Origin of the sequence: Nitrosomonas ureae (genome assembly GCF_001455205.1) — a bacterium.
Lineage (GTDB): Bacteria > Pseudomonadota > Gammaproteobacteria > Burkholderiales > Nitrosomonadaceae > Nitrosomonas > Nitrosomonas ureae.
Genome location: NZ_CP013341.1, coordinates 1,209,405 through 1,267,075, shown reverse-complemented (window position 1 = coordinate 1,267,075; position 57,671 = coordinate 1,209,405). Strand labels below are relative to the sequence as shown.

The 57,671-nt window shown below is 46.1% G+C and carries 52 protein-coding genes (2 of these 52 cut by a window edge); 25 read left to right on the top strand and 27 right to left on the bottom strand.

The features are described 5' to 3' along the window. On the top strand, positions 1–838 hold the 3' portion of the coding sequence (sbcB, locus tag ATY38_RS05845) for an exodeoxyribonuclease I (RefSeq protein ID WP_062558484.1). Its footprint begins 599 nt before the window's first position; only the last 838 of its 1,437 coding nucleotides appear in the window; its start codon lies beyond the left edge, outside the window; the stop codon is at positions 836–838. Between the two features lie 211 nt (positions 839–1,049). Here the strand turns inward: sbcB and ATY38_RS05840 are convergent, their stop codons facing one another. Beyond that, positions 1,050–1,799 carry an IS5 family transposase gene (locus ATY38_RS05840; RefSeq protein WP_082632977.1) on the bottom strand — a complete coding sequence of 250 codons (750 nt, stop codon included), beginning with the start codon at positions 1,797–1,799 and terminating at the stop codon, positions 1,050–1,052. A gap of 266 nt (positions 1,800–2,065) precedes the next feature. Here ATY38_RS05840 and ATY38_RS05835 point away from each other — a divergent pair, with 266 nt between their 5' ends. Together ATY38_RS05835 and ATY38_RS05830 are read left to right on the top strand one after the other, a co-directional pair. Continuing rightward, positions 2,066–3,109 carry a type IV pilus twitching motility protein PilT gene (locus ATY38_RS05835; RefSeq protein WP_062558483.1) on the top strand — a complete coding sequence of 348 codons (1,044 nt, stop codon included), beginning with the start codon at positions 2,066–2,068 and terminating at the stop codon, positions 3,107–3,109. A gap of 40 nt (positions 3,110–3,149) precedes the next feature. Then, on the top strand, positions 3,150–4,286 hold the full coding sequence (locus ATY38_RS05830; RefSeq protein WP_062558482.1) for a PilT/PilU family type 4a pilus ATPase: 1,137 nt from the start codon (positions 3,150–3,152) through the stop codon (positions 4,284–4,286). Between the two features lie 151 nt (positions 4,287–4,437). Here ATY38_RS05830 and ATY38_RS05825 read toward each other — a convergent pair whose 3' ends face one another. The 6 genes from ATY38_RS05825 to recA all read right to left on the bottom strand — a co-directional run bounded on the left by ATY38_RS05825 (position 4,438) and on the right by recA (position 10,265). Then, positions 4,438–5,352 carry a hypothetical protein gene (locus ATY38_RS05825; protein ID WP_062558481.1) on the bottom strand — a complete coding sequence of 305 codons (915 nt, stop codon included), beginning with the start codon at positions 5,350–5,352 and terminating at the stop codon, positions 4,438–4,440. Positions 5,353–5,365: 13 nt separating this feature from the next. Then, positions 5,366–5,554, bottom strand: a complete 189-nt coding sequence (locus ATY38_RS05820; protein WP_062558480.1) for a type II toxin-antitoxin system Phd/YefM family antitoxin — start codon at positions 5,552–5,554, stop codon at positions 5,366–5,368. 256 nt (positions 5,555–5,810) lie between these two features. After that, complete coding sequence (gene alaS / locus ATY38_RS05815; protein WP_062558479.1) at positions 5,811–8,408, bottom strand: alanine--tRNA ligase; 2,598 nt, start codon at positions 8,406–8,408, stop codon at positions 5,811–5,813. Beyond that, the gene (locus ATY38_RS05810; RefSeq protein ID WP_235590400.1) at positions 8,405–8,722 is read right to left on the bottom strand and encodes a hypothetical protein; all 318 of its coding nucleotides are present in this window, start codon (positions 8,720–8,722) and stop codon (positions 8,405–8,407) included. Before ATY38_RS05810 ends, alaS begins: the two co-directional genes overlap by 4 nt. A 44-nt stretch (positions 8,723–8,766) precedes the next feature. Continuing rightward, positions 8,767–9,225, bottom strand: a complete 459-nt coding sequence (gene recX / locus ATY38_RS05805) for a recombination regulator RecX (RefSeq protein ID WP_074701413.1) — start codon at positions 9,223–9,225, stop codon at positions 8,767–8,769. A gap of 5 nt (positions 9,226–9,230) precedes the next feature. Then, positions 9,231–10,265 (bottom strand): recombinase RecA, encoded by a 1,035-nt coding sequence (gene recA / locus ATY38_RS05800; RefSeq protein ID WP_062558477.1) that lies wholly within the window; start codon positions 10,263–10,265, stop codon positions 9,231–9,233. Positions 10,266–10,486: 221 nt separating this feature from the next. Here recA and adk point away from each other — a divergent pair, with 221 nt between their 5' ends. The 3 genes from adk (at position 10,487) to ATY38_RS05785 (ending at position 14,815) form a co-directional block, all read left to right on the top strand. Beyond that, on the top strand, positions 10,487–11,140 hold the full coding sequence (gene adk / locus ATY38_RS05795) for an adenylate kinase (protein ID WP_062560113.1): 654 nt from the start codon (positions 10,487–10,489) through the stop codon (positions 11,138–11,140). 132 nt (positions 11,141–11,272) lie between these two features. Further along, positions 11,273–12,532, top strand: coding sequence for a 6-phosphofructokinase (locus ATY38_RS05790; protein ID WP_062558476.1), 1,260 nt, complete (start codon positions 11,273–11,275; stop codon positions 12,530–12,532). A 225-nt stretch (positions 12,533–12,757) separates the two neighbouring features. Next, a complete protein-coding gene (locus ATY38_RS05785; RefSeq protein WP_062558475.1) occupies positions 12,758–14,815 on the top strand; it encodes a sodium-translocating pyrophosphatase in 2,058 nt (685 codons plus the stop codon). Between the two features lie 178 nt (positions 14,816–14,993). Here ATY38_RS05785 and ppsR read toward each other — a convergent pair whose 3' ends face one another. Genes ppsR through ATY38_RS05770 form a run of 3 tightly spaced genes read right to left on the bottom strand, consistent with a single transcriptional unit; the run spans position 14,994 to position 19,235 of the window. Beyond that, positions 14,994–15,821 carry a posphoenolpyruvate synthetase regulatory kinase/phosphorylase PpsR gene (gene ppsR / locus ATY38_RS05780; protein WP_062558474.1) on the bottom strand — a complete coding sequence of 276 codons (828 nt, stop codon included), beginning with the start codon at positions 15,819–15,821 and terminating at the stop codon, positions 14,994–14,996. Continuing rightward, the gene (gene ppsA / locus ATY38_RS05775) at positions 15,818–18,208 is read right to left on the bottom strand and encodes a phosphoenolpyruvate synthase (protein WP_062558473.1); all 2,391 of its coding nucleotides are present in this window, start codon (positions 18,206–18,208) and stop codon (positions 15,818–15,820) included. Before ppsA ends, ppsR begins: the two co-directional genes overlap by 4 nt. A gap of 40 nt (positions 18,209–18,248) precedes the next feature. Then, positions 18,249–19,235: a LysR family transcriptional regulator gene (locus ATY38_RS05770; protein WP_062558472.1), complete on the bottom strand. Its 987-nt coding sequence runs from the start codon at positions 19,233–19,235 to the stop codon at positions 18,249–18,251. 171 nt (positions 19,236–19,406) lie between these two features. Between ATY38_RS05770 and ATY38_RS05765 the strand changes: the two genes are divergently transcribed. The 7 genes from ATY38_RS05765 to ATY38_RS16805 all read left to right on the top strand — a co-directional run bounded on the left by ATY38_RS05765 (position 19,407) and on the right by ATY38_RS16805 (position 25,551). After that, on the top strand, positions 19,407–20,882 hold the full coding sequence (locus tag ATY38_RS05765) for a ribulose-bisphosphate carboxylase large subunit (RefSeq protein ID WP_235590433.1): 1,476 nt from the start codon (positions 19,407–19,409) through the stop codon (positions 20,880–20,882). A gap of 20 nt (positions 20,883–20,902) precedes the next feature. Continuing rightward, complete coding sequence (locus ATY38_RS05760) at positions 20,903–21,337, top strand: ribulose bisphosphate carboxylase small subunit (protein ID WP_062558470.1); 435 nt, start codon at positions 20,903–20,905, stop codon at positions 21,335–21,337. Positions 21,338–21,490: 153 nt separating this feature from the next. Further along, complete coding sequence (gene cbbX, locus ATY38_RS05755; protein ID WP_062558469.1) at positions 21,491–22,432, top strand: CbbX protein; 942 nt, start codon at positions 21,491–21,493, stop codon at positions 22,430–22,432. Between the two features lie 34 nt (positions 22,433–22,466). Further along, positions 22,467–22,820 carry a hypothetical protein gene (locus tag ATY38_RS05750; RefSeq protein ID WP_062558468.1) on the top strand — a complete coding sequence of 118 codons (354 nt, stop codon included), beginning with the start codon at positions 22,467–22,469 and terminating at the stop codon, positions 22,818–22,820. Between the two features lie 33 nt (positions 22,821–22,853). Continuing rightward, positions 22,854–24,086: a class II fructose-bisphosphate aldolase gene (locus ATY38_RS05745; RefSeq protein ID WP_062558467.1), complete on the top strand. Its 1,233-nt coding sequence runs from the start codon at positions 22,854–22,856 to the stop codon at positions 24,084–24,086. Positions 24,087–24,309: 223 nt separating this feature from the next. Then, positions 24,310–24,990 (top strand): YiaD family glycine zipper/OmpA-like lipoprotein, encoded by a 681-nt coding sequence (locus ATY38_RS05740; protein WP_062558466.1) that lies wholly within the window; start codon positions 24,310–24,312, stop codon positions 24,988–24,990. 426 nt (positions 24,991–25,416) lie between these two features. After that, positions 25,417–25,551 carry a hypothetical protein gene (locus ATY38_RS16805; protein WP_255251905.1) on the top strand — a complete coding sequence of 45 codons (135 nt, stop codon included), beginning with the start codon at positions 25,417–25,419 and terminating at the stop codon, positions 25,549–25,551. A 551-nt stretch (positions 25,552–26,102) separates the two neighbouring features. Here ATY38_RS16805 and ATY38_RS16045 read toward each other — a convergent pair. From ATY38_RS16045 to ATY38_RS05710, 7 genes are all read right to left on the bottom strand, one after another. Next, on the bottom strand, positions 26,103–26,276 hold the full coding sequence (locus ATY38_RS16045) for a hypothetical protein (RefSeq protein ID WP_158441762.1): 174 nt from the start codon (positions 26,274–26,276) through the stop codon (positions 26,103–26,105). A gap of 315 nt (positions 26,277–26,591) precedes the next feature. Beyond that, on the bottom strand, positions 26,592–27,848 hold the full coding sequence (locus ATY38_RS05735) for an aldehyde dehydrogenase family protein (RefSeq protein ID WP_201011915.1): 1,257 nt from the start codon (positions 27,846–27,848) through the stop codon (positions 26,592–26,594). 88 nt (positions 27,849–27,936) lie between these two features. Further along, positions 27,937–28,416 carry a tautomerase family protein gene (locus ATY38_RS05730; RefSeq protein WP_062558465.1) on the bottom strand — a complete coding sequence of 160 codons (480 nt, stop codon included), beginning with the start codon at positions 28,414–28,416 and terminating at the stop codon, positions 27,937–27,939. A 710-nt stretch (positions 28,417–29,126) separates the two neighbouring features. Beyond that, positions 29,127–30,038, bottom strand: a complete 912-nt coding sequence (locus tag ATY38_RS05725) for a hypothetical protein (protein WP_062558464.1) — start codon at positions 30,036–30,038, stop codon at positions 29,127–29,129. 366 nt (positions 30,039–30,404) lie between these two features. After that, positions 30,405–31,292 (bottom strand): hypothetical protein, encoded by an 888-nt coding sequence (locus tag ATY38_RS05720; protein WP_062558463.1) that lies wholly within the window; start codon positions 31,290–31,292, stop codon positions 30,405–30,407. A gap of 128 nt (positions 31,293–31,420) precedes the next feature. Next, positions 31,421–33,241 carry a copper oxidase gene (locus tag ATY38_RS05715; protein WP_062558462.1) on the bottom strand — a complete coding sequence of 607 codons (1,821 nt, stop codon included), beginning with the start codon at positions 33,239–33,241 and terminating at the stop codon, positions 31,421–31,423. A 102-nt stretch (positions 33,242–33,343) separates the two neighbouring features. Then, positions 33,344–33,652 (bottom strand): hypothetical protein, encoded by a 309-nt coding sequence (locus ATY38_RS05710; protein ID WP_062558461.1) that lies wholly within the window; start codon positions 33,650–33,652, stop codon positions 33,344–33,346. Positions 33,653–33,847: 195 nt separating this feature from the next. Between ATY38_RS05710 and ATY38_RS05705 the strand changes: the two genes are divergently transcribed. From ATY38_RS05705 to ATY38_RS05690, 4 genes are all read left to right on the top strand, one after another. Beyond that, positions 33,848–34,699 (top strand): DUF6502 family protein, encoded by an 852-nt coding sequence (locus ATY38_RS05705; RefSeq protein ID WP_074701407.1) that lies wholly within the window; start codon positions 33,848–33,850, stop codon positions 34,697–34,699. A 51-nt stretch (positions 34,700–34,750) separates the two neighbouring features. Continuing rightward, a complete protein-coding gene (locus ATY38_RS05700) occupies positions 34,751–36,529 on the top strand; it encodes a DUF5666 domain-containing protein (RefSeq protein ID WP_062558460.1) in 1,779 nt (592 codons plus the stop codon). A 118-nt stretch (positions 36,530–36,647) separates the two neighbouring features. Further along, entirely contained in the window at positions 36,648–37,400 is a 753-nt protein-coding gene (locus ATY38_RS05695) for a hypothetical protein (protein ID WP_144429455.1), read from the top strand. A gap of 125 nt (positions 37,401–37,525) precedes the next feature. Beyond that, positions 37,526–37,963, top strand: coding sequence for a hypothetical protein (locus ATY38_RS05690; protein ID WP_062558458.1), 438 nt, complete (start codon positions 37,526–37,528; stop codon positions 37,961–37,963). Positions 37,964–38,017: 54 nt separating this feature from the next. On the opposite strand, the gene speB is transcribed toward ATY38_RS05690, so the two are convergent. Further along, positions 38,018–38,983 (bottom strand): agmatinase, encoded by a 966-nt coding sequence (speB, locus tag ATY38_RS05685; RefSeq protein WP_062558457.1) that lies wholly within the window; start codon positions 38,981–38,983, stop codon positions 38,018–38,020. Between the two features lie 257 nt (positions 38,984–39,240). Between speB and ATY38_RS05680 the strand changes: the two genes are divergently transcribed. The 5 genes from ATY38_RS05680 (at position 39,241) to ATY38_RS05660 (ending at position 44,393) form a co-directional block, all read left to right on the top strand. Then, positions 39,241–39,711, top strand: coding sequence for a septal ring lytic transglycosylase RlpA family protein (locus ATY38_RS05680; protein WP_235590399.1), 471 nt, complete (start codon positions 39,241–39,243; stop codon positions 39,709–39,711). Positions 39,712–39,874: 163 nt separating this feature from the next. Beyond that, complete coding sequence (locus ATY38_RS05675; protein WP_062558455.1) at positions 39,875–40,594, top strand: Crp/Fnr family transcriptional regulator; 720 nt, start codon at positions 39,875–39,877, stop codon at positions 40,592–40,594. A 109-nt stretch (positions 40,595–40,703) separates the two neighbouring features. Beyond that, a complete protein-coding gene (locus tag ATY38_RS05670; protein ID WP_062558454.1) occupies positions 40,704–41,951 on the top strand; it encodes a lipoprotein-releasing ABC transporter permease subunit in 1,248 nt (415 codons plus the stop codon). Beyond that, complete coding sequence (gene lolD / locus ATY38_RS05665) at positions 41,944–42,633, top strand: lipoprotein-releasing ABC transporter ATP-binding protein LolD (protein WP_062558453.1); 690 nt, start codon at positions 41,944–41,946, stop codon at positions 42,631–42,633. The genes ATY38_RS05670 and lolD overlap by 8 nt, the downstream gene beginning before the upstream one ends. A 50-nt stretch (positions 42,634–42,683) precedes the next feature. Then, on the top strand, positions 42,684–44,393 hold the full coding sequence (locus tag ATY38_RS05660; protein WP_062558452.1) for an ABC transporter ATP-binding protein: 1,710 nt from the start codon (positions 42,684–42,686) through the stop codon (positions 44,391–44,393). Between the two features lie 26 nt (positions 44,394–44,419). Here ATY38_RS05660 and ATY38_RS05655 read toward each other — a convergent pair whose 3' ends face one another. The 3 genes from ATY38_RS05655 to ATY38_RS05645 form a co-directional block, all read right to left on the bottom strand. Continuing rightward, complete coding sequence (locus tag ATY38_RS05655) at positions 44,420–44,770, bottom strand: YdbL family probable chaperone protein (protein WP_062558451.1); 351 nt, start codon at positions 44,768–44,770, stop codon at positions 44,420–44,422. A gap of 24 nt (positions 44,771–44,794) precedes the next feature. Next, positions 44,795–45,010 carry a YnbE family lipoprotein gene (locus ATY38_RS05650; protein WP_013648702.1) on the bottom strand — a complete coding sequence of 72 codons (216 nt, stop codon included), beginning with the start codon at positions 45,008–45,010 and terminating at the stop codon, positions 44,795–44,797. A 67-nt stretch (positions 45,011–45,077) separates the two neighbouring features. Continuing rightward, entirely contained in the window at positions 45,078–47,543 is a 2,466-nt protein-coding gene (locus ATY38_RS05645; protein ID WP_062558450.1) for an intermembrane phospholipid transport YdbH family protein, read from the bottom strand. A gap of 301 nt (positions 47,544–47,844) precedes the next feature. Here ATY38_RS05645 and ATY38_RS05640 point away from each other — a divergent pair, with 301 nt between their 5' ends. From ATY38_RS05640 to ATY38_RS05630, 3 genes are all read left to right on the top strand, one after another. Beyond that, positions 47,845–48,507: a nucleoside/nucleotide kinase family protein gene (locus ATY38_RS05640; RefSeq protein ID WP_143023430.1), complete on the top strand. Its 663-nt coding sequence runs from the start codon at positions 47,845–47,847 to the stop codon at positions 48,505–48,507. Between the two features lie 551 nt (positions 48,508–49,058). After that, on the top strand, positions 49,059–49,592 hold the full coding sequence (locus tag ATY38_RS05635) for a peroxiredoxin (protein WP_062558448.1): 534 nt from the start codon (positions 49,059–49,061) through the stop codon (positions 49,590–49,592). Between the two features lie 108 nt (positions 49,593–49,700). After that, the gene (locus ATY38_RS05630; RefSeq protein ID WP_062558447.1) at positions 49,701–50,072 is read left to right on the top strand and encodes a TraR/DksA family transcriptional regulator; all 372 of its coding nucleotides are present in this window, start codon (positions 49,701–49,703) and stop codon (positions 50,070–50,072) included. 21 nt (positions 50,073–50,093) lie between these two features. Here ATY38_RS05630 and ATY38_RS05625 read toward each other — a convergent pair whose 3' ends face one another. The 6 genes from ATY38_RS05625 to ATY38_RS05600 all read right to left on the bottom strand — a co-directional run. After that, entirely contained in the window at positions 50,094–50,621 is a 528-nt protein-coding gene (locus tag ATY38_RS05625) for a Smr/MutS family protein (RefSeq protein WP_062558446.1), read from the bottom strand. Positions 50,622–50,686: 65 nt separating this feature from the next. Continuing rightward, the gene (gene trxB, locus ATY38_RS05620; RefSeq protein WP_062560111.1) at positions 50,687–51,637 is read right to left on the bottom strand and encodes a thioredoxin-disulfide reductase; all 951 of its coding nucleotides are present in this window, start codon (positions 51,635–51,637) and stop codon (positions 50,687–50,689) included. A 4-nt stretch (positions 51,638–51,641) separates the two neighbouring features. Continuing rightward, entirely contained in the window at positions 51,642–52,301 is a 660-nt protein-coding gene (locus tag ATY38_RS05615; RefSeq protein ID WP_062558445.1) for a dioxygenase family protein, read from the bottom strand. Between the two features lie 427 nt (positions 52,302–52,728). Then, positions 52,729–53,370, bottom strand: coding sequence for a DUF4114 domain-containing protein (locus ATY38_RS05610; protein ID WP_062558444.1), 642 nt, complete (start codon positions 53,368–53,370; stop codon positions 52,729–52,731). 1,218 nt (positions 53,371–54,588) lie between these two features. Beyond that, positions 54,589–55,851: a sigma-54-dependent transcriptional regulator gene (locus tag ATY38_RS05605; RefSeq protein ID WP_062558443.1), complete on the bottom strand. Its 1,263-nt coding sequence runs from the start codon at positions 55,849–55,851 to the stop codon at positions 54,589–54,591. 152 nt (positions 55,852–56,003) lie between these two features. Further along, positions 56,004–57,671: the 3' portion of an ATP-binding protein gene (locus tag ATY38_RS05600; RefSeq protein ID WP_062558442.1), read on the bottom strand. The gene runs 510 nt beyond the window's last position; 1,668 of the gene's 2,178 nt are visible here — the last part of the coding sequence; its start codon lies off the right edge, out of view; it ends in the stop codon at positions 56,004–56,006.

The following is a 57,671-nucleotide window of genomic DNA, read 5'->3' as shown; positions in this document are numbered from 1 at the left end:
TTGGTTATTGCAACTGCGCGATAAACACAAGGCTGCGGCTCAACTTGATTTAATCACACATAACCCGGTATTGCATACCACGCGCATGTACCCGGCTAAAACCGGTTGCACATCGCTCGTCATGCCATTGATCGTTGAACCGGGAAACAATAACAGTGTGTTGGTGTACGACTTGCGCCATGACCCCGAAATGTTCCTGCCGCTGAATGCGGACGATCTGGCCCGATTGCTGTTTACCCGGAACGATGATTTGCCCGAAGGCATGCAGCGGCTGCCGGTCAAATCGATAAAAATCAACAAATGCCCGGCACTGGCACCACGCAACACCTTGGATGATGAAGCTGCTGAACGCATCGCGCTCGATCTGGCTCTATGTCACCGACATTGGCAGACATTATGCGCAATGCCTGATTTTTTCCAGCGTGTCGCTATGGCCTATACCAGCCGCACATTCGAATCTACCGGTGACGTCGATGTAGCCTTGTACGATGGTTTTCTGAACAATGCGGATGCAGCATCACTAGAGCAAATACGAGCGGCATCCCCGAAGCAACTGAGAGAAATGCAATTTAATTTTCATGACAAGCGGTTGCCCGAGTTACTGTTCCGCTACCGTGCCCGTAACTGGCCGGAAACATTAAAACCCGCAGAAGCGGAACGGTGGGAATTGATGCGGCTACAGCGCCTGACGCAAGCAGATGGCGGTGGCAGCATTACTTTTGATGAATTTTCGACACTGATTGCTTTGTTGCGCGAAGCAAGAAATACCGACAAACAGGCTGAGCAAATACTCGATGCAGTAGAAGATTGGGGCAATGATTTGCTGCGACCTTCATGAAAACCATCACCCGGCCCGTTCTTGCTGAACCCGAATTATTCTTTACTGCTCTTGAAAATAAGATATCAAGGACATCCCAAGGCATTCTCCCAATTTTATTAATTACCTCTGGGATTCACTCAAGCAGTTGATACACAGTAACAAATATCTTCCTCCTAACCATTCCAACCAGGAATGTTGAAATCAATCTTTGCTAGGGTCTGTTGACATTTCACATAGGTAGCCACAGATATCCACATGCCATGGCTACCATACTCTCAAAATTTCTCTTCAGTTTGTCGTATCGTGTCGCTACTGCCCGATACTGCTTTAGCCGGGCAAAAGCATTTTCCACCAAATGTCGGTATCCATACAAACCCCAATCCATATCTGCGTTGCCCTTCAACGAGTTGCGCTTTCTCGGTATCACAGCTCGAGCCCCTTTCTTCGTTATCTGTCCTCGTATACATTCGCTGTCATAGCCTTTGTCCGCAACAATCGCTTTCGCGTCAGGCAGTTTGGCAATCAAATCAGGTGCTATAGAACAGTCATTGACTTCTCCACCGGTGATTTCAAAATCGGCTGGTAAACCATAACTATCAACCGCCAGGTGAATCTTTGTGGTATTGCCTGCGCGGCTTTTCCCGATCGCCTGTGGTTCCTTGTCCGCTGCGCCTGCACTATGCTGGTGCGCTTTAACATAGCTGCCATCAATAAATTCCCATTCACAATCCGGATCAATAGACAACGCCTTGAAAATCCTTAACCATTTGCTGCTTAATGACCACGCATTGAATCTTTTGTAGATGGAATTCCAGCTTCCAAATGCCTCAGGCAAGTCTCGCCACGGGCAGCCAACCCGCATTCGATACAGCATACCTTCTACTGTCATGCGCAGATTGCGCTTGTTATATATCGCTTCTTGAAGCAGAATCTTCTCCAGCTTCGACCAGAACTCATCACTGAGCATCAATCGGGGCATCGCAAACTCGTTTTGTTGGTGCTATGGGAACCCCAATATTACGAGTTTGTTTCTATCTATTAAATACTTATCTCAAAACGTCAACAGACCCTAGCTCTTTCTCTCAATTTTTTATCTGCATTGTCCGTTAACCAACGAACGAACTCATGACTGATTGCATTGACAGGCAATTGAAGCACGTTCTTAAGAAAATCTGTACAGGGCAAAACAATCAGTTCTTGCAGAGCATTCCGTTACACTTCGCATCGTCACTCAGAGGACACCTAATGAATATTGTTGAGCTACTTGCTTTTGTGGTTAAAAACAACGCTTCCGATTTGCATTTATCTGCGGGCATGTCACCGATGATTCGGGTGCACGGTGACATCCGTCGCATCAATTTGCCGGAAATGAGCCATAAAGATGTCCACGCGATGATATATGACATTATGAATGATGGTCAGCGCAAATTTTATGAAGAGCATCTGGAATGCGATTTTTCCTTCGCGATACCGAATCTTGCCCGTTTTCGCGTGAATGCATTCAATACACAACGCGGCGCAGCGGCGGTCATGCGGACGATTCCATCCAAGGTGCTGAGTCTGGAAGATTTACGCGCACCCAAGATTTTCGCTGAAATTGCCAAGCAACCGCGCGGCGTTGTATTAGTGACAGGTCCCACCGGTTCAGGAAAATCGACTACGCTGGCAGCAATGATCAATGACATCAATGAAAATGAGTATGGCCATATATTGACACTTGAAGATCCGATTGAATTTGTGCACGAGAGCAAAAAATGCCTGATCAATCAGCGCGAAGTGGGACGGGATACATTAAGCTTCTCCAATGCATTGCGTTCCGCATTACGTGAAGATCCCGACATTATCCTGGTGGGTGAGTTGCGTGATCTTGAAACCATCCGCTTGGCGATGACCGCCGCCGAAACCGGTCACTTGGTATTTGGTACATTGCATACCAGCTCGGCTGCCAAAACCATCGACCGTGTCATCGACGTGTTTCCGGCGGAAGAAAAAGAAATGATTCGCGCGATGCTATCGGAATCCTTGCGCGCGGTAATTTCGCAGGCACTGCTAAAAACAAAGGATGGCAAAGGGCGCGTCGCCGCGCATGAAATTATGATTGGTACCCCGGCGATCAGAAATCTAATCCGTGAGGGTAAGGTTGCGCAGATGTACTCGGCGATACAAACAGGTCAGAACTCAGGCATGCAAACACTGGATCAAAACCTGACCGAGCTGGTAAAACGCAATGTCGTATCCGTCGCCGAGGCTAGAACTCAAGCAATGAATAAGGACAATTTCAGAGTTTAATCGGATCAAGCGAGTAGATTGAAAATTTCAGGAGTAATCAGTGAATAAAGAACAAGCTGCAAAATTTATGTCGGATTTACTGCGCTTAATGCTGAGCAAGAAAGCCTCGGATTTGTTTATTACAGCCGGTTTCCCGCCTGCATTCAAAATCGATGGAAAAATGACGCCGGTCTCTCAGCAATCCCTGACTGCACAGCACACCGAAATGTTAGCCAAAGCGATCATGAATGAAAAACAAGTCGGCGAATTTAAAACCTCGCAGGAATGCAATTTTGCAATTAACCCAGCGGGAATCGGGCGTTTCCGTGTTAATGCGTTTGTCCAGCAACAACGCGTGGGTATGGTATTACGTACGATCACCACCAAAATCCCCGAGTTTGATGATTTGGCCCTGCCACAAGTGCTCAAGGAAGTTGTGATGAGCAAGCGCGGCCTGGTGATTTTTGTCGGCGGAACAGGTTCCGGAAAATCAACATCAATGGCAGCATTGATCGGGCATCGCAACAAGAACAGCTATGGCCATATCATCACCATTGAAGATCCGGTTGAATATGTTCACGAGCACATTAACTGTGTCATCACCCAACGCGAAGTGGGTGTCGACACCGAATCATGGGAAGCGGCGCTGAAAAACACACTGCGGCAAGCGCCCGATGTCATATTGATTGGCGAAATCCGTGATCGTGAAACCATGGAACACGCCATTGCATTTGCCGAAACCGGCCACCTTTGCATGGGAACATTGCATGCCAACAGCGCAAACCAGGCGCTCGATCGTATCATTAATTTTTTCCCGGAAGAACGCAGGGCACAGTTATTGATGGATTTATCGCTGAATCTGCGCTCATTGGTGGCACAACGGTTGATCCCGGCTAAAGACAGTAAAGGAAGAGTCGCGGCTATCGAAGTCCTGCTCAATTCACCGTTGATTTCGGATTTGATTTTTAAGGGCAACGTGCATGAAATCAAAACCATCATGAAAAGCTCGCGCGAAATGGGCATGCAAACCTTTGATATGGCATTGTTTAACCTCTATGAAGCCGGAAAGATCAGTTATGAAGATGCGCTGCGCAATGCCGACTCGATGAATGAATTGCGCCTGCAAATCAAACTCGAAGGCGCCGAAGCTAAAACTCATGATCTTAATTCAGGGATTGCACATCTGGCAATTACGTAGGAACATATCATGAAATTCGTGGTATGAGTCTGTTCCGATAGTCTAATTCTTCTTTAGTGACCTAACTCCACTGGGCGCTATGTGTATGTGCGCAAATGCAAACACGACCTCATTATGCCTTTGAGTCCCAGGAGAATGTACACACAGACCATCAGAACGGCACCCATTCCGTTTCCTGCATTGGCGTGTTGTCCACAGTGATGTGGCATTTGACAAACTTTGGAGAATAGGGGTCGATGTCGTCTGTCAATTCTAGTTCAGACCAGGGCATCGACAGCTGAATTGAGACCAACGTCGGAGTTTGATTGACGACTGTACTGCTCCCCAAGGCGACGATTCCATACTGATCGCGGTATCTGCCGTTGCGATCGCGCAGGTACCTCCCCCTCTCGTCCGCAAACAAACACAATATCCCACCTCTCTGGCCATCCATAAAACCAAAGTCGGCCCGACCCACAATCTCGATTGTTGCTCGGTTGCTCGCGTCGATCCCCCGAGCGATAGCGAAGGTATGAAGGAAGGCCGAGGGCGACGGATTGGCCGCTGATGATGATCCAGGATTCGAGAAATCGAATCCAATCGAGACATTCGGCGGACCCCAGGGGATCTCGTTTCCATTGAAATCTTCAACCCTCAAGGGACCGCCACTTGGTGTGGCGATCGGACGATTTCGCGTGCGCAAATCACTGTTGGATTCAATGCCGCGCGCGACCTGCTCGAACAGATTCCGAGCCTCTCGGTCAATGACATCCGGTGCGCAGGTTGCCACATCGCCACCGGTAGCGTAGATGCAGCCGGCCTGAGCTAGGCGTAATTTAAGTTTGCCCGTTTGCACAGTCACAGGCCCTATCTTTATCATGGCTGAGTCTTCACCGAAGCGAATCTGGTTCGAGCCAGAACTGATCGAAATGTACGGCTTAATCTCCACCGGCCGTGTGCCGGCTATGGTGGGCAGCGCCTCGTTGCGGATCCACTTGAAGATATCAGCGTGAGCCGAGATAGGTAATAGGGTTGCTAACCCTAATGCCACGACACAGCGATGGAACTTGAGGATTACTGGATGCATGCAACTCTCCTGGTTAGCTTGGCAGGTTTGATGGATCGAACGAACGCTTAAGCGCCGCATCGTATTCACTTTCTTTACGATCAGGTACGATCTCAGGCAATAGCTTTCCATGTAGGATAATGGCGACTTCCTCGCCTGTCTGTACCTGTTTGAGATATTTCGGTAAATATTGTTGCAATTCTGTTACGTTGATTGATGTCATCACAAACCTCATTAATGCACATTATTTCTGTGCAGTATAAAATTTTGCTGCAAGCTTGCCACACCCATTTCTAATTGCATAAAGTGAAACCAAGTCCAAAATCGAGAATTCTGGCTCTTCCAAACAATAACCCCAAATAGAGAATCATAGTGAATGCAAATCTGAGCCGTCGCGTGCTGAACCAAATGCAACTTGTCCACAACGAGGGGCTAAGCCTGGAATCGAGAATATTGCGCATGGCTTAGGTACCATGCGATCACTTCGAGAATTTTCTTTCCGCCCAATCTCTCACACCCCCAAGCGCTGCAGGCAATTGTCCCGGCTGCGTGCCCCCCGCTTGGGCCATATCCGCTCTGCCGCCGCCTTTGCCACCGACCTGCTGCGCGACGAAATTGACCAGCTCGCCCGCTTTGATGCGATCCGTTAGATCCGCGCTAACACCCGCGATCAGCGTAACTTTTCCATCCGTAACGGTACTGAGTACAATGGCGCAGGTTTTGAGTTTGTCTTTCAGTTGATCCAACGTTTCGCGCAGGGTTTTAGCATCGGCATTTTCCAGATTGATGGCCAATACTTTGACACCATGGATGTCCTGCGCTTGTGCAGCCAGGTCGGCACCTTGTGAGCTGGCCAATTTGGTTTTAAGGCGCGCCAGTTCTCTTTCTGTTTGGCGCACGTTATCAATGATCTGCGCAATTTTTTGTGTGACTTCCTGTGGATTGGTTTTTAAAGTCTGCGCGATTTCGAGCAGTTGCGCTTCGCGTTGTTGCACATAATCGATGGCCGCTTTTCCGGTTACCGCTTCGACGCGGCGAATACCGGCGGCAACACCGGATTCGGCAACAATTTTAAACAAGCCGATTTGGCCGACTTGCGGGACGTGTGTGCCGCCGCATAATTCCGTAGAAAATTCGCCCATGCCGATGACGCGCACCACATCCGAATATTTCTCGCCGAACAATGCCATCGCCCCGCGCTTGATCGCATCGTCGTACTTCATCGTGGCCGCTTCGACGATACAATTGTTGCGGATCTGATCGTTGACCAGACGTTCGATTGCGCGGATATCATCCGCTGTCAGTGGCACATTATGAGAAAAATCAAAGCGCGTCCGATTGGCGTCAACCAGTGAGCCTTTTTGCGTCACATGCGTACCCAATACCTCGCGTAGCGCGGCATGCAACAAATGGGTAGCGGAGTGATTATTGGCGATGCTGATGCGGTTCTGCGCATTGACCCGCGCTTGCACGGTATTCTTGATCATCAGGCGTCCGCTGTGCAACCTTCCCTTATGGCCAAACACGCCAGCCTGGATTTTCTGCGTATCGGTGACTTCGAAGATGCCATTGGCGGCAAGCAATTCACCGCAATCGCCGACCTGACCGCCCGATTCGGCGTAAAAAGGCGTTTGATCCAATACCACCACGGCTTCATCCCCAGCCTCGATGGAATCCACTGCACTACCTTGCTTGTAGAGGGCCAATATTTGACCTTCATGCTGCAGTGTCTCGTAACCATAGAACGTAGTCTGACTGCCCGAATATTCGATACCTTCTTGCAGGGTGAATTTGCTCGCGGCGCGCGCTTGTTCACGCTGACGCGCCATGGCTTGCTCGAATCCTGCGTAATCAACGGTAATACCGCGTTCTCGTGCGATATCGGCCGTCAGATCAATCGGAAAGCCGAAAGTATCGTAGAGGCGGAATGCAGTTTCACCATCCAATACCTGGATATTCTGGCTAAGCGCGATTTCCAGAATTTGCATGCCGTTTTCCAGGGTCTCAGCGAAACGCTCTTCTTCTTGCAGCAATACGGCGGCTACGCGTGCCTTGGCAGCGGTCAGTTCAGGATAAGCTTGCCCCATCACTTGATCCAAATTTTCCACCAATTGATGAAAGAAGGGTTGTTTCTGCCCCAGCTTGTAACCATGCCGGATGGCGCGGCGAATGATGCGGCGCAAGACATAACCGCGGCCTTCGCTGCCCGGAATGACGCCGTCGGTAATCAGAAACGAACACGCGCGGATATGATCGGCAATGACTTTGAGCGAGTTATCGTCAAGATTGCTGGTGTTGGTCACGCGCGCCGCTGCCTTGATCAGACTCTGGAACAGATCGATGTCGTAATTACTGTGCACATGCTGCATCACGGCAGAGATGCGCTCCAGCCCCATGCCGGTATCGACCGATGGCTTCGGCAACGGATGCAACACGCCGGCGCTGTCGCGGTTGTATTGCATGAATACCAGATTCCAGATTTCAATGTAGCGGTCACCGTCGGCATCGGCAGAACCCGGCGGGCCTCCTTGAACATCCGGGCCGTGGTCATAAAAAATTTCGGAGCAAGGGCCGCAAGGACCTGTATCGCCCATTTGCCAGAAATTATCCATCGTGGCAATCCGCACCACACGGGATGGTTCGACGCCGACTTCGTTCAGCCAGATACTGGCCGCTTCATCGTCCTCAGCGTAAACAGTAACCCATAATTTCTCGTGCGGAATGTTGAGGGTATGGGTTAGAAAATCCCAGGCAAACAGAATGGCGTCACGCTTGAAATAATCGCCAAAACTAAAGTTGCCGAGCATTTCGAAGAAAGTATGATGCCTTGCCGTATAACCGACATTCTCCAGGTCATTATGCTTGCCGCCGGCACGAACGCAGCGTTGCGAACTGGCGGCCCGCACATAAGGGCGCTTATCCTGACCAAGAAAAACATCCTTGAATTGCACCATACCCGCATTGGTAAACAAAAGCGTCGGATCATTGCCCGGCACCAAAGGGCTGGATGAAACAACGGTATGTCCTTGCGATTCAAAAAATTCGAGAAACTTCTGTCTTATTTCGCTGCTTTTCATATTTCCTGCTGCCGCTCATATCGTTTCAATTCAGTCACTGTCAAACCCACCGCTTCGCCTTTGACGATCGCCAAACTTTTGACTCTAACCCGGATAGTGATTTCCTCGTTCATTTTAGGTAAATCAAACTCGGTCAACACTGTAATTTCTCCGCTGCTGTCTTCCAGCACATACATTTTCAAATTGACAAAAGGCAAGCGCGTGGGATCCTTGGGTATGCCCTTTAATCTTACTTCCTTGCCGTCAAAGTCAACCGGTGCGGCATTGATTTCCTGAATCAGCGTGATCCCACCGGCATGAACTTGCAAACTCATTAGCAGCATCGCCCAGAAAAGAATTAACTTTCCCCAATTTCCCTTCATGTGCTGGCCTCACCCGCTTGTGCAAGAACTTGTCGTATGGTTTCCATGGAAAAACCCCTATTCATCATAAACCGCACCTGTTTGCCGCGTTCCTCCCTGGAAACTGGCGGATGATCGAATTTCCTGCTCCAGATATTGAGCGCAGCTTCCAATTCGGTTTCCTTGAGTGTCGGCAGAATATTGTCAATCAAATGGGCATCTATTCCTTTTGCCTTGAGTTCATGAACGATTCGATGACTTCCGAAGCGCGCTCGACGAGTACGCGCTATCTGTTCCACCGCGCGTTGCTCGGACAGATAACCCTGTTGTTCCAACGCATCCAACACTTCTGCAAGCACGTCCGCTCCACAGGATTCCCTATGCACAGCAAGCTTTTGCTCCAACTCCTGGCGTGAATGCTCACGTCGGGCAAGCATGCGCAGTGCGCGAATTTCCAAGGGAGTACGAGCGCTCACAAAATTTACTTCTCTTTCTCAATTTTCTCTTTCACGGGACTGGCCTGATTAGCAATGCCCACAATTGATCGAATTTTCTGTTCAATTTCTTCAGCGATATTCTTATGTTCTTTCAGATAATCACGCACATTATCTTTGCCCTGCCCTATTTTCTCCCCTTTATACGCGTACCAGGCTCCCGCTTTGTCGATCAGTTTATGCAATACCCCCAGTTCGATAATTTCGCTCTCGCGCGAAATGCCTTCGCCATAAAGAATATCAAAATCCGCTTGTTTGAAGGGAGGTGCAATTTTATTCTTGACCACTTTCACGCGGGTTTCATTGCCGATGGTTTCGTCACCTTTTTTGATCGATCCGGTGCGGCGGATATCCAGGCGTACCGAAGCGTAAAATTTTAGCGCATTCCCACCCGTGGTGGTTTCAGGGTTGCCGAACATAACACCGATTTTCATGCGAATCTGGTTGATAAAAATAACCATCGTATTGCTGCGCTTGATGTTGGCCGTTAATTTACGCAGCGCTTGCGACATTAGGCGTGCCTGCAACCCCATTTGCGGATCACCCATGTCACCTTCGATTTCCGCCCGCGGCGTAAGCGCGGCAACGGAGTCAATCACGATAATATCGACGGAACCGGAACGCACCAGCATATCGGCGATCTCCAGTGCCTGCTCACCATTATCCGGTTGGGAAATCAACAATTCCTTCACATTGACGCCAATTTTTTGTGCGTATTGAGGATCCAACGCGTGCTCCGCATCAATAAAAGCCGCTGTACCGCCCAGCTTTTGCATTTCAGCGATAACCTGCAGCGTCAATGTCGTTTTTCCCGAAGATTCAGGCCCATAAATTTCGACAATCCGTCCGCGAGGCAGCCCCCCTACGCCTAGTGCAATATCAAGCCCCAGCGATCCGGTTGATACGACCTGTATATCATATGCGACATCGTTAGCGCCCAACCGCATGATAGAACCCTTACCAAACTGTTTCTCGATTTGGGCCAGGGCAACGTCAAGCGCTTTACTTCTATTTTCGTCCATGATTTATCCTGTTAAGAGTCAATTGGATTATTATCGCATAACCTATTTGGTATCAACGTAACTTGTTATGACAGATTGTTTAACTTTAAAAAATAGCATAGTAAAATACTCGAGTATCCAGCTTGCCTGCGATATAATTACTAACGTGGGCGTTGAAATCGCAGAAAAAAACTTTGTCTCTGCATTCAATAATATTAATCGGCAATAAAAGGAGAATAGCCATCCGAGTCATTTTGTTAGGCGGTCCAGGTGCTGGAAAAGGCACACAAGCCAATTATATTAAGGAACATTTTGGTGTTCCACAAATTTCTACCGGGGATATGTTGCGCAGTGCCGTGAAAGCAGGCACGGAATTGGGCATCATGGCGAAAAAAATAATGGATTCTGGCGGATTGGTTTCTGATGACATCATCATTAACTTAGTCAAAGAGCGCATCGCGCAACCAGATTGTGCCAATGGCTTTCTATTTGACGGCTTTCCCCGCACGATTCCACAGGCCGAAGCGATGAAAACAGCAGGCGTACCGATTGATTTTGTAGTCGAGATTGATGTTGATGATGCTGAAATTATTAAACGCATGTCGGGTCGAAGGGTGCATCCCGCTTCTGGCCGTACTTACCATGTGGATTTCAATCCACCCAAATCAGCTGGTCGGGACGATGTAACAGACGAACCCCTTATACAGCGCGATGATGATAAGGAAGAAACGGTCAAAAAACGATTGGAGGTTTATCACGAACAAACAGAACCGCTGGTGGCCTATTATTCACAATGGTCGACGCACGGCGGAAAAGAAGCGCCTCGTTATATCAAAATAGCCGGGATAGGTACAGTCGAAGAGATTCGCGATCAGATTATTGCAGCACTCAAATAAATTTAATACTCGTCATTCATCCACACAACAGATTTGAACCGCAGAACTCAGGATGCGAACAATGGCACCTGAGTTTTTGTATGGAAAGATTTAGTAATACTTGCTTACGATTTAATCAATCAGGAGAAAAACATGGCAATTAAAAATGCATTTTATGCCCAATCCGGCGGTGTGACAGCGGTCATTAACGCTTCCGCCGCAGGTGTTCTGGAAACAGCGCGCCAGCATACTGACAAAATTGGCACCGTTTATGCAGGTCGCAACGGTATTATCGGTGCGTTAACAGAAGATCTCATTGATACCAATGCCGACTCGGCAGCAGCGATTGCAAAGTTGCGACATACGCCGTCTGGTGCATTTGGTTCCTGTCGCTATAAATTAAAGAGTTTGGAGCAAAATCGACGCGAATACGAACGTTTGATCGAAGTGTTCAAAGCACACGATATCGGGTACTTTTTCTACAACGGCGGGGGTGATTCGGCAGATACCTGCTTGAAGGTTTCGCAGATATCAGATACGTTGGGTTATCCCATTCAGGCGATTCATGTTCCCAAAACCGTTGACAATGATTTGCCGATCACGGATTGCTGCCCGGGCTTTGGCTCAGTCGCCAAATACATCGCAGTTTCCACGCGCGAAGCCAGCTTTGATGTGGCCAGCATGTCCAAGACTTCCACCAAGGTTTTTGTACTTGAAGTCATGGGACGCCATGCGGGATGGATCGCTGCTGCAGGTGGTTTGGCATCCAGTCCGGACTGCGAGATCCCGATCGTGATTCTGTTCCCGGAAGTAACTTTCAATAAGGAAAAGTTTCTTGCCACAGTGGACCGCTATGTCAAGGAATACGGATACTGTTCAGTGGTGGTCTCGGAAGGCGTTAAAGGGGAGGACGGTAATTTCTTGTCTGATCAGGGTTTGCGTGATGCATTCGGACATGCACAATTAGGCGGAGTTGCTCCGGTAGTGGCCAATATCATCAAAGATGGCTTGGGCCTGAAATATCACTGGGGTGTTGCAGATTATCTGCAACGCGCAGCACGTCATATTGCCTCCAAAACTGACGTCGAGCAAGCCTATGCCATGGGCAAGGCAGCCGTGGAATATGCCCTGGCGGGACACAATTCGGTAATGCCTACCATCGTGCGCGAATCCAGTTCGCCCTATCAATGGTCGGTAGGTATGGCACAGCTATCCAATGTTGCCAATGTTGAAAAAATGATGCCGGATAATTTTATCAGCGAAGATGGATTTGGCATTACTCAAGCATGCCGGGAATACTTGGCACCACTGATTGAAGGCGAAGATTATCCACCCTATAAGGATGGTTTGCCGGACTATGTAAGACTCAAAAATGTTGCTGTTCCAAAGAAACTGGATGAATTCAAAATTTAGTTGTGAGCAAGAATAAGTTTGCTTAAGGTGTTGTATGGAAGCCAAACAATTTGATTCCAATCACCTAACAATCTAAATTTCATAAATATTTGATGCATTCAGCAAGCAAGAACAGATAAAATACAGCCTGATTTCTGATTTTGTACAAGTGTTTAATAATGTGGAATTAATTAGGCCAGGATTTCACATTTGATTTTTATGGTCTGACTTTAATTGGAGTTCTCTATGGCTAGTGGTTTAGTTATCGCAATTCTTAGTGCGATTGTAGCCCTGATATTCAGTGGTATATGGATTAAGGGTATTTTTGATCAATCTACAGGCAACCAGCGTATGCAAGAAATTGCAAAAGCTATTCAAGAAGGCGCCTCCGCATATCTTAAACGTCAGTACATGACGATCGGCATGGTGGGTGGAGTATTGTTTTTTGCGCTCTGGATAGCGCTCGGTTGGGACACGGCTATTGGTTTTGCTCTAGGTGCAATTCTTTCGGGTGCCGCAGGTTTTCTGGGGATGACAGTCTCAGTCCAATCAAATGTACGTACCGCTCAGGCAGCAACCATCGGATTGAATGAGGCCCTTGCGATTGCTTTTCGAGGCGGCGCAGTTACCGGAATGCTGGTTGTTGGCTTAGGCCTGCTAGGCGTTGCCGGATACTGCGCCCTGCTGTTTGATGGCGCTGATCCCAATCAATCTGTCAGTGATGTTATCAAGCCACTGATTGGTTTTGCATTCGGAGGATCTTTGATTTCCATTTTTGCGCGGCTGGGTGGTGGGATATTCACCAAAGGTGCCGATGTGGGCGCGGATCTGGTCGGTAAAGTCGAAGCCGGAATCCCTGAAGACGATCCTCGCAATCCAGCCGTCATTGCTGATAACGTGGGTGATAACGTGGGTGACTGTGCGGGCATGGCAGCGGATTTGTTTGAAACTTACGCGGTTACCATTATTGCAACCATGATACTGGGCGCATTATTGTTTACTGCAAACGCAACCAGTGCGGTTATATTTCCACTGATGCTCGGTGCAGTATCGATTATCGCTTCGATTGTCGGCTGTTATTACGTCAAGATGCGTGATGGCGGCACCATCATGAATGCACTTTATCGCGGCCTGGCTGTTGCGGGTGGTATCGCTTTGTTAGCGTACTTGCCGGTGACCGTTTGGTTTATGAGTGATATGTCACTGATCGTGGATGGCACGGAGATTGCGGGCGGTATGCTGGTTCTGCGCGTATTTCTGGCTGCTGCAATCGGCTTGGTGTTGACCGGACTGATGGTTGTAATTACTGAATACTACACTTCCACCGATTATCCACCGGTTCAACATATTGCTGAAGCTTCCACTACCGGACATGCAACCAATATTATTGCCGGCTTGGGTGTTTCAATGCGTGCAACCGCAGCCCCGGTTCTGGCAATGTGTATCAGTATCTTGCTGGCATATGCACTGGCAGGCCTGTATGGTATTGCGATTGCTGCAACATCCATGCTGTCGATGACAGGTATTATTGTGGCACTGGATGCATACGGCCCGATTACCGATAACGCAGGCGGTATTGCTGAAATGGCAGAAATGCCCGATTCAGTGCGCGCCATCACCGATCCTCTGGATGCGGTTGGCAATACGACTAAAGCGGTTACCAAAGGTTACGCGATCGGCTCGGCAGGGCTAGCAGCCTTAGTATTGTTTGCCGACTACACCCATGCTCTGGAACACGCCGGATTCGAGTTATCCTTCGATTTATCCAATCACATGGTGATTATCGGCTTGTTTATCGGCGGTATGATTCCTTACTTGTTTGGTGCCATGTCGATGGAAGCTGTAGGGCGTGCCGCCGGATCGGTGGTGATCGAAGTGCGCCGTCAATTCAAGGAAATTCCGGGTATTATGGAAGGTACAGCCAAACCGGACTATTCACGTGCCGTGGATATGTTGACTAAAGCAGCGATCAAGGAAATGATGATTCCTTCATTATTGCCCGTACTGATTCCTCTGCTGGTCGGCGTGATCCTGGGACCGCAAGCTCTGGGTGGTGTATTGATGGGCTCTATCGTGACCGGCTTGTTCGTGGCCATTTCAATGACAACCGGTGGCGGCGCTTGGGATAATGCCAAAAAGCACATTGAAGACGGTCATTTTGGCGGCAAAGGCAGTGAGGCCCACAAAGCCTCGGTGACGGGCGATACCGTGGGTGACCCTTATAAGGACACGGCCGGCCCGGCAATTAATCCATTGATCAAAATCATCAACATTGTGGCATTGCTGATCATTCCTCTGCTATAACGATCATTGATTAATTCATTCACTAAAGCACATCAGGCAACTGATGTGCTTTTTTAATTGGATAGTCAAAAATTTACTTTGTACCCTGGCACAAGCTTGAAAGATCAAACCACCCACCGCTGTCTATGAACACACTGAGCTTTATAAGTAACCCACAGGTTTCTATAAAGAATCACCATCACCCATATAATTGCCTTCTCAGTCCACACCTATTCAATATGATTGCACTGATTTCTTCAATTGAAATACGCGTGGTATCCAAATAGGGAATGTCAAACTGGCGAAACAGCGCTTCCTGCCATTGTAATTCCCGCTGACATTGCGCGAGCGATGCATACTCACTGTCGGGGCGACGTTCCTGGCGGATGAAGTGCAGCTGCGCCGGCGTTAAAGTCAAGCCGAACAGTTTACTGCGCACATTTTCCAGTATCTTGGGAATCTGTTGAACACTCATGTCATCCGGAGTTAGCGGATAATTCGCGGCAGCGATACCATACTGCAATCCCAAGTAAAGACAAGTGGGCGTTTTACCGGAACGCGAGACACCCATCAGAATGATATCGGCATCAACGTAATGCTTGGAATTGACACCGTCATCATGCGCCAGCACATAATTAACCGCGGCAATACGTTTGAAATACGATAGATGATGCTGGCCATGGGAACGCCCGGCTATGCGTATAAATGGCTGATGCAGTTCCTCTTCGATGGAACGAATAAAAGTTTCAAAAAAATCATACATGCGGCAGTTGGCCTGTTTGATCACTTCGAGAATCTCAGGCTTCAACAAGGTACTAAAAACCAAAGGCCGGTAACCATCATCTACAGCGGCCTGATTAATCTGCACCAGCACAGCCCGGGCTTGCTCGATATCATCCAGAAACGGCACGTTGACAGTGCTCCACGTGATTCCGTCAAATTGCGTTAGCAGACTGTGTCCGAGTGTTTCCGCGGTAATGCCGGTACGGTCGGACAAGTAAAAAACACTGCGTTTCTGCGGCGTCATGATTCGCTCAGTTTTGCCAGATCAAGCCAGGTTTGCAGCACCGAATCGGGGTTTAGCGATAAGCTGCTGATACCCTGTTCATACAGCCAAGCGGCAAAATCCGGGTAATCCGAAGGGCCTTGCCCGCAAATGCCGATATACTTTCCTTGCTTATGACATGCATCGATAGCCATTTTCAGCAGTTTCCTGACCGCCGGATTGCGTTCGTCAAACACATGAGCAACAAGGCTCGAGTCGCGATCAATTCCCAGCGTCAGTTGCGTCATGTCGTTGGAACCGATGGAAAAACCATCAAAGAACTGTAAAAATTCTTCCGCCAATACTGCATTGGAAGGAATCTCGCACATCATGATTAGCCGCAAACCATTCTGCCCCCGCGCCAATCCATGCGATGCCAGCAACAAGGTTACCTGCTCAGCTTCCTCCAACGTACGGCAGAATGGAATCATGATTTCAACATTGGTCAGTCCCATCTCGTCGCGTACTTTGCGTAATGCCTGGCATTCGAGTTCAAAACAATCACGAAAGGCAGCCGACACATAGCGCGAAGCACCGCGAAAACCGATCATCGGGTTTTCTTCTTGAGGCTCATAACGATTTCCCCCAATCAGATTGGCATACTCATTTGATTTAAAGTCGGACGTGCGCACAATCACCGCATGTGGATAAAATGCCGCCGCCAGCGTAGCAATGCCTTCGATCAATTTTTCAACATAAAAATCAACGGGGTTTTGATAGCCTGCAATACGGGCGCCGATAGTCTGCTTCAGCGCATCGGGCAGCCGGTCGAATTCCAGCAACGCCTTGGGATGAATACCGATCATGTTATTGATAATAAATTCCAGCCGGGCCAATCCAACCCCTTGATTCGGCATGCGCGAGAAAGAAAAAGCATGTGAAGGGTTACCCACATTCAGCATCATTTTGACCGGCAAATCCGGCAATTGACCGGTATCGGACGTAATATGTTCGAATGGCAGCATTCCCTCATAGACAAACCCGGTATCACCTTCTGCACAGGACACTGTCACGTCCACTCCGTCTTTGATCGACCCGGTTGCATCGCCGCAACCAACCACCGCCGGAATACCCATTTCCCTGGCTACAATCGCCGCATGGCAGGTGCGCCCGCCACGGTTGGTCACAATGGCCGATGCGCGTTTCATGATCGGCTCCCAATCGGGATCCGTCATATCCGTCACCAGCACATCGCCCGACTGAATTTTATGCATCTGATCCACTCCCATGATCAAACGCGCTGCTCCCTGACCAATCCTGCTGCCAATCGAACGGCCTTCGGTCAACACCACACCTTTGCCATTAAGCTTATATCGATCCAGAACCGTTGTAGATCGGCTTTCCACGGTTTCCGGGCGCGCCTGCACAATGTACAACTGCTCATCCAGTCCGTCTAATGCCCATTCGATATCCATAGGACGGCCATAATGCTGTTCGATGATCATGGCTTGGCGCGCCAATGCCTCCACCTGAGCATCCGATAGAGAAAAACGTGTGCGCCGCGCATGTTCAACATCGCGTGTCAGCGTATATGAATCCGCCGCATCTCTGCCATCTGTGTTCTCGCCGTAAATCATCTCGATGGTTTTGGTACCTAAACGTCGCGATAAAATGGCCGGCTTACCGGCCGCAAGTCCACGTTTGTATACATAGAATTCATCCGGATTGACAATGCCCTGCACGATGGTTTCACCCAGCCCATACGCCGACGTGATGAAAACCACATCCCGGAAACCGGATTCGGTATCCAGGGTAAACATCACCCCGCTCGCGCCCAAGTCGCTGCGTACCATTTTCTGAATCCCGGCAGACAAATACACTTTGTCGTGAGGAAAATTCTGATGCACGCGATACGCAATTGCTCGGTCGTTATACAGTGAAGCAAATACGATTTTGATCGCTGCCATGATTTGATCCAGCCCGCGAACGTTCAGCAATGTTTCCTGCTGGCCGGCAAATGAGGCATCGGCCAAGTCCTCGGCAGTCGCTGAAGAGCGCACGGCAAAAGAAACCTCATCGCGCTTCTCGTCATAGGCAGCCAGTACTTCGTAGGCTTGTGCTATCGCTTGTGAAATAGCGGCTGGCAGCGCGGCATCCAGCACCCAGCTTCGGATAGTTCGGCCGGCGGCAGTCAGCGCAGGGATATCATCAACATCCAGTCCATTCAGCCGATGATTGATGCGGTCGACCAATCCATTAGCGATCAAAAACTCACGGTATGCTTGCGTCGTGGTGGCAAAGCCTGCAGGCACACTAACCCCTGCTTGCGCAAGTTGACTGATCATTTCACCCAGCGAGGCATTCTTACCGCCAACTCGGTTTACATCTTTCATCGTCAGTTGCTCAAACCAGGCAATATATTGAGTCATTGTAGAATTCCCATCAGCAAATAAAAAAGCAATTTCTCAATTACACTGACGCCTCCCCACCGGATCTTATGCTTGTCTCATTTTCCAATAGTGGGCAATGCCCGGAAGTCATATGGCGGCATGTCATGTTATCGAGCAAATTATTAGCCTGCCGTAAATAGCTTAAGAATGTCTGCGCGACAATCGACAACTGCTTTCCGGATGAATAAGCAAAATACCAATGGCGTTCAATCGGAAACCCCTCAACATCCAGTATTGCCAGCTGACCTATCTGCGCATCCAGTGCCAGTGTATGTCGCGATAATACAGCAATACCCAATCTGCCTGCGACGGTTTGCTTAATCGCTTCGTTGCTACCTAACTCCATGCGAACCTTCAGTTTTTTATTATGTTTTGAGAAAAAAAGCTCAGTCGCTATTCTTGTTCCGGAACCTGGCTCTCGCATAATAAAAGGTTCATCACAAATGCGCTTGATGGGGATCTTTTTTTCAGTTGCCAAGGGATGATCAGCAGATGCCAAAACAACCAATTGATTATCCAAAAAAATTTCCGCCACCGCATCAACTGCGTCCGGAATTTGGCCTAAGATATAGAGATCATCCTGGTTACCGGTTAATCGCTCCAGGATATGCTCGCGATTCGTCACTTTCAGCGCAACGTCAATGCCAGGGTATTTCTGGCAAAACATCCCCAATAATCGCGGCACGAAGTATTTTGCAGTGGTCACTACCGCGAGCCGAAGCTTCCCTGATTTCAACCCCTTCATGTCGGAAGCAATCATCTCGAAACGTGAGAAATGGTCAAAAATGCCCAGACAGGTTCGATAAAGCTCTTCTCCCGCATCGGTCAGATAGATTTTCTTGCCGACTTGCTCAAATAATGGCAGACCAATCTCTTCGGTCAACTTCTTGACTTGCATCGATACTGTCGGTTGTGTCAGAAATAATTCCTCAGCTGCTCGGGTAAAACTCTTCAATCGAGCAATCGCCTCAAAAACCTCAAGCTGCCGTAACGTGCTATGACGCATAAAGCCCCCGGTATTTCCATGTAATATATAGAGAGAAGTCTATTATAACTATCGAAACAATTGATTGTTATTTATCATTCAGCAATTCTACACTATGTCTGACCCGCTGTTAGCGCACCTCCTAACTAGAAGTATATAGCGTGGTTTTTTATCAATTACCTGGAGAATATGATGGCTTCACAAACGATGAAAGAAGGTAAAGAACGTTACCAATCAGGGGTTATTCCGTACAAAAAAATGGGTTATTGGGAACCTGCTTATGTACCCAAAGACACGGATGTTATCGCCATGTTCCGTATTACACCACAACCCGGCGTGGATCATGAAGAAGCTGCAGCTGCAGTTGCTGGTGAATCTTCCACCGCGACCTGGACCGTAGTATGGACTGACCGACTAACCGCTTGTGAGCTTTATCGTGCCAAAGCATATAAGTCAGAGCTGGTACCTAACACAGGCCCGGGTACCAATAACGAGGCGCAATACTTTGCCTATATCGCTTATGACATCGATTTATTCGAAGAAGGCTCGATCGCAAACTTAACCGCGTCCATCATCGGTAACGTGTTTGGTTTCAAAGCGGTCAAAGCACTGCGTCTTGAAGATATGCGCATTCCTGTGGCTTACCTGAAAACTTTCCAAGGCCCTGCAACGGGTATCGTGGTTGAGCGTGAACGCTTGGATAAATTCGGTCGCCCATTACTTGGCGCCACCACTAAACCAAAACTAGGTCTCTCAGGCAGGAACTATGGCCGCGTGGTTTACGAAGGACTCAAAGGCGGCCTGGATTTCATGAAAGATGATGAGAATATTAATTCACAACCTTTTATGCATTGGCGCGATCGTTTTCTGTATTGCATGGAAGCAGTGAATAAAGCATCTGCTGCCACCGGAGAAGTCAAAGGACATTATTTGAATGTTACGGCCGGCACCATGGAAGACATGTATGAAAGAGCAGAGTTTGCAAAGTCTCTGGGTTCAGTTATTGTCATGATCGATTTGGTGATCGGTTATACCGCGATTCAATCGATGGCGAAATGGGCACGCAGGAACGACATGATATTGCACTTGCATCGCGCAGGTAATTCGACTTATTCACGCCAAAAAAATCACGGCATGAATTTCCGCGTAATTTGTAAGTGGATGCGTATGGCGGGCGTCGATCATATTCACGCAGGCACAGTTGTTGGAAAATTGGAAGGTGATCCGCTTATGATCAAAGGTTTTTACGATACTCTACGCGAAACCCGTACTGAAAAAAGCCTGGAACATGGATTGTTCTTTGATCAGGAATGGGCATCATTGAATAAATGCATGCCGGTTGCATCAGGCGGTATTCATGCAGGCCAAATGCATCAGTTGATCGATTATCTCGGAGAAGATGTAATACTACAGTTCGGTGGCGGTACCATTGGACACCCTCAAGGCATTCAGGCTGGGGCAGTAGCAAACCGTGTAGCACTCGAAGCTATGATTATGGCGCGCAATGAAGGGCGGGATTACGTAAAAGAAGGCCCGCAAATTCTTGCAGATGCAGCGAAATGGTGCACGCCGCTCAAACAAGCATTGGATACGTGGAAAGATATCACCTTTAATTACGACTCCACAGATACCGCTGACTTTGTGCCTTCCACAACTGCAAACGCTTAATCTTTTCAGGAGAAGCAATTATGATGACTAATCAAGGTAATATAGTTACACAGGGACAATTTTCTTTCCTGCCCCCGCTGACCGATAAGCAAATCTCGGCACAGCTTAAGTACGCGCTGAAAAATGGCTGGGCAATAGGAATTGAATATACCGATGATCCTCATCCACGCAATACCTATTGGGAAATGTTCGGCAATCCAATGTTTGATTTGAAGGATCCGGCAGGAATTTTGCTGGAAATCAATAGTTGCCGCAAAACTTTTCCAAACCACTATATTCGCGTGACTGCATTTAACTCGACACGCGGTGTGGAAAGTCCAACCATGTCGTATATTGTCAACAGACCCAAGAAAGAGCCAGGGTTTAGTTTAGTACGCCAGGAAGGTGCTGGACGAAGCGTTAGTTACACCATTCATTCCTATGCAACCGACAAACCGGAAGCAGAACGTTACTAGCAGTAAAAAGTAAATCTTCTCTCTCCTGAGAAGGGGAGAGAAATGAGTTAACAAATCAAGCATGCTAGTATTAAATGGAAGTCATTAAAAGATTTATTAATATGATGTAGTTATTTAAGCATTATCCCATGAGACCTCAATAAGTGATCAAACATGTCTAAGCAATCTAAAAACTTAATTTCATCCAAAGATCCATCAATTGATCTGGATGCAGAGTTCCGCAACACAAATATCCAAGAAGTACTGGATAAACTGGACCGTGAGTTGATTGGCTTAATTCCTGTGAAGACTCGTATTCGTGAGACTGCAGCATTGTTGCTGGTCGATCGTGTTCGCAAGCAACTGGGATTATCCGCGGGCGCCCCCAGTTTACATATGTGCTTTACCGGAAACCCCGGCACCGGGAAAACGACAGTAGCGCTACGCATGGCGGAAATCCTGCACCGCTTGGGCTATGTGCGTGAGGGTCACCTGGTTTCAGTAACCCGGGACGATTTAGTTGGTCAATATATCGGACATACTGCACCCAAAACAAAAGAAGTGATAAAGAAAGCGATGGGCGGTGTTCTTTTCATCGATGAAGCTTATTACCTATATAAGCCAGAGAATGAACGTGATTATGGTGCGGAATCCATAGAAATTCTGTTGCAAACGATGGAAAATAACCGCGAAGATTTGGTTGTCATTCTGGCTGGTTATAAAGATCGCATGGATAAATTTTTTCATAGCAATCCTGGTATGCGTTCGCGTATCGCGCACCACATCGACTTTCCTGATTACGGTGCAGACGAGCTAGTTTCGATCGCAAAATTGATGTTGGAAACCCAGAATTATTGTTTTAGCACAGCCGGGGAAGAGGCTTTTGGAAAATATATCCGCTTGCGTATGAAATCGGAGCATTTTGCAAACGCCCGCTCGGTTCGTAACGCTCTTGATCGGGCTAGACTGCGTCAGGCAAACCGTTTATTTTCCGGAACCAAGAAATCATTGTCCAAAAATGATCTTATTACGCTTGAAGCGGAAGATATTCTCGCCAGTCGCGTTTTTCTTGAAGCAACGCCTGATAGTAAACCCAAAGCCAAAAAAGCAGATTGATAAGATAAAAATTTGAAACAAAATCTTGATAGCGATGGAAACGCTGATTCGACCCTGGCGCATTTTCCCAAAAAAGATAGATGCGGTGTGTTATAACCGCGGGCGGCTTGCGCTTCTGCGCTTAGGACATCCACTGCGCATCACATTGCGGCAGCATCGTGGATTGGAAGTCATTCTGGATAATGCCGAGTGGTTATGTGTGGACAGTAACGATGAGGATCGCCCTATTCTGGCCTGGCGTGAATTTAAGATACATGCGCGTAGCAATCTACACCGTCCTGTTGGCTGTGAATTATGGTTATATCATAGTTGCGCCGGTCTCATTATGGGATCTGCACTGGATGATTTGAGCACTGCACTCGAAACACTTACGATTGATTTAAGATAGTAATACAAGCCCCTTAAAACAGAGAGGATATAAATGCCACTCGTAGATATGCGCGATATGTTGCAGCATGCTTATCAGAATAACTACGCAATCGGTGGTTTCGGATTGGTAAGTCTGGATTTCCTGGAAGCTATTATCATGGCAGCCGAATGCTGTCGTTCACCTGTCATTATCAATCTTTCCCAGCCGCTCTTCGGCGAGTATGATTTCAGATTAATCTTACCGGCAGTTGAACGTGCGGCACAACTGGCTAAAGTACCGGTAGCAATCCACTTTGATCACGCAAAGCAGCACGAATCCATCGTTCAGGCAATTAATCTGGGCTGTAATAGTGTCATGCTGGATGTCTCTTCAGAAGCATTTACCGTCAATATCGCTCAAACCAGCCGCGCGACAGAGATTGCTCACGCAAGTGGTGCCGCGATTGAAGGAATGCTTGGTTTTGTCGGTGGTACGGAAGGGGAAAATGCTATCAATCATTTAGGCGAGATCATTTATACCTCAGCAGAAGAAGCCAAAGTTTATGTTAACCGCACCAAAGTTGATTGCTTAGCGGTTTCCATTGGCACTGTCCATGGTCGCCAAAGTAATAGAGCCAAGCTGGACTTCAAGCGCTTGAAACGAATTAATGACGAGCTTGGGATTCCGTTAGTACTGCATGGAGGTAGCGGACTGATCGAGGATCAATACCATAAGCTGATTCTAAATGGCGTTGCTAAAATCAACTGCTACACAGAGCTTTCGGATATTGCTGCTGCCACCATTCGTTCCAACGTTCAAACACGTGCTAAAAAAGGCTACATAGAAACGATGCACGATGTTAAGAATAACCTTCTGGAACAAGTCAGCTTATGCATGCACCATTGGGGCTCGGCCGGTCGCGCTGCAGAAGTATTGATTCAGTGTCGTGCTTGGCAGCCTGTAGAACAAATCATTGCTTACAATGTTGAAGAACGCTATTTGCAACACATAGACACCTTTATTGAACGAAGCCGCGAAACATTATGCGCGATTCCAGGTGTACGCCAGGTTTTCGCTGGTTGGGCATTAATCGCGTCGGATCAATATCATCTATGCTGGCGTATTCAATTTGCAACTACCGATGCCAGCAAAAATTTCCAAACCCATGCGGAATATCTTGCTTTTATCGATCAACTTGCGCGTATATCGGAGCCTGACAAAATCAATATCACATTCGCTGCAACTTCAGTGGAACCGAATCCCCGCATAGAAGAAATCAGAATTTCTCCGGCACAGCATATCTAGCATAAAATGCAGATACCGCTAAATCAGATATGCATCAGCAATGATACGATTTGAGAACTTATTGGTATTTCAATGTAAAATCTAATTGTATTACTGATCCGATATTCATCATTGCCTATGAAATATCCTGATGGGTGGTTATGCTCTCTAAATCCTATCGCAATAGTAATCTGAAAGCTGTTTCAGCTATTGCACAACGAAATAACGCAGCAAGGAGATACCAATGAAAACTCTTTCAATTCTAATTGTTCCAGCCCTAATCCTGACGTTGAGCAGCTGCGCAACGATGACGGACACGCAACGCGGCACAGCGCAGGGAACCGCGATTGGCGCGGGTACAGGAGCTGCGATCGGTGCACTGATTGGAGGCAAGAAAGGCGCTGCCATTGGCGCAGGCTCAGGCGCTCTGCTTGGCGCCGGCGCCGGTTATATGTGGTCACAGCGGATGGAAGAACAAAAAAGGGAAATGGAAACAGCCACTGCAGGTACAGGCGTACAAGTCACGCAAACTGAAGACAATCGCCTCAAGCTAAATATTCCCAGCGACATCTCCTTCGACACCGGCCGGGCGGACATCAAACCCGGCTTCAGACCCATTCTTGATAATTTCGCAACTACCCTGATTAGTAATGAAGGCACAGTCGTCAAAATCATCGGGCACACAGACAATACCGGCAGCGATGCAATCAACAATCCATTATCCGTTAATCGAGCTGCCAGCACGCGCGATTATCTGACAAGCCGAGGGGTATCGATTAACCGCATTCAAATTGATGGCCGCGGCTCCCGTGAACCTATGGCTGAGAATGACACACCTGAAAATAGAGCGGAAAATCGCCGCGTGGAAATTTTCGTGACAGAAACGCAACCAGCGCCGGAAGCAGCTCCGGAGGTACCTAAATAATGGAATCAACCAACCACCGTCGATTAAAATCGACGGTGGTTCCGGTCAGAACGCTGATGACTGCTTGGGTAGCACTTGGCCAAGCAAACACCCATATACTTTTTTAGTACGTTTTTCAGCAGATACTCGTTGCCGATATCGGCGCATCCTTTGCCCTCAGCCAGCAACATGGGTAAATCCGGATTGGCTTCGAATAGATCCGGGCCATATATTATCGATCCTCTGACCAACTACTTACATAGATGACGAATGACGAATGACCCAGGACGCCAATCGGCGCGCGTAGGACTGCGTGGCTTGTACTCAATCACCACTTCCACGAACCACTCGACAACCACTCCTCTTTAAGCAACAGCCCGGAACTATCTTACGCGGACTGGTGGGCCATCTGCGGGAAACGAAACCAACCGGAGAGCAGGGAAGATCATGATCGAGTTACTGAAAACACCACACGGATACCAAAAAGGAACCCGGCACATTAAAAGGAAGAGAGGAAAATGTGCCGGGCAAGTGATGCGTGAGGGCTTATGTTCACGCAGCAAGGAAGAACAAGAAATGTAATTTGCTACCATCCGACTACGCGAGGGAATGCGCTGGTTGCTGCGGTATGCCAATCACTAACTGATGGACAGTTCGCATATTACACAATAATTTTTATAATTGCAAACGATTCTTATTATCATTCTCAAATAAATCTGAATAACTCATATTAACCTCACTCTGCTCGCTTGATTCAGTCATATTTTGAATACTCGTACTGTCACTGACGGAACCCATTCATTCTTTCAGTGGATTTCAGTTCGTTCCTTTAGTCAAAACATCGGGATTTCTTAATATCGAGGCGTAGTCATCCACCTGCATAGATACCTTAATCGCTTCTGCAAGTTGCTGCTGCGTATTTTCTTTTGATTAGTGAAATAAGAGCTTATAAATTTTCATGCCGATCAACTTAGCGTTACTGGCACAAAAGAAATATAACTTATTGATTTAAAATATATTAAATTCCATTCCAGAAGCTTTAACACTACCCATATTGCATTGAGCCTCATTCCGATATGTCGCTAGAAGTGAGCATTAGCGAGTCTTCCAAAAACACAAATCAGAATCGTATTTCAGGAATGATCCTTGCCATTCCTATCCACAATCTTGTCGTCCACCTTCAAATCCTTTGCTTGTACCGCAGATGCTGATGTCTTGACACGAAAATCCTCCTGTAATGAAGCAAAATTTTCACTCCAGAGCTTTCCGTTTAATATCTGCACCACCCCATATGGGGAATAGCTCAATAATTGCGTTTCGCTGTCTGTTCAAAATATCCTATTAGCTTTTTTGAATTTCTGGTTTTGCCGCATCTTTGCGGTCCATAAATAGTCATGCTCATTTGTTTCTCCCTGCGAATACTGCTAAAAACTGTTTTTATACTCAAGTTCCGATCAGAGCACCAACTCCAATCAACCAACAGCAACAGGCCCCCATGGCGGTGAATCGGGCGGCGAAACGTTAATCAGCTTTTCATTGACAAATGCGCCAAAACCCAGCTCGGATAGCTCACGACCGAAACCCGAACGTTTGATACCGCCAAACGGTAGTTCGGCGGCTGTTCATACCGGTTGGTTGATAAAAACCATGCCGCAGTCAATTTTAGTTGCGATTTTGCGCCCGCGCCCGACATCGGCAGTAAAGATCGAAGCACCGAGACCGAATGGCGTCGCGTTTGCCAACCGAATCGCTGCTTTCTCATTTTCCACAACTTGGAATGAAGCCACTGGGCCAAACAATTCCTGTGCATGGATTGCGTTATCCTGATTGATGCCGGTAAGTATTGTCGGTTCCAGGTAAAAACCAGGCCGATCAATTCTTCTGCCGCCAAGAACAATCTTTCCGCCGTCTTGTTTGGCCCGTGCAATCTGATGCAGCAGGGTGTTCAATGTTTTCTCGGAAGATAATGGCCCCAGAGTAGTTTCCGGATTTTCCGGATCCCCGGCTTTCAATGCCGTCATCCGCTGGATAAAACCATCGAGAAATTCTTTTCCGCGCTCTTTGCCGACGACAATGATGCGCTTCGATCCGACGCAACATTGACCGGTATTGAACATTCTCCCGAATAAAGCGCTATTGAGCGTTGACTCCAGCGGCGCATCTTCGAGCACTATCAACGGATCACTTCCACCCATTTCTAACACTGCTCTCTTGAGATAGCGGCCGGTAAGCTCCGCAACCGCCGCACCTGCATGCTCACTACCGCTTATGGTGACACCACAAACACGCGGATCTCCGATTATTGCGCTGATCTGCGGAATACTGGCAAATATATTCGTATAAACACCTGTAGGCGCTCCCGCTTCTTCAAACAAGCGGGCAAACGCCAGCGCCGATTGCGGCACGTTTTCCGCATGTTTGAGCAGCAATACATTGCCAACCATTAATTGCGGCCCCGCCACTCTTGCGATTTGGTAGTAGGGAAAATTCCATGGTTCGATACCGAGTAAAACACCGAGTGGTAAGAGATGCAGTTCCGCTGCAGAGGTTTCGGGAAGTTTTCTCGGTTTCAGATAGTGCGCGGCTTTTCGGGCGTAGTAGTCCAGTATATCGGCAGAAAGAGCTACTTCCGCACGCGCTTCGTTGATGAGTTTTCCCATCTCGAATGTTAAATGACGAGCATATTCTTCACTCTTTTGGCGAAGAATAGTGGCTGCCGCAGAAATGATTTTGCTCCGCTCAGCTATCGGGCGATGGCGCCAGTCGGTCTCGAAAACCCAATGAGCCTTTGCAATTGCGCTCTCCAAGTCCTGATCGGGTATGTCCGCGTAAGTTTTAACCAGTTGCCCTGTTGCCGGATTGATTGTTTGATAAGTCATTGTTGTCCTTTAGCGTGATATATTGAAGGCTGAAATCCTCTTGCCCTGGCCAACCCGATCGGGTCGGTCGGGTTGGCCAGGCCGGAATCTAACGATCCGAAATTCCTGGAGTAAGGATGAGATTGACTGGAAGCTTTTCCGCCAAGGTATAAGGGCTCGCTTTGTTTTCCTTGACCCATCGTTTCTCAGCGGCAGATTCAAATGGCGGTGGAATTTCGCCCTGCAAAGACCAGAGATCAAAAGGGGTCTCGTCAATTGAAATCTCCCAGTCATACCCCCTGTCTTTTACGAAAGGAGCGATGATTTCATCAGTTGTTCTGATCCACCATTCCCGAATGACCGGTCCGGGCAATGTTCTGGCAATCTGATCGACTTTGAACCTGATAAATCGATTATGCGGCTCGCCACTGACAAAGCAGGAGTCCTGGGCTAGGGCTTCAAAAAGGATGACCACATAAAATTTTGGAATGGGAATACCCGCATACAAACTTGTAATCCGTTCGGACAGAATTTTTTTGTCTGCAACGTTGAATGCTTCCGCAGGATGATAAATTTTCCACAAAGGCATGATGTTTCTCCTATAAAAAGATCTATTCAGATATTTATTCCCAATAACTTGCAATAAGCAAGCTATATAAGTGTAATCACGTGACTTGTTTATTGCAAGTCACGTGAGCAAGTAAGGATAAATTCTTATCTCCATATAGATCCAGATATTCTCCGAATGTAATGCCGACAAACGAATCTTTGCGGATGGACAGTACCTATATATGCTTAGTATGACAGGTCGGATGAGCGCGTAGACAATTGAGACGACGGGTACGCCGATAGCAGGATAATCCGGAAAAACTTGTATTTTCCTGCACAAGCTCCCAAGTTAGCCGGAACAAGCCACTAACATATTGATGGGTAAGAGAAATTGGAACAAAAATGTGGATGAACTTTGTATCGTCAGGATTGGATCATACTCTTGAGTCAACCGGGAATCTCCTGTACCGAAGCACAACATATTGATTCTGGGTTGCCATTTGATTCACAAGAAGACAGGAAATCGAAGGAAAAAAGACAAGCTTCCCTAAAAGGACTGAGAAACTTTATTTCCTGCTAACAAGCACTTATAAACCTCATCTGAAAATTTCCCTCGTTACTACAGGGAAATTTCCAAAGTTATACAGAAATCTTTTAGAGTGGTTACTACAGTCGCTTTATTAACTTTCATAACAGCCCCACCCATTGGAATACTCCGTCTCCGAAAAGCAAAACTGCTTTCGGTGAGGATTAGAATCCTATACCGATATAACCGCCGACGGTCATGCCACCAATCTTCGTGCCATCCAATGACCCAGCAGTCAACTGATAGCGCGCATCCGCACCGATGAAGAAATCTCTCCAAATGTTATATTCCAGACCCCCTGCAAACATAATGCCAGGCTCCAGTACAGTGATGGATTCGGTTGGCGGACTGACGACATGTATCGCCAGACCCGCCGGGATAATCCAAGGTCTGATTTTATATTCGGCAAAATGATTAAACTTGATTTTTGGTGCAGCAGTCAGAGTGAATTGATTAACCGTTACACCTCGTGGATTGTATGCCCCACCCGCCAATTGCGTAGGTTCGTTTGCAAACACATTACCTTGTACGCCGTGACCATACTGCTTGTATTCAAACATCAGTTCCGCATGGATTTCGGTTTTGGGTATAAAACCCCAGGTATCCTTGGTCAGTTGAAAATCAAATCCAGCACCGGTATACCAGGCATGTCGATCAGCTTGGTCTTGTGCTCCGACAGGTGCAACACGACTTTCCAGTGAAACGCCATTACGATGTTCATCGCTCCGACCATAGCCACCACGGAAAAACAGCATGATTTTTTTCTGACTCATTCCATTGAAATCAAAACTTTTCTTTTCAGCTGGAATGCTGGCTTGCTGAATCTGCTCAACTTTTTTAGTGGTTTGTACCGATGTTTCCTGAATCTGCTCAACCTTCCTTGTGGTTTGCGACGATTCCGCTTTGATTCTGTTTAACTCATTCTGAATTTCTAGCAGGGTATTTTCCAATTGCTTGATGCGTTGAGCTGCTGTATCTTGCGCAAAAACTTGTGCAGCGGTCATTAGCATCAAAACACTTAAACATGCGCAAATTATAAGTTTAAGGCTCCATTTCTTTTGTGATAGGTAGTTCATATATACTCCCTTTTATAATGCTCGGTAATAAAGAATTTTCTGTGACTTTAAATTAAAAGTCCTTCAATATTCTTATATATCAGCCATTTAATATTTGATAACGAAATCTGATCAACATATTGAAGGTCTGGAAAAAGAGATGCAGATCCCCTGCCGCAAAAAATGCGGTATTTAAATAGGTATTCAAGGGGGCTTTAACCGGAAAGCAGGAAGTAGGCCCTGCAAGGATGAATGTTTCTTCAGCTTAACGCTTAGAAAATATCCTTCAATCAGTTGACAACGTTATCAGATCGGCAAGCTCAATCAGAGCGGGATTAAATTTTATCGTTCGTCATGAGCTTGCTATCGTATTGAATCGTAAATTACCTAACTCAATACACTAACATCATCCCAACTGATTTGGTCCGATGCGACGCCAACCAGCGTGACTGATGCGGTTGAACCAAAATCCACTATGAAATCTTGATCATCATCACTGCGGTGAATACCAGTAACAAAGCTCTCCAAATGTTCTCTTGAAAGAAGGCCCAAACCAGTATCAAATATAATGAAATTATCTTCGCTCGAGTTGAAGTCTCCAATGCGCAAATGTGCAGCCTCACGAATCACAAAATCATCCGCGCCTTGTCCGCCATGGCAGTCTTCCCCCCCACGTACACCCACGTGATCGTCGCCGTCAGTTGGGGAATAAACGAGTCTGTCTTCAAACTTAAACCGACCAGATCCCGGTGAATTGGAAGCCCATTGTTCCGAAACACGAAAATAAGTACCATCACCATCTGCATCAGCGTAAACGGTTATTTCCGTGCCAATACCAGGCTCATCATCAGTTCTCACCACTTCACCATTTTCATTAACCGCATAAGTCTCCGTACCATCATCATCGATGGGATCAAGCTCCGGCACGCCATTCTTAATTTCAAATACTTCAACGACTTCATTATTATCGTTGATGGTGAATTGATAACCTTTGCGGTCACCACTGCCCGGGCGATCATCATCTGTACTATCAGAGATGACCGTGTAAGATCCGTCACCTTCTGGATCTGAGAAAACAGTGATTTCGGGCCCGTTAGAAGTTTGTTTGGTGTGGGTGATTTGAGTGCCATCGATCACGAACGAGTCTCTGTTGTCGATCGATTCCTGCTGGGTTATTCCATTTTCAACTTCAAAATAAGCCGTTACAGCACCATTTTCAATGGTGAATGTAAAATGTTTGTTACTACCGGATGAATCATCATGTCCTGAACTCATTTTAGTTCTCCTGAAAGTTAGGTAAGTCAATGTAGTAAATAGCGTCTGAATATGATGATGCGATATCAAACGCTATTTATATTTCTCATTTCTCCATTGACTCAATTATATTATATCTTCAGATATAATTAATCAATCGGATTGCGCTGCGCTGGAGTGAGTTGACTACTCCAAGCCGCGGGTAAGTTCTGCACCCAGCCGTTATACACGACCGGAATCGGCAATATGCCCTGCCCGCCCATGCCTGGATTCCCTTTTATAGCGTCATCCTTCTGTGTGGTACTTGCAGCAAACAATCCTACCGCACCTACAATTTTTGCATCCGATGGATCACCATCATTGTTTGGATCAGGATCCACAATCAGCATCCTGTTGGAAAATTTGCTGGAGACATACGCATAGTAACCGCCTCCCTGTTTAGCGCCATATTGCACACCGTGGCAACCCGGATCACAGGGTAGCATCGCAACCACTTTGTCGGTATTTGTATTGAGGATAGTGATCGTCCCTGAAAGTGTATTGGCGGTTACCATGTTTTTGCCGTCAGGGGAAACCGGCGTCTGAATCGGCAATGCCCCTATCGGACCGGTAATGGTTCCAGCGACTGGGTCATAGTTTTTGATTAAGTTGATATGTTTCATTACCTTGTGGGTATCCATGTTCACAACAGCGATCGTGCTATCAAGCAGATTAGCCACATAGTATTTGCTCGCATCCGGCATCATGCCTGTCGCCAGAGGATGGCCGAACGGACTGCTGACTGGCAGAATGGCTTCAATATCATCGGTATGAAAATTGTATTGCGTGGAATCTCCCGAGAAGACATTGGGCGTAACCATGGTTTTACCGTCATGACTCATCCAGTGCGCATGTGCGTTTCCGCGCCCAATATCCACTCTACGCAGCACCTGGGTTGCCAGTGGTGCCAATTCCATTACTGAATCCGTGCGCGTATCGCCATTATTCGTAACATGAATGCGATCGGAGTCAGTGAGCGTCATCACATGCGCAGGGGATTCGCCTACGGATACGTTGCGTATAAGCTTACCGGTTTTACGATCATAAACTGTCAGTTTTGAATCAAACCATTGAGTAACATAAATCACGCGTTGATTTTTATCTGTCCACATATTATGTGGATTGTTCATGTCGATAGAAGGTAACGCTACTTTACGTGTCACTTGCCAGGATGATCCGTCGATGGCTGATACCGTACCGGGTTTTTCTTTGTTACGCGTAGTTTCAAATTGCGTGGCAACCCAGATTTCTCCGACTGCAGGAGTTTTAGGATTTTTCAGTGCCGATAGTGTGATATCGTTTCCATAACGCGCATTCAGCACATCCGGCAAATTAACAACACCAATGTCTACACGCACGTCAACATCCGGATAGGTAACATGCCACGGTTTATTACTGGCATAGTTTTGCCAGTTTGCCGGGTTGGTGGCAATAAAGAAAGTCCGCAAAAGCCGTGTCGCCAAATCACTGCTGGATGGAACAGTGATACCGTTGACCAAGCTGATTGAAGAACCCAGATCCAATCCAGTAGTTTTAGGATCATCGACAATCACTGCGCCAAACATGTAGGGATGAACGCTACAGGTGAATACATACAAACCTGGCGTTGTCAGCGTTACATCATCGCCTCCCTTTCTTGGCTTGGTATTGAAAGGCATGTTAGCGGCACCCGTAGGGTAGATCAGACTGGTTCGCGTATGCACGGTATTGGAGTTGCCGGAAAACTTAACGCGCACACCTGGCGCTGCAATAGCAATCGAACGATTGCCTGCAACTGATGTTCCAGTATCAAACCAACGTCCGGGATTATCCGTCAGTTCAAATCTGACCTCGTTATCACCTGCAAAAACACTGCCTGTTGATAATATTAGCAGTGTTGAGGAACAAACCCCTAAACTGATAATCTTCTTTAAAAATATTTTATTAAACATCTCATTTTCTCCTTGGGGACAGTTAACAATTTATTGATTCTTTTATTTTGTATTTTACCCAGACTCACCTTTGAGAGGTGTACTGGGTAATATTAATTTTTGTTATTTAACGTTCCCATGACCTCCTTGTACATGATCATGCTTCCATAATAACTTTCCAATTCGTCTGGATTCACGGTCATCCGTATTTTGTTCACCACGTGGAGTGACTACAGCGGTAGCTTGATTATTCCTTGGATGTGCAGTTCTGCTAGAATCATCCGCATCGCGCCCATGCCGAATTTGATCGGCCGGATTATTCATTCTGTCGGAGTAGCCGAGATAGTCATCAACCGTTTTTCCTGTAGAGAAAGATGTAGATGCAAACCCCATGCTGAACATTAGGAGTGTGATAATTGAGAGTTTTTTCATGATACTTCTCCTTGATTTGGATTGATGCAACATCAGTAAGTGTCCTGATGTGCGCATGAGATTTTCTCCCACGCAAAATCAACTATACGTGGGAAAATTTTCCATGTCAACATATTGTGTGATTATTTCCCACGATATGGTAAAATATTTTGTATCCATCAACCTCTTGACTAATTTAACCCGTGAATAAGCTTTATGCACAGTATTCAAACACCTGACTCAACGTTACCACCCTCTCTCGTTGCTGCACTTCGACGCATGCTTCGTCCGATAATCAAGTTAATGTTGTCAAAAGGGATTACTTATCCTTTTTTATTGGAATTACTGAAGGAATTATTCGTAGAAATTGCAGATAAAGATTTTAAGATTGAGGGAAAATCTTCGACTGATAGTCATTTAAGTTTGCTAACGGGTATTCATCGCAAAGATATCAAGCGATTACGTCATGAAAATCATTCTGATGCCGAAGCAATTCCTCAAGCTGTTTCAATGGGTGCTCGACTAGTAAGTCTTTGGACCAGTGATGCACGTTATCTCGATGAAAACAATCAACCTAAGCCCTTGCCTAGATTTATCAAGGAAGGCGGTGAAATTTCTTTTGAGAAACTGGTTGCCAATGTAAGCTGTGACATACGTTCGCGGGTAGTGCTCGATGAATGGTTGAGACTCGGTATAGCACATTTCGATGAGCAAAAGCGAGTGTGTCTTAACACATCTGCATTTGTTCCGGCAAACGGATTTGATGAGAAAGTGTATTACTTTGGTCACAACTTGCATGATCATGCCGCTGCCGCGACCAACAATTTATTAGGAGAGCATCAACCATTTTTTGAACGAAGTGTTTCTTACGACGAATTAACCGTTGCTTCAGTGCAGGAATTGGCCGAGAAAACCAAGCATCTTGGAATGGAATCCCTACTTGCCATTAATAAAGACGCGATGGAGTTCGAGAAAAGTGACGCAGGGAAAAATGAACCATATTACCGAATGACATTCGGGATTTATTTTTATAGTGAACCTGCTGAATCGAAAGAATCGAAAGAATAATAAATGACAATATTCCGCGCAGCTCGTCACTCAAGATATTGGTAAAGCGAAATGACAATTTCATTGGTAAGCCTACAACGTTACGTTACTTACATGTCGGCGGCCATTGCGTTGATGATTTGCTATTCTGTCAGTGTATTCGCCAAAAATAATTGCGATGCCAGCCCCTCGCTAATCAATCCTTTACTGCATGCTCAATCAGGAATCGGTGGAACGGGTGCGCCATCAGTCGAATCGGGCGTGGGCGGCACCGGCGTGCACGATGGAGGAATGGGCGGTACTGGTATTTCGAAAGGTGGAATTGGTGGGACTGGCATGCCATTGGCTGACTCAGGTATAGGTGGTACAGGTGTGCTCGGTGGAGGAACGGGAGGGACTGGGCACGTTGCTGACGATGGCGGCATCGGTGGGACAGGAATTATTGGCGTCATCACTGGATTTGCAAGCATTTGCGTCAATGGCATCGAAGTTCACTATGACAGCAACACCCCCGTTTCGATTGATGGTCGACCCACTTCAGTACGTGATCTTGCGGTAGGACAGGTTATTGCAGCCCGTACGCTAGGCATGGGGCATGAACTTATGGCTCGAAATATTACAGTCATGCATGCAGCAATTGGTCCGATTGGCCATCTTAATCCTGAAACTGGGGAAATACGGGTACTAAATCAAGCTGTGCATATTGAGAAAACTGCTGATCTGAGCCATGCCTCAAATATGAAAACAGGCGATTGGGTACAAGTCAGTGGCCACAGGTTATCCAATGGTGCAATTGTGGCATCGCGAATTGAAACTATGCCGACGCAGGCGCAGGCGCAGGCGCAAGCCAAGATAAATGGCTATGTTACACAAATTGACGGACAAGGCTTTATTGTCAATGGCACGCGCGTTCAACCTGATGAAAAATTATTGCCAACGGGTGTTTCTCAAGGCATGGAAATCCAGGTTACGGGGCACTGGGATGGCGTTCATTTACACGCCCGGCATATCCAGATTGACCCGACATCAAATAGCATTGGGAATGTTGAGCATCTTATGATTGAAGGGTATGTCCATGCACTTGGTGACAAGGAATTAAACGTAAGCAACCGGATCGTTACCATTGATCCCAATACTCAGTTAACGGGAACAGCCATAGATGATCTCAGGTTGGATCAGCGTGTACTGATTAGTGGAAAGCTGGGCGCAGATCAGCGAATCAGTTCCGAACGTATTGAATTAAGGAATTTACCATCCGTTCAAATACAGGATCGAAATGATAGAGTTATTAACGATAACAATGGTAAAGATAAGAGAAATAATTCGGATAATGAATCGGAAATTAGCCTCCCCCGAAGTGACAAGAATAATCCAGACCGCAGCGGGCATGGCGGTAGTAGTTCGAACCAGGAAAATTTAAGAAAAGAACTTGATCATAGCGGTTCAGGCAAGAATCAGTCATCCGATAGAGATTTTCGTAGAGAAGATTCACGAAGTAAAGATGATGATAAGCGACTGGATCATTCCAATTCCTCAGGACGAGATCATGCAGAGAAACCCTCTGATATGCGGGATCAAAGCAAGTCGGATCATAAAATCGATAAACCGGATAAACCCGAAAGTCCAAGAAAGTCCGATTCAGATCTGCGAGATAGGCCAGACGACTACAGGGATAAGGTACGGGATATCGATGCTCAAGACAGAGCGCGGGATCATGAACGTCATGATAAGCATTTAATCATTGATAGACACGAAAGACCCAATGAATTTGATTCTGGCGCGCAAGACCGGATTAACGATCATAGAGAAAGTATACGAGACATTGATATCCCAGATAGAACTCGTGATTAATTTATCCAATCTCGGAAAATCAACAAGTACGGCGGTAATTTATTTCCTAATTTGAAGACTGTTCCTGCATAAAAATGCAGAATGGGCCGTAGTTTACTGGTTCGTGCAATCGTATCAGATGAATACATCTGAATTCGTTAACCAACAAAAAGCTCGCATGTATCCATCCTTTTCTTTCAAACAAAAAAGCTTAGCAATATTGGTGTTGGTGTTTGCCATCAATTGCCCCGCCGTTTTTGCCAATCGACTAAGCTTCAGCACTGCAACCGATTTCACTACGGGAAGGTACGGCGGGACGACTTCAACTGATATTTGGTACGTTCCTTTCACAGCCCGCTACGATAAGGATCGGGCATCCTTCAGGGTGATTGTCCCTTATCTCAGCATCACCGGACCGGGGAATGTACTCGGTCCGGGGATTGGAGGAATTGTTGATGGCGGAGGCCCCATTATCGGGGGAGGTTTTAGTGGTAGCAGCTCGGGTAGCGGTGGCGTCATTGTTGTTTGTGATGAAGATACACAGAATTGTTCAGGTGAGAATCCGGGTCGCGAGGAAAATAACTCGGGTTCTGGAGGTAGTAGTGGCAACAACGGCAATAGCGGAAATGGCAGCAGCGGGGGGATGATGACAACAACGGGAGCGGCGGTGGTGGGGACGACGATGACAACAGCGGAAGCGGAAGCGGAGACGATGACAATAGTGGCAGTGGCGGTGGAGATGATAACGACAATAGCGGCAGCGGGGGCGATGATGATAACAGCGGAAGCGGGAGCGGAGGCGATGACAATGGCAATAGTGGCAGTGGAGGAGGAGATGATAACGACAATAGCGGGGGCGGGAACGAGGATGACGATTCAGATAATGAGATAAATAGCGCTAGATTAAGTAAAACGATTACTTCCGGTCTTATCGGAGGTATTCCGCTGGGTGGTTCATCACTTAACAGTACAACGCAATCAGGATTAGGCGACATCGTCGCTGCATTCAGTTATAACTTGATTGATCATGCACGTACGGGTATTGTTTTTGATATTACAACTCGTTTAAAAATTCCTACTGCCAGCGCTAAACAAAATATGGGTAGCGGTCAAGTCGATTATGCAATTCAAGGTGATTTGTATAAAACAATTTCCAAATTCACACTGAGCGCAGCTTTTGGCTACAGAATATTGGGCAATCCATCCGGGATTACTTTTCATAACGTGCTTTACGGTGCCGCAGGCCTCGGGTATCAATTGTCCCCCACTGTCACCATGGGAACAAGTTACACAATGGGGCAATCGCCTGTACGTTTGGAAGACAGCAGAGACCTTATGCTATATATTTCGCAACGCGTTACCAACAATTTCAGACTGAATGCCTACGGAATAAGAGGGTTTTCAGATCGCAGTCCTGATTGGGGAGGTGGTATCAATTTGCGCTACATTTTTTAGAAACTCTAAATTCAATATAGAGAGCTATTTCGAATAACTTTCCCAAAAACATCGTCACTTTTCCGCTTTGCGTTTCGCCAACAAGCAAATAAGATCACATGCAATATGAGCAGCCGCCAGCGCCGTGATTTGACTATGATCATAGGCGGGTGCCACTTCAACGATATCCATGCCAATCAGATTAAGCATGCTAAAACCACGAATGATGCTTAGCGCCTGGGCGGTGGAAAGTCCGCCACAAACCGGCGTACCGGTGCCAGGTGCAAAAGCGGGATCAAGACAATCGATATCAAAGGTAAAATAAGCCGGGCGGTTCCCAACTATGCGTTCAACTTCCGCAACTACGGCATCGGTATCATGCCGATGTACCCAAGCGGCATCAAGAATGTGCATACCCATAAAATCATCGTTCCAGGTGCGGATGCCAATTTGCACTGAGTGTTTAGGATCAATCAATCCATCTTTTATCGCCTTGTAAAACATTGAACCGTGATTCAGAGAATCAGGTGAATCATCCGGCCAAGTATCGCTATGCGCATCAAAATGAATTAACGCAAGCGGTTCACCAAACTTTTCGGCATGTGCCTTCAATAGCGGATAAGTAATATAGTGATCACCGCCGAAGGTCAGCATACGCGCACCTGAGGCCAGAATATGGCGAGCATGTTCAATAATTGCTTGAGGGATCGTCAGTGGATTATGGACATCAAGAAAACAATCACCAAAATCAATCACTGCGAGATTCTCAAATGGATCGAAACCCCACGGATAAGGTGTTGTCGAAGCAATCTCTGCCGAGGCAAGACGAATTGCTTGCGGCCCGAAACGAGCCCCGGAGCGATAGGTCACAGCCAAATCGAATGGAATACCGCTGACGACTAGTTCAGCACCATCGATATCCTTACTATATTTGCGCCGCATGAAAGACAGAATGCCGGAGAAAGTAGGTTCACGCTGCATTCCATAAGGACTCTCGCGTACAATGACGCCATTAGTCTTAGTGCGGTCGTCGTTCGTCATAATTTCTATATCCTTTTTTGTCGAATATACTCATACCACTTTTTAGCAACCATCCATTGTCTACAATCACCAGCATTGAAATGCGCTGATGATATGCCGCTGCTTGCCGCAAATTCAAGTATTGTTGATTAATTACACATACAGCAATAGATCTTGGCGGATTGATACCGTTATAATCCGATGCGTATATAAAATAAAAGTGTCTTAGAAATGCTATAAACGTTATGCAGCATTCAAAAAATCGTAAGCAAGTTAGCATGATGATATTGATCGCTGGCCTGATCAGCGGTTGCGCTTCGATGTTTCCCGGCAATGTGCCACGCTCCTCGGATATTTCCAAGCAGCATGCACCCAACCTTACTGCACCTTACAACAAACCTTATAAAGTCCGCGGAGTTACCTATTATCCTCTGCGAACGGCAGTTGGATACCGGGAAGTCGGTCATGCATCCTGGTATGGTTCAGAATCGGGCAATCGCACAGCGATGGGAACACACTTTGTTCCTCACGGCTTAACTGCTGCTCATAAAACACTCCCCTTACCCTCCAGAGTCAGAGTTACCAATCTGAAAAACGGTCGTCAGGTTGATGTGCTGGTTAATGATCGAGGTCCTTTCACGAAAGGTAGAATCATTGATCTGTCACGTGGCGCAGCCCAGAAAATTGGCTTGCACGGTGTAGACAAAGTAAAAATCGAACATCTTAACGATAGAATCAGCCAGAACTAAGCAGTAATACAAGATCACTCCGATAGAATATCTTAATCACTTTTTGCAAAGCAGTGTATCGATCTGAATTTGATATATCATTGTTCATTTCATGGAAAGGTAGAATCTTAGAAAATGATCGGATACTGTAAAATAAAGCTATTCTGAAAGAAGACGGCAAGAAATGACCACACGAAACATTTCGGCTGACCGTGCAACTGCCATGCTGTCGGTGATCAAGGAATTTCAATGTCTGTCGCCGCAAGATATAGGAGTAGTTGCCGCCGCTTGTCGGTGGCATCGTTATGAAGCGGGAAATGAGATTGTGCGCTATCACGATCATACCAACAGCGCTTTTTTTATTGCGCAGGGTGAAATTCGTATCATGTATCACAGCTTATCAGGGCAGGAAGTCATCTTGTGCGATTTACCAACGGGTGAAATGTTTGGCGAATTGACGGCGATTGATGGCCATCCTCGATCGGCCACCGCGATCGCGCGAGGCAGCGTATTGCTCGCATCAATGCCAGCATCGGATTTTCAGGAATTAATTTATGGCAACCGCCAGATCGCAGAAATTATTTTAAAACGCCTAACCGGGCAGGTGCGCCGTCTGACCGAACGTGTTTATGATTATAGTACGCTGGCGGTACGTAACCGTATTCAGGTAGAATTGTTGCGCTTGGCGAGGAATCACATGATATCCGAAAATGTTGCCGTCATTTCGCCGGCACCCACTCAAACTGAAATTGCTAATCTGGTTAGCACACACCGTGAAGCCGTATCACGCGAACTGAATATGTTGATCAGAAATAAACTGATATTGCGTCAAGGTCATGATTTGCATGTGCTGGATATAGCAAAGCTCACTGAAATGGTCAACGAAGCGCGTGGCAGCTTTTGATGAAAAAGCTTGTAGTGTAAATCCTAATCACAACTTCTGATTATTTTGTTAAGCTGCGTATTAAATGTGGCAAACTTCATAGTCAAACTTATTACGGGTACTATCATTCGTGTCTCCCTACGAACTTTTCATTGGCTTGCGCTATACGCGCGCCAAAAAACGTAATCATTTCATTTCGTTTATTTCCTTAATCTCTCTGATGGGTATTACGCTGGGAATGACGGCATTGATTACTGTGATGTCAGTAATGAACGGTTTCCAGAAAGAAGTGCGCACACGAATTCTGGGTGTTGCTTCGCATGTTCAGATTGGTAGTTTTCATGGTAATTTGAGCCATTGGCAGCAAACGGCGGAAGAAGCGATCAAGCACCCGGCAGTGGAAGCCGCCGCACCCTATGTCAGTGCGCAGGGCATGCTGTCACATAATCAAGTCGTACAAGGCGTTTTGGTGCGTGGCATACTGCCGGCAATGGAAGATCAAGTGGCTGATTTCTCGAAAACGATGGTCAGTGGCGATTTGAATCATTTGATTCCGGGAGAATTCGGCATCGTAATCGGCATGGAATTGGCGCGTGCGATGGGTACTTTCATCGGTGATAAAATTGTTCTGATCTCGCCCCAAGGGCAAGTCACACCTGCTGGCATTCTACCGCGTTTGAAACAATTTACTGTGGTTGGAATCTTTGAGGTAGGGCATTTTGAATATGATTCCGGATTAATTTTAATTCACATGTTCGATGCGCAAAAACTATATCGCATGGAAAACGATGATGTCTCCGGCGTGCGGTTGAAGCTCAAGGATCTATTTCAGGCACCCAAAGTCGTGCAGGAATTACCCGCAATGTTGACGATTGACAGTCATATCAGCGACTGGACAAGACAGCATGCCAATTATTTTCGCGCGATCCAAATCGAGAAGCGTATGCTGTCTTTAATTCTGGCATTAATTATTGCGGTGGCGGCGTTCAATATTGTTTCCACCTTAGTGATGGCGGTGACTGACAAAGAATCTGACATCGCGATTTTACGCACACTCGGCGCAAATCCGCGCAGCATTATGAAGATATTTATCGTTCAGGGTACGTTTATCGGGGTCTTTGGCACGATCCTTGGTGTAGCCGGTGGCATGCTGCTCGCTTATAATGTGGGAGAAGTGGTTGCGTTTATTGAAGGTTTGTTTAATGTTCAATTCCTCTCGCGGGAAATTTATTACATCAGTACAATTCCAACCGATCCGCAGATGGCGGATATCACAACCGTTGCCGTAACTTCGTTTGTTCTCAGCTTGCTGGCAACGATCTACCCCAGCTACCGCGCATCCAAAGTGAATCCGGCAGAGGCATTGCGCTATGAATGAAATGGTTATTTCTTGTCGCAGTCTGGTCAAGCAATTTTCGCAAGGTGATTTGGCAGTTCCGGTATTGAAGGGTGTTGACCTGGATCTGGCCAAAGGAGAAATGTTGGCGATTGTCGGCGCATCAGGTTCCGGTAAAAGTACTTTGCTGCATGTGCTTGGCGGGCTGGATGTTCCCACCAGCGGAAGTATTCAGATTCTCGGGCAAGATATCGCCCGGATCAACGAAGAAGAACGCTGCCAGCTACGTAATGGCTCGCTTGGCTTTATCTATCAATTTCATCATTTGCTAATGGAGTTCAGTGCCTTGGAAAATGTAGCCATGCCGTTGCTGATTCGTCGCTTGCCAAACCAGGAAGCCTATGATCGCGCAGCTGAAATGTTACAGCTGGTTGGCCTGAGTCATCGCTTGACCCATACCCCCGGTGAATTATCCGGCGGTGAGCGCCAGCGTGCCGCTGTTGCGCGTGCTTTGGTTACGCGCCCTGCCTGCATTCTGGCTGATGAACCCACAGGAAATCTTGACCGCAAAACAGCTGAGCATGTATTTGATTTAATGCTGGAATTGAATCGCAAAATCAATGCCAGTATGATTATCGTCACACACGATGCAAGTCTGGCCAATCGCGCGCAACGCATCCAGCAATTGATCGATGGAGTTTTATGCGATGTACCCCATGCATGATGTTTATGTAATCGAATCATTACCTTCTGATCATTTCTTATAACCGGTTTATGCGTACTTTATTCACGTATATCATGGTTTTTCCCCGGCGCAGTGCATTTGTTCTGTTTGCGCTATTAATTGCAGGTATCGCCGAAGGATTGAGCCTAACTGCATTGCTGCCACTACTATCGATAGCTGTTGGCGATTCCGGCGGATCAGGTGATTCCGGTATCGGTAAATTCATGGAAGCAACGCTACAGGATATCGGTATTGAGCCTACGCTGGATGCAATTTTGATTATTATCGTGGGCGGTATGTTTTTCAAGGGATTGGTGCTATTGCTGGCGAATCGCCAAGTAGGTTACACAGTAGCGCATGTCGCCACAGCGTTACGATTGGATTTGATCGAAGCTTTGCTAGCCAGCCGCTGGCCGTATTATTTGCGACAGCCTGTCGGATCTCTTGCAAATTCGATTGCAACCGAAGCCTATCGTGCCGCCAACGGCTTTGAACACAGCGTGAACGTTTTGGCGTTGGCTATTCAAGTGATGGTATATGCCATTGTGGCACTATTCATCTCATGGGAAGCGACACTCGCTTCATTAGTCATCGGTTTGTTTTTATTGATTGCGTTGAATCGACTAGTCAGTGCAACCCGTCGGGCGGGTACAAAACAAACTCATTTGTTACGCCATCTGCTTACTTATTTGTCTGATGTGCTCAGTTCGGTAAAATCGCTGAAAGCCATGGCGCGTGATAATGTGGCCGACGCCATTTTACATGAACAGACGCAGCATCTGGAAAAAGCGACTCGTAAGGAAGTCATGAACCGGGCAGCTCTGACAGCACTTCAGGAACCTATTCTTGCTGCGCTGACTGCTAGCGGTTTGTATATTGCATTGGTAGTGTGGGAATTATCGCTTCCTGAAGTCATGTTGATGGTATTTTTGCTGACCCGTATTCTGGGGTTACTGAATAAGACACAACGCAGGCATCAGCAACTCGCCGCACAAGAAAGTGCTTATTGGGCATTACGTAAAGCAGCTGAAGATGCACGCGCCGCGGCGGAGAGATCGAGCGGAACAATACAGCCGACATTGCAGAAAGGCATTGCCTTGCAGCATGTGAAATTTAATTACGGACAAAAAATCATATTCGAAGATTTGAATATGGAAATACCCGTCAACTCATTTACCGCGGTTATGGGACCCTCCGGTGCAGGTAAAAGTACTTTGCTGGATTTGTTATGCGGATTGACCGAGCCGCAATCCGGCGAAGTTCGAATTGACACTATATCTTTGCATGATATCAATCTGCGCCAATGGCGTCACATGATCGGCTATGTCTCGCAAGATACGATCCTATTGCACGATACTGTGATGAATAACATCCTGGTTGGAGAACCCTCATTGACAGTTGATGACGCAGAACAGGCGCTCCGTCAGGCCGGTGCCTGGGATTTTGTTAACGCATTGCCGGAAGGGCTGCAAACGGTTGTCGGTGAGCGTGGTGGCTTACTTTCCGGAGGGCAGCGGCAACGTGTCGCGATTGCGCGAGCATTGGCGCATAGCCCGTCTTTTTTGATTCTCGACGAGCCTACCAGTGCATTAGACCCGGAAAGCGAACGCACGATTTGCGAAACATTACAGAAACTGGCCAAGAGCTTGACCATTATTGCTGTTTCGCATCAACCCGCGGTTATTAACGCAGCAGACCGAGTTTTTATACTTTCGAATGGCGTGGCAGAACCATTATCCCAAACGCCTCAGAATCCCTAAGATGCAGCAATAAAGTAAAAAATTACTTATTTCTTTATCCATTGTCCGTTAATTTGAATCCAGGTTCCCGCTGGGACTTTCTGAATAATTTCCTCAGCATATACTTTTCCTACCTGATTAGGATCAATGCCTTGTGCGGCAGCTTTTTCCTGATAAATTGCTTTACGCTTAGCATTAATTGCATCGGCCTCTACCTGAACACCAGGCTCTCTGGCGATGACATAACCCGTACTCGCTTCGCCAATTGCACCTGACGCACGCAGGTTTTCAAGACTGTCAGCCCACACCGGAACTGCATAGAGCGCTAACACCGGAAGAATGACGCCAAAAATTTTTGGCATAGATTTCTTAAAGATCATATTTGAAATACGCTGCATAATGCTCTCCTTTCTCATTTGCTATTAGAAGATGTCAGGGTTGGCGGCTATATCTTTTTTGGCTTCCTCTTCAAGCTTCACTCGAATATCAGCATCCAGTTTGATATTGAGATTTATCGTAATCGGTTCCTTAGGAGATTCCACTTTAACCGTCGGTGCGCAAGATACGATCACCAAGCAGCACGAAATCAAAATTACTGAAGTTATTATAGTGTTTGTCATTCGTTCAATTTTACACATGATTGCACTCCTCTTCTCCGATAATGAGCATACAGCGCTCTATGTCTGCAATTTAGCGCCATCTGACTTAATGCAATCTGAACGAACCGCGCAGAATTTCATGGGATAAACTGTAGCCGTAATTAATCTTTTGCAAGATCTTGTCTATATCTGTTTCCAACCTAATGTTCAAACGAAAGTTCTGCCCTTCTTTAACCTTAGGATTATTCCCCAACAAAGAAAGCTGGGCTACCAGATCGTGTGCGACCGATTTGTCGAGAGTCAATGATAGCTCAGTGTAATGGAAATCCTGCATGGCTTGCAGCAACAAATTCATTTCCTCTCCGGCGGAAGCAAGCCATTGTGAAGCTTTTTGGGGTTGAAAATGCAAAATTCCTGGTGCCTTGGCAGCAAGATGTCCCCTCTTTATCGTTAATTGATCCTCTTCTATTGTCAGGGGAACCTGACCATCCAAATGTCCGCTTCCTGCAAGACCATCGACCTTGATCAGGTTAAAGAATGATTCCAGATCGATATTACTGATCCGTATCAACATGTCAGAGTATTTAGCCGCGGGATCAATAGTCACGGGTGCCACCGATATCATGCCATCCATCATGGAAAACTGTGCTTTCTCAAGCGCAACTTGAGGAGGACTTGTATCCAGAATCTGATAGGAAATCAGCAAATTTTCCAATGGAATTCCAAAATCAATCTGTTCAACCGTGATTTTCTGTCCAGGCAGACTACCCGGGGTTAGCAAATTGTTCAAATTCAGCGCAATATTCAGATCCTTTATTTTCGCAGTTTCATGCGTAAACGAAACATTACGCATCTCCAATGCGCCGCGACTGCTGTGTACACCTTTTGTAGACCATTTTAATTGCGCGATCGCACTGACCTGTCCGCTTACATTATCCAACTGTGCTAGCACGGGAGAAAACACGCGGGGCTGCAGACTGCCCGGTAAAAAGTTTAATGGAACAACCTCCGCTTTGAGCATTCCACTACCACTATCCAGGACATGTGCGCCCTTAATCTTTAGAAACTGCAAACCTGCAACATCACCTGTGACGCTAAGTGCATACTCTGTTGATTTTCCCTGCTTGGCTTTATTTCTCACATCGCCGGTGATGGATAGATCTGCAAACAGAGGTTCGGACGCCAGATGCCGCAATTTGCCGATGGAAAAATCAGCAGCATTGCCAATTTCACTATCATTCAAATATAAAATGGCTGAGATATTCTTAAACTGTATCGCGGATTGCGGCAGATTAAAGGAAGCCTCACTGAGAGTTAACTGTCCTTGATAGTTTCTGTTGACATTCACTTCTCCCACCGCAGCAATTTTTCCTGGATGAATGTTTACTTCAATTTCAGCAGACTTATCGCTTTTAACCAGCATGGTAAGGTTTTCTGGCATCACAATGATATTATGTTTAAGGGCTAATCCATGCGGGCCTCCAGTTACGTTCAAATCAGCCTGGGAAATTGAGAAACCAGGAGGATCCCGAAAACGCAGAGGATATCCAGTAATGATCTTTCCCAGGGCAACTTGACCAGGATTGCGTAATCCGATGTGCCAACCGTCTGGATTGAACTTAACCTGCATTGGCAAGGCCATCGATAGCTGATGGATTTCTGCAGGCCCGGCAATCAGTTCTCCTCCATCGATACCTAGATCAAATTCTCCGTTCCAGGAACCCGATAGTCTGTAAATGCCTCCTTTTAAGGTAGCGTGACCAATGGCTGCATCACCCAACCTCAATGCAGTTGGCGTCTCATCCATCTGCTCGGGCACTGGCTTTTCTGACTTCTGCTCAGGCAGGTTAATGCCCGCTAATGCGAATTCAGTCTGCACATGCTGCAAATGCAGTGCTGCAAATGCAAAAGCGGTTTCGCCCGAGAAACTGGAAATTTTGATTCCGGGAATATTCAGCCTACCCTGCGAAATAGCAATCTTACCCTGCATATTTCCCTGCGCATCCAGGGTCGCTGCCAGCCCTCCCTTCGCCTGACCCAGCGAACCAGAGATTATGGTATCGAACCGGATTTCTTGCGTATTTGAATGGTCGTGCACGATGCTGCCCGACACAGCAATCGTGACATCACCCGCAACCGAATGGAGGCGTATCACTGAGTCTTCCAGTGAAAGTACAGGCAACCACGGTATGCGAATATCCTTTCCGGATATCGTCGTAGCCAGTTGCATCGAATCCAGCGCAGAGCGCTTTGCGCTCAGATCAAGTATCATTTCCACACCGCTAATTTCAACTAATGCCGGTTTTCCAGCGAGCAGATCACTGAGCTGCCAGTTCACCAGGATTTTACCCACTTGCAATTCGCCGTTGTTACCCGCCTTCAGCTCATGCAAACGGAGGGTATTAAGCGAAATATCGAGAACCGCAATGGATTGCAACGGAAAACCTTGTTTGCATAACTGCTCATTGATGAGCACTTCCAGCAGGGAATTGCGGAATGCATAAAGCCCCACCCCAGCAAAAATAATAAGGCTCAACAGAACCAGTAATCCGGTTTTTAATTGTTTCACCATTGGATGAAATGATAGCGTTTGTAATGGCTCATTTTATCTTTCAATCGATATTATGAAGCTAAAGGAAATAGAAACTTAACCATTCGAGTCTTGTAAAGTAAAAGATTATCATGCCGTCCGTCAAAACGAAATTCAGTTTCTTTGATCACGAATAAGTGGCACTATTCAATCTAATTGTCTCACCTGTGAGTTTCTCTTGTAATTCAATACTGCCAAGCAGAAAGGTAACTCAAAATCAGTCATATGTCTTTTATAAAAAACTAGGTTAATAATGTCTTTAATTACCAAGAAGAGGCCTCCCTTGTCTTTAGTTATTGTGATCTTTGGCGCCTCAGGGTCAGGAAAATCCACTTTGATGGCGCTATTAATGCAATCTGGCGAGCAATACTCGCTGCATTTCAAGGGAACCAATCGTCCCCCGCGTCGGTTTGACGGTATCGAAATCCGTTGCGTCGATCGCATTGAATCCTCAGAATATGACTATATTTATCAATCGTATGGCTTCCATTATGGAATTCAGCGATCTCAGATTGATTCTGCCATCGCAGAAAATCTTCACCATTTCATAATCTGCAACAACCTAGAAGTAATTCAAGCGCTCAAGCGTGACTATCCGAATCGTGTTCGCGTGATCTTCCTTGATTTCGATGCTCCACGCGAAACACTGCATGCGATTCAGGTAGCTCGAAAAATAGATGACGATGAGATTAAGCTTAGATTGGTAAAAACAGAAGCTCTCTACAAGATTTTTTTGCATGAAAGAGAGCTCTTCGACGATGTGCTCTACAATCGCTATGGCGACAAACCGGAGGTATTGCATCTCAAGTTAGAACAAATTCTTGAGCACCTTGATATGCCAATTACAGCTCGCCCATCTAGCGCTCTTAAGCGATTGGACCGACTCGCCAAAGAAATTCACACACGACTGTCAGAATTTCGAGATGCTCCCCTAGAACACCTTTAAATGATGCATAATTCCGGGTTTCCAGTAAACTGAACTATAAGACGAAGTTCACGCATAGATATTCTGAAACAAAAATGGGAATGAAGCATTTTTACATTCTCAGGAGGCGATTTCCTTGAAGCATGAGGGCGGTATTACCCGCTACAGCGTACTAAATCTGCTCAATCAGATTCTTTATGGTGTTCACATTCAAACATTCTTTTGAAACTTTTATTTTACTCTTCGGTCATGAATTAGGCATTAGTATTGTTAAATTGCTACTTGTTGTGATCGATAAGGAGTCTTGCCAAAATCATCATTTCTACGCAGTAAAGGCAATTGACAAGTCATTCTAAAAATAGTGTTTTAATTTTGATCGGCTGATCAGCGTTTGCCATTTCGCTTATGGCTATAAGCCAGGTAACAACAATATTGACAGGAGTGATAATCATCCACTATGGCTTTTATGGATATCAGCAAAGATGGTCAGCCGTGTACTATTAGCGATAGCATTGCTATAAGCGCGGCCTGGCCTGTATGACATACATATAACGGATGAGGATGAAAGTATTATGGAATGGTTAGCCATTATCTTATCGATTATCGCGGTGGGTTTCATGTTCAGGTTCTTTTCCACAACTAAAAAAGTACTAAAGCTGGGACAACCTGCACCTGAATTCAAACTGAGGGATCAATTTGGAAAAATGCATGCTTTGGCAGACTTTCAGGGTAAGTGGTTGGCATTATATTTTTATCCGAAAGACGATACTCCCGGGTGCACTAAGCAGGCTTGCGCTTTTCGTGATAGCCTTCAGCAATTGACTGAGCTGGGTGCCGAAGTGATTGGCGTGAGTGTGGATGATACAAACAGTCATGCAGAATTTGCTCAAAAATTTCATTTGCAATTTCCGCTATTGGCAGATACCACTGCGGAAACAGCCGCTCGATATTATTCGCTTATTAATCTGGGTATTATCAAGTTTGCCAGACGCAATACATTTTTAATCGATCCGCACGGAAAAATTGCACGCATGTATTTGTCGGCTAGTGCCGCACACAATTCCTCCGCAGTGATTGCCGATTTGAAACAGTTACAAGCAATATAGCGAGCATAGCGCACTATCGTAAGGAATTACGCGCTCTTTTGATTCTTCTCAAAGATTGAAAATTCCATCTCAGACTACATATAAAGTAAAACAGGAAAAGGAGGCAGCATGGCAAATTTTACCGAAGAGCAGTTAATACAGTTGAAAGCTGCGTTACATAAACGTTATCTACATCTACAAAAAGAAATACGTAACGAGCTTGCACACACTCAGGATATTAGTGATTCTGAGCTAGCAGAGTATGTCAACAATATACCGGATGATATTGATACAGCATTAGTCGACCGGCAAATCAATGAAATGCGCGAATTGGAAATGTCGATGAAGTATCTGAGCGAACTGGAGTTCGGCGACTGTATCGATTGTGGTAACGAGGTCGGATTTGAGCGGTTATTAGTATATCCATCCGCGCAACGTTGTATTCAGTGCCAGACTCAATACGAAAAGGCTTTCCCTCACGAATCAAGTCCCTCGTTATAACTGCAGAGTATTTTGCCGGCCTTATACTTTGGTTTTGAGCAAAATAAGAATAGCCCCGCCGCCGCCATCTTCCGGTCTTGCCTGACAGAAAGCCAATACATCAGTACGTTGCATCAGCCAATTTCCGACTCTCGTTTTTAAAACCGGTTCGCGGTTTTTAGAACTCAGCCCCTTACCATGGATGACACGAACGCATCGAAATTTTTGTTGCGCACAGAAATCCAGAAAAACGCTTAATGCCTGCCGCGCCTCATCACGCGTATATCCATGTAAATCAAGATCATCCTGAATCCTCCAATACCCGCGCCGCAAACGCCGTAACGTCTGATGCGGCATGCCCGGCTGCACGAAGGACCATTCATCACCTGCTTCAATTTCAACAACAATATTGTCAGTTAGCACATTTTCTGATGTTGCATTTTCCTCGCTCTTATTTTTACGTGGAAACGGCGAAACTTTGATGCCCCTACTAACTATTTTATCTGACGCCGGTAATGGCGCCACATCACGCATGGCCGCCAGAAACAGTGACAGTTCATCTTCATCCATGACAGAATCCTTTATAGCCATCCAGTTTTATCGAAAAACTGTTAATTACATTTTAGATTCAATAATTATTTCAGGTTATCCAGATATTTCTCCGCATCCAGTGCTGCCATACAGCCACTCGCGGCACTGGTTACCGCTTGACGATATATGTGATCCTGCACGTCGCCTGCAGCAAACACACCCGCTATGCTGGTGACTGTTGCATTTCCTTGACCACCACCGCGAGTAACAATATAGCCATTTTCCATTTGCAGTTGCCCGACAAAAATATCGGTATTTGGTTTATGGCCGATAGCAATGAAAACACCTTGCAAATCTATTTCTTGGGTGGAATCATCCTTGGTGCTTCTGATGCGCATGCCCGTAACACCGGATTGATCGCCCAACACCTCATCCAGTACATGATTCAGTTTCAATTTAATATTGCCGGTACGGGTTTTTTCCATCAATTTATCAATCAGAATTTTTTCCGAGCGGAACTGATCACGCCGATGCACTACTGTCACGCTGCGTGCAATATTCGAAAGATACAATGCTTCTTCTACCGCAGTATTGCCACCACCGATAACAGCAACATCTTGTCCTTTATAGAAAAAACCATCACACGTTGCACACCCTGACACACCGCGCCCCATAAATGCTTCTTCGGATGGCAAGCCGAGATATTGCGCAGATGCGCCGGTGGCAATAATGAGCGCATCGCAAGTATAAATGCCTTGATCACCCATCAAAGTAATTGGTTTTTCTGTCAATTTTGCGGTATGAATATGATCAAAAATAATTTCGGTATGAAAACGCTCCGCATGTTTCTGAAACCGTTCCATCAACTCCGGGCCTTGCACACCCATTGCATCGGCCGGCCAATTATCCACATCCGTTGTTGTCATTAATTGTCCGCCCTGAGCCAAGCCAGTGATCAAAACCGGACTCAGATTGGCGCGTGCCGCATAAACGGCAGCAGTATAACCCGCCGGCCCGGAACCAAGAATAAGCAGTGAATTGTGTTTGGTCGTCATAAATTTATTTACGAAGTAGATCGAGGACGACATTGTACTCGTAAATAATTAAATTGCCTTGCTGCCCAATCTCTCTCGCCATCATTGCTGATTGTTCGATGATAGATTTCTGACTCAGTAATAAATCCTTCTTGTTTAACTCCTGATCAGGAAAATACATCTGTGTTGTCAGCGGAAAATAACCCGGTTTAAAAATCTTTAAATGAATATGCGGAGGCCTGATCCACGTTCCGCTGGCAGGGTAAGCACCAGGCATTACTGTCTTAAAGCGAAAAGATCCTTTCTCATCAGTCTGAATTATCGCCCACCCTTGGAAGTTCTGATCCAGCTTTGCTTTATTGGAATCACGCGGATGACGATAGCGACCGTTGGCATCCGCCTGCCAAATATCTAGCAGCGTATTTTCAACCGCATTACCATAGATATCGGTTACATGCCCACCGACCACAATATGCTGACCACTCGCATCGTCAACGTAACCATTGATTTGCGTCAGATCTTCGTCCTTGTCTTTCTGATTCTTTACCGGATAAAACGGACCTTCTGTTTCTTCGGGCGTAGGCATTAATGCTAACGCTTTAGCCAAACTACCGCTGCCCAGCACACTGGCAAAGCTGCCCAACACACCTAATCCAATCACTTTTCTACGGGAAATTTTTTTCATGCTGAATGACTCGATCGCCTTATGAATTCTATTAGAATTTTTTAGAACAGCAATAGGTATAAAAATTCAGATGATAAAACAGATCCAACCGAGATCCAGTGAATTGGATACGTAAAACCTTTTATACACGCGCTTCAATTTGCATCAGAACTTGCCACAAACAAGCGTGCTAAGAATAAAGCACCCCGCCGCAAGCAGCGAGGTATTAAAAGCGCTCTTCAGACTGCTGGTTTTCAACCAGCCTTTGTGCCCCGAGGGGCGAGGAATTAAACCCGGAAGAGATTAAATGTAAACTGGCCCTATTTGCTCATTGATCTGTAAATTATGCGAAAGAAAATGGAGCAAATATTCCCCATTTGCTCCATTTTCATTATTACTCGCTTTTAATTATTGAAAAAGGGAAACCAGTGATTAGTAATGTCAAATTTTATATTCTTCTCTTTCTGGAACGCACTGTAAAAGCTACCAATCCTAACCCTATCATCAACATAGCATAGGTCTCCGGTTCAGGCACAGGACTTATATGTTTTTCTGCCAATGTACTGATGTTTGTGAATATAAATGCTTGATCATTATAATCGAAATCCCCGCCACCCTGGATATCTTCAAATCCCACATAGGTACCCGCGGGAATACCAAGAACCGTATCTCCAGAAAAACTAGTTGAGTAAATATGATTTACTCCATCGGCATTAGATGCGGAATTGGAATTCCAAATATCCCCGGTATCGAGAACTTTCATCTGGAACGTAAGTATATCTCCCGCATTAACGTAACCTAGATTGACATAATCTCCCACATTTGAAGTTTGATTGTTTAACACTCCCAAAGATGACTGTGGTGTAACTACGCCATTCACGAGTAAGGATAGCGTATTGGTATAAGATGCCGAGCTCGATTGAAAGTAAGCGCCAATATAACCTGTTGTTGTTGCAGTAAAAGTGTAAGTATTTTGAACAGACACGCCCTGATCTGCATAGGAAATCGAAGCCGCTTTTACATGGGCTATCGAAAACAAGCCAAAGCAAAGAGCCATAGACAACACTGTTAAGCGTAAAGAATTTTTCATTGTATGCTCCAGAAACTAATTTTTAATAAAAACTACAGAACATATGGAAACTCTAAATAAACCGATTGCACTCATAATTCGACGATACCGTGGCAATCGTAATAAATTACCGTTCACCCCAAACCTATTGAGAAGCTTAGTCAGAACTTTCCTGTCTGGCGAGATACTAGACCCAATACTCAGCCTGGAATAGAGATGAATATCCTGAATACATACTGAAAAAAATGAGGAAATGTCCTATAAAAATCCTAAGCCGGATTGAGTTAATCAATGCATATTTAATGCATTTTTTGGTTTCTTATCAGCTGATCATTTTCTTTCCGATCTACGAGTACTACACACTTTTGGGTATTCAGAACGAAAATAAATTTCACGGATAATCGCTCCATACCATTGAAAGTATTAATTAATTACATTTAATACTGATCTCATGTGAACCATAGGGAATAGTCCATTGCTTTGGATTTGATAAATACAGAAAATAGTAGGTTTGTCACAATGGATACTACATAATTAGTCAACTTGTCCTATAAAGTTCCTGGATAAGTCAACAAATAAGAGGCGGTTTAGTAGCGCTTAAGCTCACTCCTTAGGTATATATTTTTCTCACGATCGATTAGTTAACAAGAAAAATTCAAAATCTTGAACTGATAAATCCATTCACTATTATTCGATGATTAATTTGAAGTGCTTCTTTCATACCTCACCGTGCACAACACTCATGCCACACCGCCCCTCTAGGGGCTCTGCTGTTTATTGCAGATACGCAATGACTGAACAGAATAACTTATTAAGATATTGATTCTTCAGATTGATAGTTCTCAAGCTGCGCGGGATAGGGATATGAAATTAATTCAGCTTTGATTGAGAGGGTTTGAAACCCTAGGGATAAAAATGTCAAAAGGAGGAATATAAATAAATTAAGCGATTGCTTTTTCTTGCGACGGGAAAAACTTCTTATCATGAAATCCTTTCAACAACAACGGTATTACTACGGGTTAATAAAATAACTCAGCATTTCACAAAATATTGCACAAAGCTTGATTACTACGGTACCTAATGTACTAACGAAGAATTTGTAAGAACAGGGCAATACAAAAGGCGGCGATTCTAAAGTCATTTCTTAAAACTTGCAATACCTCACTCCCATATTCTTTCCTAGAGAGGTAAGTTTCACATCCAAATCAATTTTGCCGGGTAATGCACCGCTTATGAGAATCAATTCCCTCGCAACTTAATCCCTAATAATTTTATTTTGCGATAAAGATGCGTACGCTCTAACCCTGCCCGCTCAGCCACACGCGTCATATTTCCATTTTCTTGATCAATTAATCTTTCAAAATAAGTTTTTTCAAATAAATCACGCGCTTCACGCAATGAAAGATCGAGGGGGATTTCCGGAGCCACTGATGCGGAAGATGATTCTGGAAATACCATTGCCTGTTGCACTGCTTCGACCGAAATCTCGTCACCTGTGGATGTTAATGCCAAAGAGTGGACCACACCCGTTAGCTGCGTAAGATTACCCGGCCAGTCATAATTACGCAGGCAATTCAGCGCAGCGGTAGTAAACTGTAATGTCGATGAAGCTTCACCTGATTCAACAAAGCGCGATAAAATTTGATTCGCTAATTCAGGTATATCCTCCCGATGCGCTCTCAGCGCAGGAATGCCGATACTTAATCCACTTAACACTTCATATAATCTGGGATGATAGGCACCTTGCGCAGTCAACTCCGCAAGAGGATGTGATGTCGCACATACCAGCCGCACATTATATTTTTCCAGTTTGCTCAGTAGCAGCAACAAACCTTTTTGTGCCAATTTGCTGATTTCACCTACTTCCTTGAGAAATAACAAGCCATCACGTGCCGGCTCTAATAAATCCAGTGGCGATTCTGCTAATGAAGTCAATGTCTCGGGCTCTATCCACGGCGTATTAGGGCGATGCATGAAGCGAGCACATATTTCGGCCCCTGCACCAGGCTCTCCCATCAATAGCACGGGTGCTTTCAGATTGACTACTTGTTCCAATCTTTTGCGCAGATCTGCAATCATGCTGCCTTTGCCCAAGCTCGCGAGAGAAAGCGCTGATTGCTGCTTATTTTGCCCACCCCGCAAAGCTTTGCTTACGGTACTCAACAATTTTTGCAGTGGTATCGGTTTTTCCAAATAACTAAATGCACCAATACGCGTCGCTTCAACCGCTGTATCAATGGTGCCATGCCCTGACATCATAATCACTGGCATCGTCAACATTCCATTACTAACCCACTCTTTCAACAGTGTAATACCATCTGTGTCAGGCATCCAAATATCCAGCAGCACCAAATCCGGACGCGTCTGATTCCGCCAAATACGTGCTTGCTCAGCATTTTCTGCCAGCGCCACACGATATCCTTCATCACGCAGGATTTCTGACAATAGTTCGCGTATACCAATTTCGTCATCAACAATGAGTATTGTATTATTTGTTATCATCTGAAATTCTCTCCACTACTGAAATCTAATCAGCTAGCTTGTGGTTAACTGTAAAATTTCATGTACATTTATAGATTCGGAGTTTATTGAGTAGCGAGTGCCAATACATGAAATATTTTACTCGCCTTTTCTACATTTACAGACTTGATAATTTAATTTAGTGTCAGTCTGTTATTTCCTGCAGTTTTATTTTTTTCCACCGCCGGCAAGATAATTGAGATTTGTGCGCCATGTGGCTTAATATTCTCGATGTGAATAAGCCCATCATGTTCTTCAATAATTTTCTTGACAATAGGTAAACCCAAGCCTGTACCTTTTAATTTAGTCGTGACATAGGGTTCAAAAACTCGCGCTCTGATTTCTTCCGAAAAGCCGCAACCATTATCACGCACACTTAATTGCACACCGCCATGCATCGTTTCGGTTTTCACTTCTATCACGGGTTCCGGAGTATCAATTAACGCATCCTGTGCATTCTGCAATAAATTGTGCAGCACTTGACGTAGCTGCGCAGAATCCCCCCTAACTCCCGGTAATTCTTCCGCCAATATCTGTATGATTTGTATATGTTTACCATTTTCTACCGCCATACTTCCGGTTTCATAGAGCGCTAGCACTTCACGAACCAGCTGATTAAAATCCAATTGCCGCAATTCCAGTTCAGGAACACGCGCATACTGATTGAACTCATTCACCATTTTTTTCAGAGCCTCGACCTGATTTACAATGGTTTCAGTAGAACGCCTTAATATTTTCGCATCCTCTTCGCTGAGCTTATTGATTAATTTATGTTGTACCCGTTCCGCTGAGAGCTGAATCGGCGTTAATGGATTTTTAATTTCGTGCGCCAAACGCCGGGCCACTTCGCCCCAGGCTACAGCGCGCTGTACCTGCAGTAAGCTAGTAATATCATCAAAAACCACCACACCGCCGCCACCCGATATCTTAGGTAATCGTGTGCCTCGTAGCAGCAAAACCTGATTGCGACCATCTTCCGAACGCGTCAGTTGACGCTGCCAAACACTTGTCGCTTCCGAATTAAAACCTGACCGAATTTCAGTTATCAGCATATTCAACTGCGGTTCATTGGTTACACACCCTTCGATAATTGAACCGTCCAAACTGATTAAAGGTATCTGGAGTATTTGTTCTGCGCTACGGTTTGCTTTGGACAAAGCCAATTGATCGTCAAATACTAATACGCCGGATGAAAGATTTGCCAGAATACTTTCCAGATGTGCCCGAGCACTTTCCACCTCCTGCTGATTATGCTGCGCAACTGCTTGCGCTTCTTGCAATTGCTGCGTCATCAAATTAAATGATTCTGTCAATATACCCAATTCGTCACCACTTTGAACTAAATGACGGCGGCTGTAATCACCCTGTGCAATAGCACGCGTCCCTTCCGCCAGCAGGCCCAGCGGCGCACTTAATTTCTCACTGAGCAATGATGCGGTTGCCAGCGCTGAAAATAAAGATAATAGCAATGCCAGCGTCAATGTCACACTATATAATCGAGTCAATCCATGACGAGATAATGTAAGCTCCTGGTAATCCCGGAACCCTGCCTGTACTCGCTCAGCATCTTTGGCCAACTGCACGGGAACCGGCTGCAATAACTGCAAAACGCGTATATCTTCTTTCAAGCTCAATACGTTTACAGGCACAACAACACGCAAATATAAGCCCCTATCGTCTAACGACTCAACCGCACTGTAAGCTTTCTGGATCCTTATATGACGCATTACTACCGCGTTCGGCTTTTCAGGAAATAAGGCCAGATTACTTTCGCTTGAAAATGCGATCACCTTGCCATCCTG

What these genes read in the sequence shown, in the direction of transcription:
- ATY38_RS05840 (WP_082632977.1), bottom strand. Translation starts at nt 1,799, where the DNA reads ATGCCCCGATTGATGCTCAGTGATGAGTTCTGGTCGAAGCTGGAGAAG.
- ATY38_RS05835 (WP_062558483.1), top strand. Translation starts at nt 2,066, where the DNA reads ATGAATATTGTTGAGCTACTTGCTTTTGTGGTTAAAAACAACGCTTCC.
- ATY38_RS05825 (WP_062558481.1), bottom strand. Translation starts at nt 5,352, where the DNA reads ATGCATCCAGTAATCCTCAAGTTCCATCGCTGTGTCGTGGCATTAGGG.
- ATY38_RS05820 (WP_062558480.1), bottom strand. Translation starts at nt 5,554, where the DNA reads ATGACATCAATCAACGTAACAGAATTGCAACAATATTTACCGAAATAT.
- alaS (WP_062558479.1), bottom strand. Translation starts at nt 8,408, where the DNA reads ATGAAAAGCAGCGAAATAAGACAGAAGTTTCTCGAATTTTTTGAATCG.
- ATY38_RS05810 (WP_235590400.1), bottom strand. Translation starts at nt 8,722, where the DNA reads ATGAGTTTGCAAGTTCATGCCGGTGGGATCACGCTGATTCAGGAAATC.
- recA (WP_062558477.1), bottom strand. Translation starts at nt 10,265, where the DNA reads ATGGACGAAAATAGAAGTAAAGCGCTTGACGTTGCCCTGGCCCAAATC.
- ATY38_RS05790 (WP_062558476.1), top strand. Translation starts at nt 11,273, where the DNA reads ATGGCAATTAAAAATGCATTTTATGCCCAATCCGGCGGTGTGACAGCG.
- ATY38_RS05785 (WP_062558475.1), top strand. Translation starts at nt 12,758, where the DNA reads ATGGCTAGTGGTTTAGTTATCGCAATTCTTAGTGCGATTGTAGCCCTG.
- ppsR (WP_062558474.1), bottom strand. Translation starts at nt 15,821, where the DNA reads ATGACGCCGCAGAAACGCAGTGTTTTTTACTTGTCCGACCGTACCGGC.
- ppsA (WP_062558473.1), bottom strand. Translation starts at nt 18,208, where the DNA reads ATGACTCAATATATTGCCTGGTTTGAGCAACTGACGATGAAAGATGTA.
- ATY38_RS05770 (WP_062558472.1), bottom strand. Translation starts at nt 19,235, where the DNA reads ATGCGTCATAGCACGTTACGGCAGCTTGAGGTTTTTGAGGCGATTGCT.
- ATY38_RS05765 (WP_235590433.1), top strand. Translation starts at nt 19,407, where the DNA reads ATGGCTTCACAAACGATGAAAGAAGGTAAAGAACGTTACCAATCAGGG.
- ATY38_RS05760 (WP_062558470.1), top strand. Translation starts at nt 20,903, where the DNA reads ATGATGACTAATCAAGGTAATATAGTTACACAGGGACAATTTTCTTTC.
- cbbX (WP_062558469.1), top strand. Translation starts at nt 21,491, where the DNA reads ATGTCTAAGCAATCTAAAAACTTAATTTCATCCAAAGATCCATCAATT.
- ATY38_RS05750 (WP_062558468.1), top strand. Translation starts at nt 22,467, where the DNA reads ATGGAAACGCTGATTCGACCCTGGCGCATTTTCCCAAAAAAGATAGAT.
- ATY38_RS05745 (WP_062558467.1), top strand. Translation starts at nt 22,854, where the DNA reads ATGCCACTCGTAGATATGCGCGATATGTTGCAGCATGCTTATCAGAAT.
- ATY38_RS05740 (WP_062558466.1), top strand. Translation starts at nt 24,310, where the DNA reads ATGAAAACTCTTTCAATTCTAATTGTTCCAGCCCTAATCCTGACGTTG.
- ATY38_RS16805 (WP_255251905.1), top strand. Translation starts at nt 25,417, where the DNA reads ATGATCGAGTTACTGAAAACACCACACGGATACCAAAAAGGAACCCGG.
- ATY38_RS05735 (WP_201011915.1), bottom strand. Translation starts at nt 27,848, where the DNA reads ATGACTTATCAAACAATCAATCCGGCAACAGGGCAACTGGTTAAAACT.
- ATY38_RS05730 (WP_062558465.1), bottom strand. Translation starts at nt 28,416, where the DNA reads ATGCCTTTGTGGAAAATTTATCATCCTGCGGAAGCATTCAACGTTGCA.
- ATY38_RS05725 (WP_062558464.1), bottom strand. Translation starts at nt 30,038, where the DNA reads ATGAACTACCTATCACAAAAGAAATGGAGCCTTAAACTTATAATTTGC.
- ATY38_RS05720 (WP_062558463.1), bottom strand. Translation starts at nt 31,292, where the DNA reads ATGAGTTCAGGACATGATGATTCATCCGGTAGTAACAAACATTTTACA.
- ATY38_RS05715 (WP_062558462.1), bottom strand. Translation starts at nt 33,241, where the DNA reads ATGTTTAATAAAATATTTTTAAAGAAGATTATCAGTTTAGGGGTTTGT.
- ATY38_RS05710 (WP_062558461.1), bottom strand. Translation starts at nt 33,652, where the DNA reads ATGAAAAAACTCTCAATTATCACACTCCTAATGTTCAGCATGGGGTTT.
- ATY38_RS05705 (WP_074701407.1), top strand. Translation starts at nt 33,848, where the DNA reads ATGCACAGTATTCAAACACCTGACTCAACGTTACCACCCTCTCTCGTT.
- ATY38_RS05700 (WP_062558460.1), top strand. Translation starts at nt 34,751, where the DNA reads ATGACAATTTCATTGGTAAGCCTACAACGTTACGTTACTTACATGTCG.
- ATY38_RS05695 (WP_144429455.1), top strand. Translation starts at nt 36,648, where the DNA reads ATGAATACATCTGAATTCGTTAACCAACAAAAAGCTCGCATGTATCCA.
- speB (WP_062558457.1), bottom strand. Translation starts at nt 38,983, where the DNA reads ATGACGAACGACGACCGCACTAAGACTAATGGCGTCATTGTACGCGAG.
- ATY38_RS05680 (WP_235590399.1), top strand. Translation starts at nt 39,241, where the DNA reads ATGATGATATTGATCGCTGGCCTGATCAGCGGTTGCGCTTCGATGTTT.
- ATY38_RS05675 (WP_062558455.1), top strand. Translation starts at nt 39,875, where the DNA reads ATGACCACACGAAACATTTCGGCTGACCGTGCAACTGCCATGCTGTCG.
- lolD (WP_062558453.1), top strand. Translation starts at nt 41,944, where the DNA reads ATGAATGAAATGGTTATTTCTTGTCGCAGTCTGGTCAAGCAATTTTCG.
- ATY38_RS05660 (WP_062558452.1), top strand. Translation starts at nt 42,684, where the DNA reads ATGCGTACTTTATTCACGTATATCATGGTTTTTCCCCGGCGCAGTGCA.
- ATY38_RS05655 (WP_062558451.1), bottom strand. Translation starts at nt 44,770, where the DNA reads ATGCAGCGTATTTCAAATATGATCTTTAAGAAATCTATGCCAAAAATT.
- ATY38_RS05650 (WP_013648702.1), bottom strand. Translation starts at nt 45,010, where the DNA reads ATGTGTAAAATTGAACGAATGACAAACACTATAATAACTTCAGTAATT.
- ATY38_RS05645 (WP_062558450.1), bottom strand. Translation starts at nt 47,543, where the DNA reads ATGGTGAAACAATTAAAAACCGGATTACTGGTTCTGTTGAGCCTTATT.
- ATY38_RS05635 (WP_062558448.1), top strand. Translation starts at nt 49,059, where the DNA reads ATGGAATGGTTAGCCATTATCTTATCGATTATCGCGGTGGGTTTCATG.
- ATY38_RS05630 (WP_062558447.1), top strand. Translation starts at nt 49,701, where the DNA reads ATGGCAAATTTTACCGAAGAGCAGTTAATACAGTTGAAAGCTGCGTTA.
- ATY38_RS05625 (WP_062558446.1), bottom strand. Translation starts at nt 50,621, where the DNA reads ATGGATGAAGATGAACTGTCACTGTTTCTGGCGGCCATGCGTGATGTG.
- trxB (WP_062560111.1), bottom strand. Translation starts at nt 51,637, where the DNA reads ATGACGACCAAACACAATTCACTGCTTATTCTTGGTTCCGGGCCGGCG.
- ATY38_RS05615 (WP_062558445.1), bottom strand. Translation starts at nt 52,301, where the DNA reads ATGAAAAAAATTTCCCGTAGAAAAGTGATTGGATTAGGTGTGTTGGGC.
- ATY38_RS05610 (WP_062558444.1), bottom strand. Translation starts at nt 53,370, where the DNA reads ATGAAAAATTCTTTACGCTTAACAGTGTTGTCTATGGCTCTTTGCTTT.
- ATY38_RS05605 (WP_062558443.1), bottom strand. Translation starts at nt 55,851, where the DNA reads ATGATAACAAATAATACAATACTCATTGTTGATGACGAAATTGGTATA.